General features: G+C 72.2%; 41 protein-coding genes and 1 tRNA gene (1 of these 42 running past the window's edge). 12 read left to right on the plus strand and 30 right to left on the minus strand.

The features are described 5' to 3' along the window. The 9 genes from RT054_RS13425 to dcd all read right to left on the minus strand — a co-directional run. A protein-coding gene (locus tag RT054_RS13425; RefSeq protein ID WP_396837304.1) for an ABC transporter ATP-binding protein crosses the window boundary here: on the minus strand, positions 1 to 505 show its 5' end (the start). The gene continues 1499 nt to the left of window position 1, outside the view; the window shows 505 of its 2004 coding nt (coding positions 1-505); the start codon lies at positions 503 to 505; its stop codon lies off the left edge, out of view. Next, on the minus strand, positions 502 to 2295 hold the full coding sequence (locus tag RT054_RS13430; protein WP_313024443.1) for an ABC transporter ATP-binding protein: 1794 nt from the start codon (positions 2293 to 2295) through the stop codon (positions 502 to 504). The genes RT054_RS13425 and RT054_RS13430 overlap by 4 nt, the downstream gene beginning before the upstream one ends. Positions 2296 to 2345: 50 nt before the next feature. Then, the gene (locus tag RT054_RS13435; protein ID WP_313024446.1) at positions 2346 to 3089 is read right to left on the minus strand and encodes a dienelactone hydrolase family protein; all 744 of its coding nucleotides are present in this window, start codon (positions 3087 to 3089) and stop codon (positions 2346 to 2348) included. A gap of 161 nt (positions 3090 to 3250) precedes the next feature. Continuing rightward, positions 3251 to 4180 carry an ABC transporter substrate-binding protein gene (locus RT054_RS13440; protein ID WP_313024449.1) on the minus strand — a complete coding sequence of 310 codons (930 nt, stop codon included), beginning with the start codon at positions 4178 to 4180 and terminating at the stop codon, positions 3251 to 3253. Next, positions 4177 to 5019, minus strand: coding sequence for an ABC transporter permease (locus RT054_RS13445; protein WP_313024451.1), 843 nt, complete (start codon positions 5017 to 5019; stop codon positions 4177 to 4179). Before RT054_RS13445 ends, RT054_RS13440 begins: the two co-directional genes overlap by 4 nt. Further along, positions 5016 to 5660: an ABC transporter permease subunit gene (locus tag RT054_RS13450; protein ID WP_312717901.1), complete on the minus strand. Its 645-nt coding sequence runs from the start codon at positions 5658 to 5660 to the stop codon at positions 5016 to 5018. The genes RT054_RS13445 and RT054_RS13450 overlap by 4 nt, the downstream gene beginning before the upstream one ends. Further along, positions 5657 to 6946: an ATP-binding cassette domain-containing protein gene (locus RT054_RS13455; protein WP_313024455.1), complete on the minus strand. Its 1290-nt coding sequence runs from the start codon at positions 6944 to 6946 to the stop codon at positions 5657 to 5659. The genes RT054_RS13450 and RT054_RS13455 overlap by 4 nt, the downstream gene beginning before the upstream one ends. A 180-nt stretch (positions 6947 to 7126) precedes the next feature. Continuing rightward, positions 7127 to 7777 carry a dienelactone hydrolase family protein gene (locus tag RT054_RS13460; RefSeq protein ID WP_313024459.1) on the minus strand — a complete coding sequence of 217 codons (651 nt, stop codon included), beginning with the start codon at positions 7775 to 7777 and terminating at the stop codon, positions 7127 to 7129. Between the two features lies 1 nt (position 7778). Next, entirely contained in the window at positions 7779 to 8354 is a 576-nt protein-coding gene (gene dcd, locus RT054_RS13465) for a dCTP deaminase (protein ID WP_312717905.1), read from the minus strand. Between the two features lie 227 nt (positions 8355 to 8581). Between dcd and RT054_RS13470 the strand changes: the two genes are divergently transcribed. Continuing rightward, the gene (locus RT054_RS13470) at positions 8582 to 9931 is read left to right on the plus strand and encodes a D-alanyl-D-alanine carboxypeptidase (protein WP_313024462.1); all 1350 of its coding nucleotides are present in this window, start codon (positions 8582 to 8584) and stop codon (positions 9929 to 9931) included. Positions 9932 to 10167: 236 nt separating this feature from the next. Then, positions 10168 to 10238, plus strand: a tRNA-Gly gene (locus tag RT054_RS13475). Positions 10239 to 10588: 350 nt separating this feature from the next. Here RT054_RS13475 and RT054_RS13480 read toward each other — a convergent pair. Beyond that, on the minus strand, positions 10589 to 12361 hold the full coding sequence (locus RT054_RS13480; RefSeq protein ID WP_313024465.1) for a CYTH and CHAD domain-containing protein: 1773 nt from the start codon (positions 12359 to 12361) through the stop codon (positions 10589 to 10591). A 397-nt stretch (positions 12362 to 12758) separates the two neighbouring features. Here RT054_RS13480 and RT054_RS13485 point away from each other — a divergent pair, with 397 nt between their 5' ends. Further along, a complete protein-coding gene (locus RT054_RS13485; protein WP_312717911.1) occupies positions 12759 to 14636 on the plus strand; it encodes an acyl-CoA dehydrogenase in 1878 nt (625 codons plus the stop codon). Between the two features lie 180 nt (positions 14637 to 14816). Here the strand turns inward: RT054_RS13485 and RT054_RS13490 are convergent, their stop codons facing one another. Next, on the minus strand, positions 14817 to 15038 hold the full coding sequence (locus RT054_RS13490) for a DUF6458 family protein (protein WP_312717912.1): 222 nt from the start codon (positions 15036 to 15038) through the stop codon (positions 14817 to 14819). Between the two features lie 136 nt (positions 15039 to 15174). On the opposite strand from RT054_RS13490, the gene RT054_RS13495 reads away from it, so the two are divergent. Next, positions 15175 to 16218, plus strand: a complete 1044-nt coding sequence (locus RT054_RS13495) for an LLM class flavin-dependent oxidoreductase (RefSeq protein WP_313024470.1) — start codon at positions 15175 to 15177, stop codon at positions 16216 to 16218. 203 nt (positions 16219 to 16421) lie between these two features. Here RT054_RS13495 and RT054_RS13500 read toward each other — a convergent pair whose 3' ends face one another. The 3 genes from RT054_RS13500 to RT054_RS13510 form a co-directional block, all read right to left on the minus strand. Continuing rightward, positions 16422 to 17486 (minus strand): saccharopine dehydrogenase, encoded by a 1065-nt coding sequence (locus RT054_RS13500; protein ID WP_312717915.1) that lies wholly within the window; start codon positions 17484 to 17486, stop codon positions 16422 to 16424. Between the two features lie 66 nt (positions 17487 to 17552). After that, positions 17553 to 18455 carry a nitrilase-related carbon-nitrogen hydrolase gene (locus RT054_RS13505; RefSeq protein WP_313024474.1) on the minus strand — a complete coding sequence of 301 codons (903 nt, stop codon included), beginning with the start codon at positions 18453 to 18455 and terminating at the stop codon, positions 17553 to 17555. After that, entirely contained in the window at positions 18452 to 20587 is a 2136-nt protein-coding gene (locus RT054_RS13510) for a bifunctional copper resistance protein CopD/cytochrome c oxidase assembly protein (RefSeq protein WP_312717919.1), read from the minus strand. Before RT054_RS13510 ends, RT054_RS13505 begins: the two co-directional genes overlap by 4 nt. Before the next feature lie 27 nt (positions 20588 to 20614). On the opposite strand from RT054_RS13510, the gene RT054_RS13515 reads away from it, so the two are divergent. Continuing rightward, entirely contained in the window at positions 20615 to 21493 is an 879-nt protein-coding gene (locus RT054_RS13515) for a maleylpyruvate isomerase family mycothiol-dependent enzyme (RefSeq protein ID WP_313024478.1), read from the plus strand. 188 nt (positions 21494 to 21681) lie between these two features. On the opposite strand, the gene RT054_RS13520 is transcribed toward RT054_RS13515, so the two are convergent. Then, positions 21682 to 23160, minus strand: coding sequence for a hypothetical protein (locus tag RT054_RS13520; RefSeq protein WP_313024480.1), 1479 nt, complete (start codon positions 23158 to 23160; stop codon positions 21682 to 21684). A gap of 111 nt (positions 23161 to 23271) precedes the next feature. Here RT054_RS13520 and RT054_RS13525 point away from each other — a divergent pair, with 111 nt between their 5' ends. Continuing rightward, positions 23272 to 24171 carry a LysR family transcriptional regulator gene (locus tag RT054_RS13525; RefSeq protein ID WP_312717922.1) on the plus strand — a complete coding sequence of 300 codons (900 nt, stop codon included), beginning with the start codon at positions 23272 to 23274 and terminating at the stop codon, positions 24169 to 24171. On the opposite strand, the gene RT054_RS13530 is transcribed toward RT054_RS13525, so the two are convergent. The 6 genes from RT054_RS13530 to RT054_RS13555 all read right to left on the minus strand — a co-directional run bounded on the left by RT054_RS13530 (position 24116) and on the right by RT054_RS13555 (position 31868). After that, positions 24116 to 25117: a LysR family transcriptional regulator gene (locus RT054_RS13530; RefSeq protein ID WP_313024484.1), complete on the minus strand. Its 1002-nt coding sequence runs from the start codon at positions 25115 to 25117 to the stop codon at positions 24116 to 24118. The two genes, RT054_RS13525 and RT054_RS13530, sit on opposite strands and share 56 nt — an antisense overlap. 132 nt (positions 25118 to 25249) lie before the next feature. Beyond that, positions 25250 to 26326, minus strand: a complete 1077-nt coding sequence (locus RT054_RS13535; protein ID WP_313024487.1) for an acyl-CoA dehydrogenase — start codon at positions 26324 to 26326, stop codon at positions 25250 to 25252. A 15-nt stretch (positions 26327 to 26341) separates the two neighbouring features. Beyond that, a complete protein-coding gene (locus RT054_RS13540) occupies positions 26342 to 27517 on the minus strand; it encodes an acyl-CoA dehydrogenase family protein (protein WP_313024489.1) in 1176 nt (391 codons plus the stop codon). A 235-nt stretch (positions 27518 to 27752) separates the two neighbouring features. Continuing rightward, complete coding sequence (locus RT054_RS13545; protein WP_313024493.1) at positions 27753 to 29660, minus strand: 2-oxo acid dehydrogenase subunit E2; 1908 nt, start codon at positions 29658 to 29660, stop codon at positions 27753 to 27755. A 22-nt stretch (positions 29661 to 29682) separates the two neighbouring features. Then, positions 29683 to 30666: an alpha-ketoacid dehydrogenase subunit beta gene (locus RT054_RS13550; protein ID WP_313024495.1), complete on the minus strand. Its 984-nt coding sequence runs from the start codon at positions 30664 to 30666 to the stop codon at positions 29683 to 29685. Beyond that, positions 30666 to 31868 carry a thiamine pyrophosphate-dependent dehydrogenase E1 component subunit alpha gene (locus tag RT054_RS13555; RefSeq protein WP_312717929.1) on the minus strand — a complete coding sequence of 401 codons (1203 nt, stop codon included), beginning with the start codon at positions 31866 to 31868 and terminating at the stop codon, positions 30666 to 30668. The genes RT054_RS13550 and RT054_RS13555 overlap by 1 nt, the downstream gene beginning before the upstream one ends. Before the next feature lie 290 nt (positions 31869 to 32158). Between RT054_RS13555 and RT054_RS13560 the strand changes: the two genes are divergently transcribed. Beyond that, entirely contained in the window at positions 32159 to 32677 is a 519-nt protein-coding gene (locus RT054_RS13560; RefSeq protein WP_313024500.1) for a hypothetical protein, read from the plus strand. A 34-nt stretch (positions 32678 to 32711) separates the two neighbouring features. Here the strand turns inward: RT054_RS13560 and hisC are convergent, their stop codons facing one another. The 7 genes from hisC to RT054_RS13595 all read right to left on the minus strand — a co-directional run bounded on the left by hisC (position 32712) and on the right by RT054_RS13595 (position 41712). Further along, positions 32712 to 33845, minus strand: a complete 1134-nt coding sequence (gene hisC / locus RT054_RS13565; RefSeq protein WP_313024502.1) for a histidinol-phosphate transaminase — start codon at positions 33843 to 33845, stop codon at positions 32712 to 32714. A gap of 336 nt (positions 33846 to 34181) precedes the next feature. Further along, positions 34182 to 35339: a type II CAAX endopeptidase family protein gene (locus tag RT054_RS13570; RefSeq protein WP_313024506.1), complete on the minus strand. Its 1158-nt coding sequence runs from the start codon at positions 35337 to 35339 to the stop codon at positions 34182 to 34184. A 192-nt stretch (positions 35340 to 35531) separates the two neighbouring features. Then, positions 35532 to 36998 carry a hypothetical protein gene (locus RT054_RS13575; protein ID WP_312717933.1) on the minus strand — a complete coding sequence of 489 codons (1467 nt, stop codon included), beginning with the start codon at positions 36996 to 36998 and terminating at the stop codon, positions 35532 to 35534. 280 nt (positions 36999 to 37278) lie between these two features. Next, positions 37279 to 38805: a lytic transglycosylase domain-containing protein gene (locus tag RT054_RS13580; protein WP_313024510.1), complete on the minus strand. Its 1527-nt coding sequence runs from the start codon at positions 38803 to 38805 to the stop codon at positions 37279 to 37281. Between the two features lie 298 nt (positions 38806 to 39103). Next, positions 39104 to 39967 carry a beta-ketoacyl-ACP reductase gene (locus RT054_RS13585; protein WP_312717935.1) on the minus strand — a complete coding sequence of 288 codons (864 nt, stop codon included), beginning with the start codon at positions 39965 to 39967 and terminating at the stop codon, positions 39104 to 39106. A gap of 207 nt (positions 39968 to 40174) precedes the next feature. After that, positions 40175 to 41302, minus strand: a complete 1128-nt coding sequence (locus RT054_RS13590) for an alpha/beta fold hydrolase (RefSeq protein WP_313024514.1) — start codon at positions 41300 to 41302, stop codon at positions 40175 to 40177. Then, positions 41299 to 41712: a hypothetical protein gene (locus tag RT054_RS13595; RefSeq protein WP_313024517.1), complete on the minus strand. Its 414-nt coding sequence runs from the start codon at positions 41710 to 41712 to the stop codon at positions 41299 to 41301. Before RT054_RS13595 ends, RT054_RS13590 begins: the two co-directional genes overlap by 4 nt. Before the next feature lie 402 nt (positions 41713 to 42114). On the opposite strand from RT054_RS13595, the gene RT054_RS13600 reads away from it, so the two are divergent. From RT054_RS13600 to RT054_RS13620, 5 genes are all read left to right on the plus strand, one after another. Next, complete coding sequence (locus tag RT054_RS13600; RefSeq protein ID WP_312717938.1) at positions 42115 to 42513, plus strand: helix-turn-helix transcriptional regulator; 399 nt, start codon at positions 42115 to 42117, stop codon at positions 42511 to 42513. A 292-nt stretch (positions 42514 to 42805) separates the two neighbouring features. Further along, positions 42806 to 43519 carry an SAP domain-containing protein gene (locus tag RT054_RS13605; protein ID WP_313024520.1) on the plus strand — a complete coding sequence of 238 codons (714 nt, stop codon included), beginning with the start codon at positions 42806 to 42808 and terminating at the stop codon, positions 43517 to 43519. 258 nt (positions 43520 to 43777) lie between these two features. Further along, positions 43778 to 44539, plus strand: coding sequence for a 3-hydroxybutyrate dehydrogenase (locus RT054_RS13610; RefSeq protein WP_313024523.1), 762 nt, complete (start codon positions 43778 to 43780; stop codon positions 44537 to 44539). Between the two features lie 56 nt (positions 44540 to 44595). Beyond that, positions 44596 to 45009 (plus strand): SRPBCC family protein, encoded by a 414-nt coding sequence (locus RT054_RS13615; protein WP_312717942.1) that lies wholly within the window; start codon positions 44596 to 44598, stop codon positions 45007 to 45009. Between the two features lie 215 nt (positions 45010 to 45224). Further along, positions 45225 to 46187, plus strand: coding sequence for an alpha/beta hydrolase (locus RT054_RS13620; RefSeq protein WP_313024540.1), 963 nt, complete (start codon positions 45225 to 45227; stop codon positions 46185 to 46187). Positions 46188 to 46309: 122 nt separating this feature from the next. On the opposite strand, the gene RT054_RS13625 is transcribed toward RT054_RS13620, so the two are convergent. Next, positions 46310 to 47131 carry an alpha/beta fold hydrolase gene (locus RT054_RS13625; protein ID WP_313024526.1) on the minus strand — a complete coding sequence of 274 codons (822 nt, stop codon included), beginning with the start codon at positions 47129 to 47131 and terminating at the stop codon, positions 46310 to 46312. A gap of 172 nt (positions 47132 to 47303) precedes the next feature. Beyond that, on the minus strand, positions 47304 to 47533 hold a 230-nt coding region (locus RT054_RS13630), incomplete at its 5' end, for a methyl-accepting chemotaxis protein (RefSeq protein ID WP_313024529.1).

Here is a 47533-nt window from a genome sequence, read left to right on the forward strand (position 1 = left end):
GCCCCGAGCCCCACATGAGCAGCGAGGACACGAGGTACAACGCGAGGACGACGAGCAGCACCCGGCCGATCTCGTCGAACTGCACCCCGCGCCCCGGCACGACGTCCATCGCGGCGAGCATCTGGGCAAGGTTGGTCTCGCCCCTGGCCTGCAGCCCGGCGACGACCTGCTCCTTGGTCGTGCCGGCCGGGAGGTTGGCGCCGATGACCCCGGCGAACAGCAGGTCGGTGGCGCGGCCGAGGACCTTGGGGCCGAGCACGGACAGGGAGACGCTGAGGACCGTGAGGGCCACCGCGGCGATCACCTGCAGGCGCACGGGTGCGAGCCGGCCGAGCAGGCGACGCCCGGAACCGAAGAAGTCCAACGACTTCTCTGCCGGCATCCCCATGCCACCGTGCCCATGACCACCACCACCCCGCCGTCGTGCGGCCTTGGCGACCTCGGCGGTCTCGCGTTGCTCGTCGCGGGGGTCGTCGGCGACGCCCGTCCGTGTGGAGGCGCTCATGCCCCGGCCTCCTCACCGGCGCGGGAGCCGGCCTGCGGCGCGACCGCGCGTGGCAGGTCCTCGAGGTCGGAGGCGCGCAGCTGGGAGGCGACGATCTCCTGATAGGTCTCGCAGGTGTCGAGCAGCTGCTCGTGCGTCCCCCTGCCCACGACGCGACCGGCGTCGAGGACCACGATCTGGTCGGCGTCGACGATGGTGGCGACCCGTTGCGCGACGATGATGACCGTCGCGTCGGCGACGACCGGCTGCAGCGCCGCGCGTAGCCGGGCGTCGGTGGCGACGTCGAGGGCCGAGAAGGAGTCGTCGAAGAGGTACAACTCGGGGCGCGCGACGAGCGCCCGTGCGATGCAGAGCCGCTGCCGCTGACCGCCGGAGACGTTGGCGCCGCCCTGGGTGATCGGGTGGTCGAGGCCGTCGTCGTAGGACCTCACGAACCCCTCGGCCTGCGCGACCCTCAGCGCCTCCCACAGCTCCGCGTCGGTGGCCTCGGGCCGACCGAAACGGAGGTTGCTCGCGACCGTGCCGCTGAACAGGTACGGCTTCTGCGGGACGAGCCCGACCCGCGTCCACAGCTGTTCGGGGTCAATGTCGCGGACGTCGACCCCGTCGAGGCGAACCCGGCCCCCGGTCGCATCGAACAGACGTGGGAGGAGTTTGAGGAGGGTGGTCTTGCCCGAGCCGGTGCTGCCGATGACCGCCGTCGTGGTGCCGGGGTGGGCGACGAACGACACCTCGTCGAGCACCGGAGCCTCGGCACCGGGGTAGGTGAACGAGACCTCCTCGAGCCGGACCTCCCCGTGCAGGTCGGAGAGCGGCACGGGGTTCGCCGGGGTGACGACGCTGGAACGCTCCTCGAGGACCTCACCGATGCGCTCGGCCGAGACCGCCGCCCGCGGGATCATCGTCGCGACCATCGTCGCCATCATCACGCTCATGAGGATCTGGATGAGGTAGGTGAGGTAGGCGAACAGCGACCCGATCTGCATGTCACCCGCGGCGACGCGGTGCCCGCCGAACCAGATGACCGCGACGGTGGAGCAGTTGAGCACGGCCATGACGATCGGGAACATCATGACCATGAGCCGACCGACGGCCAACGTCGTGGCCGTGAGGTCGTCGTTCGCGAGGGCGAAACGGTCGCGCTCGGCGCGCTCGCGAGTGAACGCACGTACCACCCGGAGGCCCGAGATCTGCTCGCGCATCACCCTGTTCACCGTGTCGATGCGGGTCTGCTGCTGACGGAACAGCGGCACCATCTGCCGGATGATGAGCAGGACCGAGACGAGCAGCACCGGCACCGCGACCGCGACGAGCCAGGACAGCCCCACATCCTCCCGCAGGGCCATGAGCACGCCGCCCACCATCATGATGGGCGCGCTGACGAGCATGATGCAGCCCATGACGACGAGCTGCTGGACCTGCTGCACGTCGTTCGTGTTCCGGGTGATGAGCGAGGGCGCGCCGAACCGGGCGACCTCGCGCGCGGAGAAGCTCATGACCCGGTCGAGCAGATCGGCCCGCACGTCGCGCCCGAGGCTCATCGCCGCCTTGGCCCCCGCCCAGACGGCCGCCACCGAGCAGACGATCTGCACCATCGAGGCTCCCAGCATCACCCAGGACACGTCCCAGATGTGCCCGACGTCGCCCTTGGCGACCCCGTTGTCGATGATGTCGGCGTTGAGCGAGGGCAGCCACAGCGCGGCGAACGTCGAGCCGAGCTGCATGATGAGCACGATCGCCAGGAGCCCGACGTACGGACTCAGATAGCGACGGAGAAGTCGGATGAGCACAGGACCATCATGAACCCGGCCACCGACAACCGTTCACCCGAGAATGCGGCTCACCCCTGCAGTGCGCGGGCGAGGAACGGCTCGAGCTCGGCGAACGCGCGCTCGGCGCCCGCCTCCTGATAGGAGGAGGTGTCCGACATCGTGAACCCGTGGGGCGCGTTCGGGTAGATCGCGCTGGTGGCCGACAGGCCGGCGGCCTCCAGGCTCTGCTCCAGCTCCGCGATGGCCTCGGCGTCGTTGAGGGCGTCCTGATCGGCGTGACCGAAGAGGTAGGCCGCCCTCGTCCGCGGGAGGAGCAGGTGCGGGGAGTCCTCCGCCCCCTCCTCGACGAGCTTCGCGCCATGGAACCCGGCGACCGCGGCGACATCCTCGGGTCGCAGGGCGGCGGCGCGGATCGCGAGGCGCGCCCCCATGCAGAAACCCACCGCCCCGACCGGCGTGCTCGCGTGCCGGGCGAGCTCGTCGAGCCACACGGCCGTGTCCGGGTTCGACAGCTCCGGTGTGTAGCGCGCGACCCGCGGCCCGCTGATCTTCCCGAACTCGGCACGCTGGTCGGGATCGGTGAGGTCGAGGCCGGGCGCGAGGTCCTCGACCGTCCCCTCCCGGTAGAAGACGTGGGGCAGGAGCACGACGTACCCCCACGAGGCGATGCGGTCGGCCATCTGCTTCGTGCGATCCCGCACGCCGATCGCGTCCATGAACATGAGGACGCCCGGACGCCGTCGGTCGTCGGGGCGGGTGAGGTAGGCCTGCGCCTGCCCGGCGTCGGTCGTGATCGTCAGCATCTCGTTCATACCCCCTGCCTACGACACCACGGCGGCGCATGCAAGGGGGCCACCCGCCGCCCCCCACGGCGAGCACACGCACGGGTCGCGTGCCTCCGCCGCAGGCACCGGGGCGGTGTCGCGACCTCATCCCTCATGGACGCGGGGGACTCGGTGTGGACGCGGGGGACTCAGTTCCCCTTGTGAGCGGCGAGGTACTCCTGGGCCACCTGGGCGGGGTCGGCGTGCTCGACGTCGACCTTGGTGAGCATGTCCTGGAGGTCCTTGGTGGTGAGGGACTTCGACAGGGCGTCGAGCGCCTCGACGGCCTGCGCGTTGGCCGCGACCTCCTTGGTGACGAGGGGGACGACGTTCTGGCTGCCGAAGAGGCCCTTGTCGTCCTCGAGCGGGACGAGGCCGTGCTGGGTGAACGCGGGGTCCGTGGTGAAGATGTTCGCGGCTTGGACCTGACCGTTGGTGAGGGCCTGCACGAGGGCCTGACCGTTGAGGGAACGGACGTCCTTGAAGGTGATCCCGTACGTGGACTCGAGCCCGGGCACGCCCTGGGGCCGGCTCTTGAACTCCGAGGGCGCACCGAGGGTCATGTCGCCGGAGACCTTGGCGAGGTCGCCGACGGTGCGCAGCGACTTGCTCTGCGCCGTCTCCTTGGTGACCGCGAGGCAGTCCTTGTCCTCCGCCGCGCTCGGCTGGAGCACCTGCAGGTTGGCGGGAAGCGAGGACTCGAGGTGGGAGTAGACCTCGTTGGGGTCGGTTCCGGTGAAATTCTTGTCGTAGAAGAGGGCGAGAGCGCCGGTGTACTCCGGGACGACGGTGATCGACCCGTCGTCGAGGCCCTTGAGGTACACCTCGCGAGCCCCGATGCCGAGCCGCGGCGGGTTGACGGCCACGCCCTTGTCCTTGAGCGCACCGGTGTAGAGGTGGGCGAGGAGCTTGGACTCGGAGAAGTCCGCCGAGCCGACGGTGATGGTGCCGGCGGGTGCCGCGGTGCCCCCGTCTCCGGGGTTCTTGGCGAGCGGGTCGTCGCCGCCTCCGCCGCAGGCGCTGAGGGAGACGGTGGCGGTGAGGGCGAGCGCGAGTGCGCCGATGCGGGTGCGGGTCACGGTGACGGCCTTTCTGGGGTGGACATGGGCGTGGAGGGCGTGGCCGCGGACGAGGAGGCTGCGGCCGCCTCCACGACGGGACCGGCGTGGGGACCTGACGACGGCGATCCCCCGGTGGTGTCGGCTGCGCCCGCCCGGCGGGCCCGGCGAGCGACCCGGCCGCTGTCGAGGCGCAGGCCCGGGGAGACGACGAGCCGCTCCACGAGCGCGAGGACCCCGTCGAGGGCGAGGGCGAGAGCTGCCACGAGGAGCGCACCGCCCGCCATCTGCGCGTAATCGGCCGAGGCCAGGCCGTCGACGAGGAACCGCCCGAGTCCACCCAGGCTGATGAACGAGGCGATGGTGGCGGTGGCGACGACCTGCAGCGTGGCGCTGCGGATGCCGGAGAACACCAGCGGCAACGCGCACGGGAGCTCGACGTCGGTGAGGACCTGGCGGCGGGTCATGCCGATCCCGTACGCCGCGTCGCGCGCCCCGGGATCGACGGCCTCGACCCCCGCGTACGCCCCCGAGAGCAGGGGCGGCATCGCGAGGACGACGAGCACGATGATGCTCGGGAGGACGAACGCGAGATCGGAGCTCAGCCTGGGCCCGAGCCAGAGGGCGACGGCGAAGAGCAGACCGAGGCTCGGGATCGCCCGGGCGGCGTTCGTGGACGTGACGACCCACTTGCCGCGACCGGTGTGCCCGATGAGCAACCCCGCCGGGATGGCGAGGACCGCGGCGATCGCGACGACGATGCCGGAGTAGAGGAGGTGCTCGAGCACCCGGGCCGTGATGCCGTCGGAGCCGGACCACGTGGCGGGGTCGGCGAACCAGGCGAGGAGTCGGGAGATCACCGCGCCACCCCCACCCGTGCCCACGGCGTGAGCACCCGCGCGACCACGAGGATGACGAGGTCGAACGCGAGCGCCAACAACAGGCAGGCGAGGATGCCGACCCACAGCACCTCGGGGAAGTTGCGGGCGTACCCGTCGGTGAGCAGGACCCCGAGCTGCTGGACCCCGATGAGCGAGGCGACGCTGACGATGCTCACGTTGCTCACGGCCGCCACCCGCAGGCCGGCGGCGATGACCGGCACCGCGAGCGGGAGGTCGACGCGCAGCGCCCGGGCGAGGCCCCCGTAGCCCATCGCGGTCGCCGCAGCCGTGACCTCGTCGGGAACCGAATCCAGCCCGTCGGCGACGGTGCGCACGAGCAACGCGACCGTGTACACCGTCATCGCGACGACGACGTTGAACGGGTCGAGGATGCGGGTGCCGAGCAGCAACGGCATGAGCACGAACAGCGCGAGCGAGGGGATCGTGTAGAGCAGCCCCGTGCCGGCGACGAGGAACGGGCGCCACCGTTCGCGAGAGTGCGCCGCCCAGCCCAGCGGCAGGGCGAGGAGGAGACCGACGAGCAACGGCACCCCGGCGAGGACGACGTGCGCGCCCGCGAGGCGCATGACGACGTCCAGGTTGTCGGGGAGCCAGGTCACGTCGGCTCCTGCCGACCCTCGGCGGCGACGGAGGACCCGGAGGCGTTCGTCGTGGCGGAGACGCCTGAGCCGGAGCGATCGGGCGCTCCGACGGACTCGCCACCGCCCTCGCGTGACCCGCGGGCGACGGGCGCCTCGGTGGAGGGGGCGGCGGCGACACCGCGGCTGTCCGCCGCCGTGTCGGCGACCCCCGCCCGACCTGCCGCCTCGATCGCCTCGAGCACCTCACCGGGATGGACGACGCCGACGAGGACGCCGTCGTCGTCGACGACGACCCCACGGCGGCTGGGCGAGGAGAGCGCGGCGTCGAGGTAGGCGCGGAGACTCCCGCCGCGACGGGCGAGCGTGCCACCGAGACGCAGGGACTCCGGGGAGGCGACGACCCGCCCGGCGGCGTCGGCGGAGTCTGCGATCGCCTGACCCCCGGTTCCGACCCACCCCAGGGGCCGACCGGCGTCGTCGAGGACGAGGCTCCACGGCTCCTCGACCTGCTCCCCCATGCGCACGGCGTGCTCGCGGTGGAGGGGAACGTCGACATCCTGGAACGCGAGGGAGCGGTAGCCGCGGTCACGCCCGACGAACGAGGCGACGAAGTCGTCGGCCGGTTCGGCGAGCAGTCGCGCGGGCCCGTCGATCTGGGCGAGGCGTCCGCCGACGCGGAGGACGGCGACCTCGTTGCCGAGTTTGATGGCCTCGTCGATGTCGTGGGTGACGAGCAGGATCGTCTTCTGCAACTGCGCCTGCAGGCTGATGAGCTCGTTCTGCAGCTGTTCGCGCACGACGGGATCGACCGCGCTGAACGGCTCGTCCATGAGGAGCACGGGCGGGTCGGCGGCGAGAGCCCGCGCGACGCCGACACGTTGCTGCTGCCCGCCGGAGAGCTGCGCGGGATAGCGTGACGCGAGCTCCGGGGAGAGGCCGACGACCTCCAGCAGCTCCCGAGCCCGCTCCCGAGCCTTGGCGCGCGACCAGCCGAGCAGCCGAGGCACCGTCATGACGTTCTGCTCGATGGTGCGGTGCGGGAACAACCCGCCGTGCTGGATGACGTACCCGATACCCCGCCGCAGCTCTGCCGTCGACATCGAGGCGACGTCGACTCCGTCGAGCAGGATCGTGCCCGACGTGGGCTCGATCATGCGGTTCACCATGCGCAGCGACGTGGTCTTGCCGCACCCGGAGGGGCCGACGAGCACCGTGATCCGGCCGCGGGGGGCCTCGAGCGTGAGGTCGTCCACGGCGACCGTGCCGCCCGGAAACGTCTTGGTGACGTGCTCGAACCGGATCATGCGCCCCAACGTATAGGCCACCACCGACAACCGCCTGCCCGGAGGTGCCGTGAGACCCGACCCTCCTGGACGCGTGGGCGATCCAGGTCGCCGCCGCGTCGGCCCTGCGGTGGCGGCGCCGGAACGCCCGCCCGTGGTGTCCGCCCCGCGGCATCGGTCGGCAGCGGCATCCCTGCCGTGTCAGCCCCGCGGCAGAAGGGTGCGGACGAGGTGGCTCGCGGCGATGTCGTGCCACTCGCCGGCGCGCCGGTACATGCTGTGGCCGCATCCTTCGAGCACCTCGTACCTCGGGTGCCCGCCGGCCTCCCGCAGGCGCTCGACGAAGGCGTCGGTCTCGGGCTTCGGGCACATGCGGTCGCGATCCCCCTGGACGATGAGCACGTCGCGGTCGATCAGGTGCGCGACGTCGTCGTGAGGCGTCACCCACGGCGCGAGGGCCGCGACCGTGGTGACGTGCGCGTACCCCGCGGCGGCGAGCGCGGTGCGGCCGCCGAGGGAGTGCCCGAGCAGCCCGACGGGCAGGGTGGGCTCCCGGCGGGCGAGCTCGGCGAGCAGCATCCGCGCCTGTCCGACGGTCGTGCGTTCGCCGCCGTTCCACCCGGTCTGGGTGTGGCGCAGGTGGACGATCGCGATGCGCTCGTCCGACAGCTCACGCACGCGGCGGCCGAACGGGATCATCCGCAGGTAGGGGGCGCTCCATGGCGCGGTGCGCCGGAAGCCGCGCTCGGGACCGCCGTGCAGCGTGACGACGATGGCCTCGACCGGCCGCTCCCCGCGCACGAGGGTGTGGATCGCACGCTCGAGCGGCCTCCGCCGCAGGAGCCGTGGCATCTCAGACGTCCACCCGACTGAACCCGGCCCAGGACCGGCTCGCCGTGGGGCCGCGCTGGCCCTGGTAGTGCGACCCGTAGACGTCACTGCCGTAGGGGTGCTCGGCCGAGGAGGACAACTGGAAGAAGCACAGCTGTCCGATTTTCATCCCCGGGTAGAGCTTGATGGGCAGCGTGGCGACGTTGCTGAGCTCGAGGGTGACGTGGCCGCTGAATCCCGGGTCGACGAACCCCGCCGTCGCGTGGGTGAGCAGGCCGAGGCGCCCGAGCGAGGACTTGCCCTCGACGCGCGCCGCGACGTCGTCCGGGAGGGTCACGAGCTCGTACGTCGACCCGAGGACGAACTCTCCGGGGTGCAGCACGAACGCCTCGTCGCGCTCGACCTCGACGAGGCGGGTGAGGTCGGGCTGCTCCTCCGCCGGGTCGATGAGGGGGTGCTTGTGATTGTCGAAGAGCCGGAAGTACCGGTCGAGACGGACGTCGATGCTCGACGGCTGCACCATCCCCGGGTCGTAGGGGTCGAGGCGGACGCGCCCGGCCTCGACCTGGGCCCTGATGTCACGATCTGAGAGCAGCACGGCCTCACGCTACCGCCCCCGGGAGGGTCGGGAGCACGCCCGCGGCGAGCACGGCGGCACGCCTGGTCACCCGATTCCCGCGAAGCCTGGGAACGCGGTTGTCTCAAGGTGTCGAGCGGCCGTGACGAAGAGAGGACCGCGGGTGCGCACGCGTACCGGTCCCGGCGTCGAGACATGCTGGGACGCAGGGCGACTCGCACCATGACCACCGACCACGAGGACCGCCCATGCGTCTGCTCGCCCCCTCCCCCGCCCGTCGTCTCGCCCCCCTCGGCGCCGCGGCGGCGGCGACCCTTCTCACCTCGTCGTTCCTTGCCGGGACCGCCACTGCCGCCCCTTCCCCCGATCCGGTCGCCCCCGGCAACGCGACCGTCGCCCGCCCGTCCGCCACCGCCAGTACGTCGGTGACGACTCTCCAGGCACAGACCTCGACCGCCGCAGCGACGTCCACCTCGATGCGGATCCGCCTCGACGCGGGCGCGCGCAGCCCCTACCTGGGGGCCGCGTTCTCGGGCCTCGTCCTCGACGAGGCGAGCGGTGCGACCCTGTGGTCTCGCAACTCCACGCGCAGCCGTATGCCCGCCTCGACCCAGAAGGTCATGACGGCGTTCACGGTCCTGCGGTCGACCTCACCGGACACCCAGCTCGTCACCCGGACGTTCGCCTCCCGCGCCATTCCCGGCAACGTCTACCTCAAGGGCGCGGGGGACCCCTCCCTGAGTGCGGCGCGTCTGCGCACCCTCGGCGACCGTACGGCCACCCAGCTCCTGGGCAGCGGCCGCAGATCGGTCACCGTGTACGCGGATGCCTCGGTGTTCCCCACCCCCTCCCGCGCGACCGGGTGGAAGAGCAGCTACGTGCCCGGTGAGGTGCAGCTCGTCCGGGGCCTCACGATGACCGGCCACCGGGGCGCGGACGCGTCCCTCGCCGCCGCGAAGGTGTTCGCCGCCTCCCTGACGAAGGCCGGCATCACCGCCCGCGTCGCGGGCGCCGGGGTCACCCCCGCCCAGGCGGAGGAGCTCGGGCAGAGCTGGTCGGCGCCCGTGTCCTCGCTGGTCGCCCACACCCTCTCGGTGAGCGACAACACCTATGCCGAGTACCTGCTGCGCCTCGCCGCCCTCGAGTCGGGGCTTCGCCCGACGTGGACGAACGCCCTCGCCCACCAGCGCACCGTGCTCGCCCGCGCCGACGTCCCGCTCGCGGGCTACGTCAACAAGGACGGCTCGGGCCTCTCGCGCGCGAACCGCATGCCGGTGCGGACCCTCGCGACCACCGTCGACCGTCTCTACGACGACCCGACCACCCGCCGGGTGGCCTTCGCCTGGGGCGCGCTGCCCCGCGCCGGGCAGACCGGCACCCTCCGATCGCGGTTCCGCGCGCCGTCCCAGCGATGCGCGGTCGGCAAGGTCGTCGCCAAGACCGGCACGCTCGGCGACGCCGTGGCCCTCACGGGCATCGCCTACGGCGTCGACGGCCGCCGCCGCGTGTTCGCGTTCATCGAGAACGGGAACACCAGGACGGCCTCCGTGCGCTCCGCCGTCGACACGATGGGCACCGCCGTCGTGGGCTGCCGCTGAGGTCCGGACTGAGGCACGGGCACTGCGACACCTGCCGCCGATGTCCTTCTGCCGAGGTCCTGCCGCGCGGTCCGGCCGGCCCGCGCAGGGCGCGCCCACCGCGGGCCGACGAGGCCCGTGTCACGAGGCGGGCGGAGTGTGTCGTAGACTGCACCCGACGCGGTCACACCCCGTTCGCCCGCCGTTCTCCGAAACGAGTTCGCGGCATTGCGATAAGGCGCCTGACCTGCGAAAACGCGAGTGTAGTTCAATGGTAGAACACAAGCTTCCCAAGCTTGATACGCGGGTTCGATTCCCGTCACTCGCTCTGGTTCGAACGGCCCCGCAGCCCTCCGGTTGCGGGGCCGTTCGCGTGCCCGACGCGCAGGGGTGACGCGGTGGCATGAGGCGCGGCGGGTAAGGGGGTGCGGTGGGCATGGCGGCGCGACGGGGTGCGGTGGGATGGTGGCGCGCACACACGATTCCCCGCCCGTGCTCCCCCAATGAGGGGAGCACGGGCCGGTTTCGGGGAGCCCGGCCGCACCACCGACTTCGGGCATGCCCCGACACGGGATCGCAGCCGAGGATGCGATGAGAGGGCCGTGATGGCGACCCCCTCGCTGCATCCTCGGCTGCGATCTCGGATGCGATCTCGGATGCGACCTCGGCGGGGCGGGGTCAGCGGAGCTTCTTGGCCGCCTTGCGTGCTTGTTGCAGGAGGGGGACGTAGCGGGCCTCGACGCTGCGGGCGAGGGCGTACTCGCGTTCGGCGAGCACTCCGTAGGTGAAGGTGTCGCGGCCGGCCTTGCGAGCCTGGTCGGCGAGCCGCATGACGACGCCCCGGGAGACGACGCTGTCCTGGTGGTCGCCGAGGGCCTCCTGGAGGTCGGTGAACGCGCCGACGACGTCCTTGGCCGACGACCCCGCCGAGCGGCCGGCCGCCTCTGCGGCGTACCGCGCCGCCTTCGCTAGCTTGCGGATGTCGTGGACCGCCTCGTCGCGCTCGGGGCCCTCCGGCATCGCCGCAGCCCGCTTCGCCTGCGTGACCACGGCCCGGGACGCCTTCGTGACGAGCCCCGGAAGCACCTCGGTCGCGGGTCGGGACGCGTCGGGGAGGAACGGCGGGCGCAGCAGGAGGTCCGTGAGGTCCGCCATGAGCCGCTCGTACCGGCTCGAGTCGAGGACCGCGACCATGCGCGCATGGGCCTGCGCGTGCTCGGCCTCGAGCGTCTCGCGGATCGTGACGTCGGCGCCGTCGACGACGAGATCGGGCTCGAGGGAGTCGAGCAGGCCACCGATCCGGGCGAGCTGCACCTCCCCGTCGCGCGGCTCGCCGAGGACGCCCGTGAGCCACTTGATCTCCTCGCGGAGCGGGTCGGTCTCGACGCGGTCGAGCAGCGCTCGGTAGGTCCGCAGCGTGCTGCGCAGGCGCCGGGTGGCGACACGGGCCTTGTGCACCGCGCTCTTCGCGTCCTCGCGCAGTCGGTTCTCGCTGCCCTGCAGGACACCGACCTGCGCCGAGAGGTAGTGCAGCACGACGGCCCCGGCGCTCCGGTCGTCGTCCTTGCCCGGCACCGGGCGCGACAGGGGCTCGTCGAGTGCGCGCCCCAGCTTGCTCGGGTGCGGCGAGGCGACGAGCCCCGACGCGACGAGCGCGGCGGAGACGGTCTCGAGGTCGGCGGGAGTGCCGTCGACGAGCTCGACCTCCACCTCGCGCCACCGATGGACGCGTTCCCCGTCGACGTAGGTCGTGGCTTCGACGGCGTCCTCCTCGACGAGCACGAGCACGGCGCCCGCCTCGTCGGTCACGGCGCGACGGGTGCGGCGCGTGCGCAGCTGCGCGACCGGGACGAGTGCGGAGTCCCCGACGAGGTCGGCCACGAGGTCACGCAGCTCCGACGGGACGATCGACACCCGTCCGAGCGGCAGGCGATGTTCGACCCGTCCCGCGCCGTCCCCGGGAGTCTTGAGGTGCCAACCGGCGTCGGTGCCACCGGTCCGGCGGCGGAGGGTGTGCCTCCCCCGCAGCAGATCCAGATCGAGGGTGTCGAGGTAGGTCGCCGTCTGCGTGAACCGCTGCGGCGCCTCGACGGCGGCGATGCCGGCGACGCGGTCCAACCTCGGCATCGACCAGCGGCGGGGGGCGTCGAACTTCAGCTCGGTCTCGACCTCGACCTCGAGCGCCCCCGCGGAGTACTCGCCGGTCGACTCCCCCGAGGCGTCCGTCTCATCGCGAGCACCCCAGACATCGGCCTCGACCGACGCGTCGCCCAGGTCTTCGGCGTCGTGGGCGTCGTCCAGGTCACCGGCGTCACCGGCGTCGCGGGCAGCGGCGTCCGTGACGGCGACGCCGTCCGTGGCCCCGTCTGCGGCGGCCCCCTCGACCCCCGGCCGGGAGGTCCTCACCTCGTCGATCTCCGCGGAATCGTCGCCGTTCAGGCCACCGGACATCACGTTCACCCCGTCGTCACGTCGTCGACACGTGTGGTCAACCTTACCGGCCGGGCCGTGATGCCGGATCGGCCCCGGGGTGGACTTCTCGCCCCCGGCGCCGTTCACCCCGAGGACGGGTCAGCCCTGCCCCGGCACCGGTCGTCATCGGTGGACACCGTCGACGACCAGCGATGACGCCGGTCGACTACCGTCGCTCATGGGGCCGATCACCGGACGTGGCGTTCATCCCACCGGGGCCACATCGCTTGCCAGGAGGAAGGACGGTCGGTCATCCTGATTACTCATCGGTAATGTGCCCGGAGTCGCGCACTCGAGTCGTGCGTCACCTCGGAGCCCCACGCATACGAACCGGAGTCGGGGTAGTTCCCGACGCACGACGAGGGAAAGGCCGCCCGTGGGCCACTACAAGAGCAATCTCCGCGATCTCGAGTTCAACCTCTTCGAGGTGCTCGGTCGCAACGACGTCCTGGGTTCGGGTCCGTACGAGGACTTCGACGCGGACACCGCCCGCCAGATCCTCCACGCCGTGGGCGAACTGGCGGAGAACGAGCTGGCCGACAGCCTTCTCGACTCCGACCGCAACCCCCCCGTGTTCGACCCCGAGAGCGGCACCGTCACCCTCCCCGAGGCGTTCAAGCGCTCCTACAAGGCGTATGTCGACGCCGACTGGGGTCTACTGAGCGTCCCCGCCGAGCTGGGCGGCATGGTCGTCCCGCCGTCCCTCAACTGGGCTGCGGCCGAGCTCGTCCTCGGCGCCAACCCGGCCATCTACATGTACTCGGCCGGCTTCGGGTTCGCCCGCGTGCTGTACGAACTCGGCACCGAGGACCAGAAGAAGCTCGCCCATCACATGGTCGAGAAGCAGTGGGGCGCCACGATGGTGCTCACCGAGCCCGACGCGGGCTCCGACGTGGGCGCCGGCCGCACCAAGGCCGTGCAGCAGCCCGACGGCACGTGGCATATCGAGGGCGTCAAGCGCTTCATCACCTCCGGTGAGCACGACATGACCGACAACATCATCCACCTCGTACTCGCCCGCCCCGAGGGCGCCGGCCCCGGCACCAAGGGCCTGTCGCTGTTCTCCGTGCCGAAGTACATGGTCGACGTCGAGACCGGTGAGCTCGGCGAGCGCAACGGTGTCTACGTCACCAACGTCGAGCACAAGATGGGCCTCAAGGTCAGCACCACGTGCGAGGTGCGCTTCGGTGAGAAGCACCCCGCCGTGGGCACGCTCGTCGGCGACGTCCACGACGGTATCGCGCAGATGTTCCGCATCATCGAGTACGCCCGCATGATGGTCGGCACGAAGGCCATCGCCACCCTGTCGACGGGGTACCTCAACGCCCTCGAGTACGCCAAGGAGCGCGTGCAGGGCGCCGACCTCACGCAGATGGCCGACAAGTCCGCCCCCCGCGTGACGATCACCCACCACCCGGACGTGCGGCGCTCGCTCATGCTCCAGAAGGCCTATGCCGAGGGCCTCCGTGCGCTCGTGCTCTTCACGGCCATGCAGCAGGACATCGTCGACCAGCACTACCTCGAGACCGGGACGATGGAGGCCGAGAAGGGCTCCGCGGTCGACATGGCGGCCCGGGTCAACGACCTGCTCCTGCCGATCGTCAAGGGCGTCGGCTCCGAGCGCGCCTGGGTGCTGCTCGGCACCGAGTCCCTCCAGACCTTCGGTGGCTCCGGATTCCTCCAGGACTACCCGGTCGAGCAGTACGTCCGCGACGCCAAGATCGACACCCTCTACGAGGGCACCACGGCGATCCAGGGCCAGGACTTCTTCTTCCGCAAGATCGTGCGCGACAAGGGCAGGGCCCTCACGTACATGAGCGAGAAGGTCATGGCCACGGTCAAGGGCGGCGCGGACCTGCAGTCCGACCCGCTCGCCAAGGAGCGCGAGCTGCTCGGCAAGGCCGTCGAGGACATCACCGTCATCGGCGGGTCGATGATCGACCTGCTCATGAAGTCCGACCCCCGCCAGGAGGGTGGCGACCTCAGCAACCTCTACATCGTCGGCCAGAACACCACGCGTCTGCTCATGGCGGCGGGTGACGTCCTCGTCGGGTGGCTGCTCCTGCTGCAGGCCGACGTGGCGCAGAAGGCCCTCGAGAACGGCGCCGACGGCAGCGATGTCGACTTCTACACCGGCAAGATCGCCGCGGCCCGCTTCTTCGCCCGCACGCAGCTCCCGCTGCTCGCCGGGCAGCGTGCGGCGTGCGAACTGTCCGACAACTCCCTCATGGAGGTGCCCGAGGCGGCCTTCTGAGGCTCGCCCCGCGGCATGACGAACGCCGTCCTCACCCGAGCCGGGTGGGGACGGCGTTCGTCGTACGGGCCACGCCATCCCCGCACGACACCCGAGACGGCAGATGGGATGGCAGCGGTGCTATCGCTCAGGCAGTACCTGAGCTTCCATCCCAGGTGCCGTCTCGGGTGTGTGGTGGGCTCAGGCGTAGGGGTCGCGAGGGTCCTCGACCGTGGTCGTGCGACGCGAGACGACCGCGCGGGAGCGGTTCATCATGACGACGGAGACGAGCGAGGTCACCAGACCCGCCGCCATGAGGATGTAGCCGACCATCGTGAGGTCGACGCCCGGAAGCGCGTCCTTGACGGCGAAGGACAGGATCGCGCCGAGGGCGATGAGGAAGATACCGAAACCGATGGACATGGGGCCTCCGCGTGTGTGGGTGTCGACGTGATTATCGACACGAAACCGCCCGGATGCATGGCAATGCCCCCACCGAAGACGACGAATTTGCCGAGTGGAGGCAATAAGACGGGCCCGCGCAGGTGTTGTGACCTGCATGAGTGCCGATCGTCGTGTCCCCCTGTCCGTTCTCGATCTCGCGCCGGTGAGTGCCGGCTCCACGGCCGCCGACGCCCTCCGCGACAGCACGGAGCTGGCCCGCACGGTGGAACGGGCCGGGTACACGCGGTTCTGGATGGCCGAGCACCACGGCAGCGTGACCTTCGCCAGTTCGGCCACCGCCGTGCTCCTCGCACACGTGGCCGCGCACACCGAGTCCATCCGTGTCGGCTCCGGTGGGGTCATGCTGCCCAACCACGCGCCGCTCATGGTCGCGGAGTACTACGGCACGCTGGCCACGCTGTACGGCGACCGAGTCGATCTCGGTCTCGGCCGCGCCCCGGGCACCGACCCGGTCACCGCCGCCGCGCTGCAGCGCACCTCGGCCGAGCTGCGGGACTTCGCGCAGGACGTCGCCGATCTCGCGACGTTGCTCGGCGACCGCGCCGACCCCGGCCGGGACGGCCTGCGGGTCCGCGCCCTGCCCGGCGAGGGCACGAAGGTGCCGTTGTGGATGCTCGGTTCCTCCCTCGGCGGGGCGAGCGTCGCCGCCGCCCTGGGCCTGCCGTTCTCGTTCGCCTCGCACTTCGCGCCCGACGCCGTCGACGCCGCGCTCGAGGTGTACCGCTCCCGGTTCACCACCGAGGCCCACACCGCGCAGATCGACGCACCGTACGCGATGGCCGGGGTCAACGTCGTGTGCGCCCCAACGACGGCGGAGGCCCGCCACCTTGCGACGACCTCGCAGGCCATGCGTACCCGTATCGCGACCGGTCGCCTCGCGCCCCTGGACCCCCCCGGGGAGGACATGCTCGCGACCCTGCGCGGCGCCACCCCGCCCATGCCGATCGCGGAGCGCCGGGGGGACCGCCCCTCGTTCACCGCGGTCGGCACCCCCGAGGAGGTCGTCACCCAGCTCGACGAGATCGTCGAGCGCTACGGCGTCGACGAGCTCATCGTCGCGACGTACACGTGGGACCCTGCGCTGCGCCGCCGCAGCTACGAGCTGCTCGGCGAGGCCTGGGGACTCCCGCGCCCCTGATCGCGTGGCCCCTCCCGTGTCCCGAACCGCCCTCCGGAACGGACGGGCCAGGCTCTCCGCACACGCCCAACGGCCGCCGACCACCCTCCCGGGGCGGGCGACGGCCGTTTCGCGTCGTTCCTCGTCGCGGTGGGGGCCCGCACGTCGCGACGAAGTGGCCCCGCGGATTCGGCACCGCCTGACACGCGGCCGTCACCGACGCCTCAGTGGGCGACCCCCTCGTCGTCGAGGGCTTGCACGAAGCGCGCACGGGCCCGGTCCCACACCGCCCCGTCGGGGAGTTCCAACATCGTCGGCAGGAGGTCCTCGGCGTAGGTGGCCGAGGCCTCGGCGGGCAGGAGCGAGGGGAGGTTGTCGATCGCGACGATGCGCACCTGCGGCCGTGCCCCGTCGGGATCGGCGGGCCTGAGGACGCGCGCAGGTTCCTCCCATGACGTCAGCTCGTCGTAGACCGGCAGGAGGTTGAGGTCGGAGGTGACGTCGCACGTGACGTCGGAGATCACCGACAGGCGCCGCCCCGGGGCGTCGAGGTCCTCACCGGTGACGAACGGCGGCGCGGGGGAACTCACCATCACGCAGTTGACGAGGATGTCGTGGTCGAGCAGCGCCTCCTTGTCGAGGTTCGCCGTCTCGGCGATGTCCCACCGGGTCACCGTGATCCCGGCGACCTCGAGCGCGTCGCACGCGCCACGTCCGCTGCGCCCCAGCGCCCCGACGACCAGGGCTCGCGCTCCGTCGTCCCCCGCGCCGCCCTCGCGCAGCAACGCGTCGAGGTCCTCCTTGCTCCGGCGCTTCATGTCGGGCTCGAGGTGTCCGCGGTGCTCGAGGGCGGCGAGCGCGGCCCCGACGTACCCGGCCCAGTACCCGAAGGCGGCGACGCGGCGACCGTCCTCGTGGACGAGGTACTCGAGGTCGAGCAGCGTCCCGCCGCCCGCGACGAACCGGCCGAGCAGGTGCGCGGCGCCGTGCTGGTGCTTGTACGCGTGGCCGAAGTAGATGTGGTCCCGCAGCGGGCCGTCACCCTCGGGGAGTTCCTTGAGGCCGACGACGATCGCACCCTCGGGCGCATCGGCCCACGTCCCCGTCGCGGCGGTGTCGCAACCGGCGTCGACGTACTCCTGCAGGGAGAAGGCGCGCTGGTCGCTCTCCTCCACGGTGATCGGGAACCCGGCCTCGCGCAGGACGCGTGCCGTGTGCGGCGAGATCGCCGCCCGTCCCTCACCGGGTCGCACCTCGTGTCGGAGCCAGAGCAGGGGACGGTCGGTCATGACGCTCTCCTTCATCGCAGGGATCACCTCTCGTGCCGACCCTAGGGCAGGTGAGCGAGCCCACGTTCAGGAGGGACCCGGCCGCCTCTCGGGCGACGGGGTCGCGACCACCGACATGCGCCGATCGGGCAGGACGGGGAAGGACTCCCGGGCGTCCCGGACGGCGGCGAGGTCGACGTCGACGACGGCGACCTGCGTCGGGGCGGCGGCCCCCTCGCCCTCGTCCTCACCACCGCCCATCGGTGTCGAGACGGACTCTCCCCACGCGTCGATCACGGCGCTGCGTCCGCCCATCGGGGTGCGGCCGTCGACTCCCACGGCGTTGACCCCGACGACGGCGCACTGGTTCTCGACGGCTCGCGCTCGCAGCAGGAGGTCCCACACGCCGATGCGTCGTCGTGGCCAGGACGCGGGGATCACCATGAGCTCGGCGCCGGCCGCGACCTGGGCGCGGTAGAGCTCGGGGAAGCGCATGTCGTAACAGATCGACAGGCCGGCGCGCACGGTGGCGCCGGTGCGCGTGGACAGGTCCGCGACGACGACCTCCTCACCCCCGGTGAGCAGCTCGCCCTCGAGCCCGCCGGCGGCGAAGCGGTGGATCTTGCGGTAGGTCGCGAGGCGCTCCCCGGTCGGGGTGAGGACGATCGACGTGTTGTGCAGGGCGCCGTCCGTGTCGCGTTCGAGGATCGACCCGAGGTGCACGAGGGCGCCGGTGTCGCGGGCGAGGTCGGCCATCGCCGCGGACGTCGGCCCGTCGAGGGACTCGGCGCGTTCGGCCCAGGTGCGTGGGCGGAAGGCGCCGACGGCCCACAGCTCGGGCAGGACGACGAGGTCGACCTCCTCCCCCGCCAACCGTGCGGCGAGATCGGCGGCGACCCCGCGGGCCCTGTCGGCGACCGAGCCCTCCCGTTCCTCGCCGTCATACGTGACCTGGGCGAGGGCGACCCGCAGGTGCTCGGCCGACGTCACGCGAGCCCGCCTCCGGACTCGGGCGAACCGTGACCCCGTCGGCCGTGCGCGTGCTCGTGGCGGGCCCGGTATCGCGCCTCCTCGACCTCCTCGGCCCGTCGGAGGGCCTCGCCGCGCTGCCGCAGGGAGGCGTTGTAGGCCTCGAGCTCCGCGTCGTGGTCGCGCAGGGCCTGTCGGTCGGACCGTTTGGCCTCGTGCTCGTCGGCCTGCATCCACGTCGCGAGGACCAGCAACGCGAGGAACAGCATCGGGAACTCGCCGATGCCCCAGGTGATCAGGCCGCCGGCCTTCTGGTCCGCGAGCAGGTCGCCCACCCACGGCAGGTTGAGCTGGCGGAAGTACTCACCGCCGAGCAACGTGGCGGAGGAGGTGATGACGACACCGAAGAACGCGTGGAACGACATCGTCGCGAACAGGAGCACGAGCCTCAGGGACGGCGGCCAACGGCGGGGGCCGGGATCGACGCCGACGAGCGACCACGCGAACACGTACCCGGCGAGCATGAAGTGGACGACCATGATCATGTGCCCGGCGTGGGTGCGCAGGGCGAGGTCGAACAGCCGTGTGAAGTAGAAGATGTAGAGGCTGCCCGCGAAGTTGAACCCGGCGACGACCGGATTGGCCCAGAAGTTCATCCACCGCGAGTGGGCGGTGGCGAGCATGATCTCGCGCGGGCCCATCGTCTTGTCCTTGCGCGCCGTGAGCGTGCGGGCGGCCAGCGTGAGCGGCGCCCCGAAGGCCATGAGGACCGGGCCGCCCATCGTCAGCATCATGTGCATGATCATGTGGGCCGAGAACGTGAGCCGGCCGTAGACGCCGGGGGCCCCGCAGGTGGTCCACACGAACGCGATCCACCCGATCATCCAGAGCAGCGTGCGGTGGACGGGCCAGGTGTCGCCCCGCCGGTGGAGCTTGACGACGCCCGCGGTGTACAGACCGATCGCGAGGATCGAGGCGAACAGGAAGATCCAGTCGGGGCGGAAGGTCGTGAACCAGTCCCATCCGGTGGGCGGCCCGCCCGGGTCGGGGTAGCCGGTGAGCGAGGTGACGACGTCCGGGGAGACCTGCTGGGACACCGGCGGGGCGGTGCGCGACATCGCGACGGCGACACCCGCGGCGAGGGCCATGAGCGCGATCTCCCCGGCGGCGAGGGTCGCGAACGCCTTGCTGTCGCGGTGGTCGGCCTGCAGCCGACCGATCATCGCCGCCCGCATCCGCCAGCCCGCGAACCCGAGGATGACGAACGCCGTGACCTTGGCGAGCAGGAGCAGGCCGTAGGGCGTGAGCAGATCGGCGGGGGCGGCGATCCGCAGGGAGGCGTTGAGGACGCCGGAGACGACGATGCCGCCGTACGCCCACAGCGCCAGGGTGGAGTACCGCGCGACAACGATCGGGAGATCGACCCCGAGGCTCCGCCGCAGGATGACGATCGCCATGAGTCCACCGAGCCACACGGAGGCCGCGGCCATGTGGACGGCGAGCGAGTTGACCGCGGTGTCGTGGGCGGCGGCGCCTCCGGAGTGGCCGGTGAGCGCGAGGACGAGCACCGCGACGAGACCGAGGACCGAGCCCCACGTCATCCCGGTCGTCGTCCGTGCGGCGAGGGCGCACAACGTCGCGCCGAGCGCGAGCAGCGCAGAGACGAACACGGCACGGAAGTAGTCGAAGTCGAGCGCCGAGGCGAGCTGGCCGCCGTAGGCCGGGTCCGTGATCGCGATGCCCGAGACGTTCGACATCCCGAAGACGATGGCGGCCAGAGAGGCGACGACCCACACCGAACCGGTGACGACCGCGAGTCGGCACGCCGCGCGGCGTCGGTCGGTGGAGACGCGTTCGGGGACGATCGTCCCGGCGAGCAGCAGGAGACCGATCGTCGCCGCCGCGGAGACGTCGAGGATCACCCGGGAGATCGGCACCCCCCAGCGGGCGAGCGCCCCGCCGTCGTCGAACCCGACCAGAGGCTGGAAGATTCCGCCGACGGTCCCGCCGACGGCCATCGCGACGAGGGCGACCACTCCCGCGAGCGCGAGGACCGACGTCCGCAACGCCCCTTCCGCCGCCGCGACCGCGGCCGTCGGTGACGACGCCTGCGCCGAGGCGTGAGAACTGCGGACCCGTTCCGAAGTGGCCATGGCGACCAGCCTAGTTAGGCTGAGGCCATGCCCATGCACCCGGCCGCTCCCGAAGATCTGTCAGGTCTCGTCGATGCCTACACGCAGACTGCCCAGGCCATCGTCGACCTTGCGTTCCCATGCACCGATCGTGACTTCGACAAGCCCACGGAGTGCCCGGGCTGGACGGTCAAGGATCAGCTGTCGCACATCGTCTCGGCCGAGTCCATGCTCATGGGGAGGCCCGATCCGCAGGTCGAGGTCCCCGACCACCCCCACCTGCACAGCGAACTCAACCGCGCGATCGAGGCCGGTGTCGAGCTGCGCCGTCCGCGCCCTGGTTCGGAGGTCGTCGCCGAGCTGCAGACCGTCGTCAACCGCCGACTCGGTCAGCTCCGCGACCTGCGCGACAACGAGCCCGAGGACCTCGACAGCGTGATGATCGAGATGCCGCCCGGCCCGATGCCGCTGCTCAAGGCGCTCCGCGTGCGCGTCAACGACCTGTGGTGCCACGAGCAGGACATCCGCGCCGCCCTCGGTCGACCCGGCAACCTCGACTCCCTCGCCGCGGCGACGTTCTGTCAGACGGTCATGGACGCGCTGCCGATGATCGTGGTCCGCCGGGCCGGTGTGCCCACCGGTCGCGTCGTCATGATCGAGCTCACCGGGCCCGTCGTCGCGCGCACCGGAGTCCGCGTCGAGCAGGGTGAGGACGGGCGCCCGCACGGCTCCCTCATGTTCAGCGGTGGCACCGACGAGACCGGGCCCATCCCCGTCATCGGCAAGACGACGAGCATCCAGATCAGCACCGAGGCGTTCACGCGCCGTGCCGCCGGCCGCCGCGCGACCAGCGAACTGCACTACTCGGTGCACGGTGACGACGAGGTCGCCCGTCGCGTGCTCGACGCGCTCGTCATCACCCCCTGACGCAGGCCCTCGGGCGTCGCTCGTCGCCGGCCCACCCCTCGCGCCCCGTCGTTCCCCCGGACCGACGGGGCGCTCGTATCGGGCGGCCGGTGTCATCGGTGTTCCGGGACCGAGGCCGAGGGGCATCCGTGCCGTGAGCTTCTCTCCCGGGCGCGGTTCGCTCCTGGGCGCGGCCCGGTGGCGACGCGTCAGTGACGTGCGGCGACGCCGGTCGCGGCGGCGATGGCGAGGACGCTGCGCGGGTCGTAGGCCGTGCGCCACAGTCCGCCGTGGGCCGCGTGGGCGGCCTCGTCCTCCCAGGGGTGCGGACGGGCCGGGACGTCGGCGCAGAGGTCGTGGACGAGGAGCGCGGCCATGAGCGTGTTGCTCGTCGCGGGGTCGAACACCTCGACGCCGAACCGGTGGGCGCCGGCGTAGGCCGCGGCCAGGGCACGATTCCTCACGACCGAGCGGGTGCGGGTCGGTGGGGCGACGGCGAACGCGACGGGGATCCCGGCCGCGCGGGCGTCGGTGGCCCGCCAGCGGTGCACCCGCTTGGCGAGCAGGTAGTTCGGGCCCTGCTGGGGGACGATGCAGTCGGTGACGCCCGGGCCGTCGTAGGTCTCGGGGTAGCCGGGGCGGTAGAGCGCGCCACGACTGAGCGTCCGCACGCCGGCCGTGAGGGCCCGCGCCCGGCGGCGCCGGTACCGATCCCGCGAGTGCGCCGCCGCGGGGGGCGGCACGGCGAAGACGTCGGTCGGCGTGGCGAGGTAGGAGAGCGCGACGTCGTCCCGCCGCTGCAGCAGGCGCACGGTGAGGGCGTCGGTGGCAGCGGAGAGGCGCAGGTTGAGGGCCCCGTCGGCGTATACGTAGTTGCCCAGGACGAGCCCCCGGCCGGGCGCGAGGTCGTCCACCCACGCGCCGATGCGGGGGAGGTCGTGGAGGAGATCGGCGCCCGCGCGCCCCTCGACCGGACGCACCTCGGTGTCCTGCATCGGCAGGTGGAGGGTCCCCGCGTACCGGCGCACATCGGGGAGCAGCGCCGTCCACAGCTCCGGGCGCGGGAGGTCGAGGGTGGCGACGTCCGCGCCCCAACGCAGGAGGCTGCGCAGCGGGCCCATCTCCGAGGCGGCGCCGAGGACGAGCACCGTGCGATCCGGCAGTGCGAGCCACTCGGGGTGGTACTGCACGCGACGGACGGCGTCGGCGAGGTCGGGTTCGACGATGCCGCGCACGACCCAGTCGTCGAGCTGACGACGCAGGTCGTCGCCGGTGAGGCGGGTGCCGCGGTAGGGCACGGAGAGGTCGGTCTCGGGGGCGCCGACGCCGACGACGGTCTCGGTGGTGAGTGGGCCCTCGTCCCGAGTGGGCTCGTCGGCGCCCTCGGCGAGACGTTCGGCGAGCGGGATCTCCGGTCGTCCGGGGGTGAACCACCGCATGCGGGAGGCGAACGAGGCGAGCCCGTCGGCCGCGATGCGCCGGGCGATCTCGGGTGAGCCGAGGCCGTCCTCGACGAGGCGCCGGAAGTGCGCGGGATAGCGCTTGCGCCAGTCCTTCTCGCCCCGGGCGGCATCGGCGCCGGCCGGGTCGACACCCCGGAGCGCGTCCGCGACCACCGCCCTCCCCAAGTCCGACGTGCTGCGTCGCCCGTCCGAGAGAGGGATGACCACACCGGTGGAATCGCTCATACCTCTACCTTGGCACGATCCCGGACGGGCGTCTCGGCACGAACGTGCAGGTCGCCGGGCCCCACCTGTTCCCGACCCGCACCCGGCGCGTGCGGTCGCTACGCTCCCGGGGTGGACCTGCGCCGGATCGAGTACTTCGTGGCCGTGGTCGACCACGGCAGTGTGACGAAGGCCGCGGCGGCGCTGTTCATCGCGCAGCCGTCGCTGTCCCAGGCCATCCGCGCCCTGGAACGGGAGGTCGGGGTCGAGCTGTTCGACCGGTCGGGCCGCTCGCTCACGCTCACCCCGGCCGGGCGGACCTTCGAGGCCGGTGCCCGCGCCGCGCTGCGCGAGGCCGACCGCGCCCGAGAGCGCGTCGACGCCGTCCGGGACCTGCGGGCCGGGCGGCTGCGGGTCGCGACCACCCCACTGCTCGCCCTCGACCCGCTGCCCGCCGCCGCGTCCCGGCTGCGGCAGCGGCATCCCGACATCCAGTTCCATGTGAGTCAGCCCGGCTCGGCGGCGGCGGTCGTCGGCGAGATCCGCTCCGGCCGCGCGGAGATCGGCCTCACCCACCTCGAGGTGCCCACGGGATCACTCCTCGTGCACCCCCTGCCCGAACAGGTCTTCGGCCTCGCCGTCTCGGCCGATTCGGCCGCCGGGATGCCCGACCCGTTCCCGCTCACGCGCCTGGCGGAGGTCCCCCTCGTCGCCGAGTGGGGCGACAGCGCCGGTCAGACCCCCGAGAGCGGCGTCGTCGACCGATACGGCGGGCGCGTGGTGATGTGGAGCGCCCACCCGCAGGCGATGTGGGAACTCGTGCGTCTCGGCGTCGGCGCCGCGATCCTGCCCCTGCATCTCGACCTCGGCCGCGCGCGAGGTCGCGGCGTTCGGGTGTTCGAGACCGAGCCGGTCCTCACCCGCCGGGTCGGGGTCGTCCACCGCAACGGGCCGCTGTCACCGGCCGCGCGGGCGTTCACCGAGATCCTCCTCCCGCCCCCGTCGTCGACGTCCCGGCCGCCGGGACCGTGACCCCCTCCCCCGCGATGGTCGTCCCCTCCCCCGGCGCGTCCTCGACCCACGTCGCCGCGAACTCGGTGAAGGCCCGCGCCACGATCGAGAGTTCGTCCCCGGAGTAGACGAGCCCGAACTCCCGCCGGATCGCCGGCACGGTGGGTCGACACTCGAGGCCGAGGTCGCTCGCGGCCTCGAGCATCGAGCGTTCGAGGAACGTCGCACCGATCCCGCGGGCGACGAACGACATCCGTGCCTCCCGGTGTTCGAGCACGGCGGCCGGTGGCGCGACCCGCCCCACCTGGGCGAGTTCGCGTTCGATGACGTCGGCGACCGCCGCGCCGTCGGGCACGATGACGAGCGGGATGTCGGGGAGCGCCCGCAACGGCACCGCCTCGCCGGGCGGCGGCAGGCCCGGCGTCCCCGGTGGCGCCGCGTACCAGTACTCCTGCCGGCCCAGGGGGAGGACGTCGAGCCGCAGGTCCCAAGGGCGCCCGCCCACCGCGGTCTCCAACGGCAGATGGAGGCAGAGCAGCTCGGCGTCGCCCTCGCGCAGCATCTCCAGGCCCTGCGGATCGGTGCGGATGCGGATCAGGCGCACCTGCACCGAGGGGAAACGGTCGTGGAAGGCGGCGAGCATCTCGACGAAGGCCCCGGCGGCCACCGGGGCGACGAGCGCGATGTCGAGGGTGCCGCGGAGGTGCTCCTCCCGGAGGTCCACCGAGGTGGCCGCCGAGGACAGCGCCCGCACGAGCCGTCGGCCCGGACCGACGAGCGCGTGCCCGGCCGACGTGGGCACCACGCCGCGGCCGATGCGGTGGAACAGGTCGACGCCGAGTTCCCGTTCGAGGGAGCGCAGGGCCGCCGAGATCGTCGGCTGCGCGACCCCGAGTTGGTGTGCCGCGGCGTTGATGCTGCCGTGGTCACGGACCGCGAGGAAGTACTCGATCTTCTGCAGGTCCATGCGAGGAACGCTACCCGCGGGGCCGGGCGGGGGCCAGGGCTCGGCTCGGCGACACGAGGACCGGTCGTGGCGGCGCGGGGCCTCCCGTCCACCGTGCCCGAGGCGTCGGCGCCGAATCCTCCGCGAGGCGTCTCAGGCGAGGACGTCCACGCTGCCGTGATCCGCGATCCGGGTGGCGAGGTCGGAGAGGTGGGTCCGGGAGTCGCCCCACGTGCGCGTGATGTCGGCGAGGCGGGCGGCGAGATGTCCGACGGCGTACTCGGCCGTGACGCCGATGCCGCCGTGGAGCTGGATCGCCTCGCGCCCGATGTGCCGGGCGGCGCGGTCGACGACGACCCGGGTGCGCAGGACGGTGTCGACGTCCTCGGGCTCGTCGTCGGCCGTCATCGCCGCGTACAGCGCACTGCTGCGGGCGAGTTCGAGCTCGACGTACATGTCGGCGGCCCGCTGGGTGAGGGTCTGGAAGTGCGCGAGCGGCACCCCGAACTGCTCGCGGGTGTTGAGGTAGTCGCTCGTGAGGCGCAGCGCCTCGTCCATCGCGCCGACGGCCTCGTGGCACAGGAGGACGGCACCGAGCGAGAGGGCCTCGCGCAGGACCCGGTCGGCCTCCGGGCCCTCGCCGAGACGTGTCGCCGGAGTGCCGTCGAGCACGACCTCCTCGGTGGCCACCTCGGGTCGCTCGACGAGGAACAGACCCGACCCGTCCGGTGTCGCCGCGCTGACGACGAGGTGCGTCGCCGCGGGGGCGTACCGGACCGGGGCCTTGGTGCCCGACAGCGTCCAGGAGTCGGGGCCTTCGGTGGCCGTGACGTCCGTCGGTGTCGGGCTCCACCGCCGCAGCGGCTCGTCGAGCGCCGGGAGCGGCAACGCGCTGCCCTCGGAGAGCGCACCGAGGATCTCGCGGCGGGTCTCGTCCGTGGCGAGACGGCCGACGATGGTGCCGGCGACGAGGGTCTCGGCGAGGGGCACCTGGAGACGGGCCCGGCCGAGTTCGGTCGCGACGACGGCGAGGTCGGTGATCCCCGCGCCCACGCCGCCGTCGTCCTCCGCCCACGCCAACGCGGGGACGCCGACCTCGACGAGAGCCTCCCAGAGGGTCGCGTCGTGCGGCGGGGGCGCGGCGGAACGGCCGTCCTCGGCCGCGGGGCTGCCGTGGCGACGCAGGACGCCGCGCACGGCATCGCGAAGGGCCTTCTGCTCATCGGTCATCGTGAAGTCCATGGCTCAGCCCTTCAGCCCGAGGATCGTGGAGGCGACGATCATGCGCTGGACCTCGCTGGATCCGCCGTAGATCGTGGCCTTGCGGTAGTTGAGGTCGAGCGGCACGGTCACGGAGGCCCAGTCGGGCACGGAGTCGAGCTCGTCCCACACGAGCGACATGGGGCCGGCGATGTCGGCGGCGAACTCGAGCACCTCCTGTTGCAGCTCCGAGCCGACGAGCTTGAGGATCGAGGAGGCCGGGTCCGGGCGGCCGTCGTGGGAGGTCGCGCTCGTGCGTAGCGCGGTGAGCTCGAGGGCCATGAGCCGGGACTCGATCTCGGCGAAGCGGGCGGCGACGACGGGCTCCTCGAGCAGGGAGCCCTCGGGGGTGCGCACCTGCGCCGCATGGTCTTTGAGCCCCGTGAGCAGACGTTTGATCATGCCGTTGTTCGCGACGCCGACCCGCTCGTTGCCGAGGAGGAACTTGGCGTAGGTCCACCCGCGGTTCTCCTCACCGACGAGCTGATCGACCGGGACGCGGACGTTCTCGAAGAACACCTCGTTGATCTCGACGCCCCCGTCGAGCATGCGGATCGGACGCACGGTGACGCCCTCGCTTCTCATGTCGATGAGAAGGAACGAGATGCCCTGCTGCTTCTTGGGCGCCGCGGGGTCGGTGCGGACGAGGGCGAAGATCCAGTCGGCGTGCTGGGCGAGGGTGGTCCACGTCTTCTGCCCGTTGACGACGTAGTGGTCCCCGTCGCGCACCGCAGTCGTCCGCAGGGCGGCAAGGTCGGAGCCCGCGCCCGGCTCGGAGAAGCCCTGGCACCACCAGATCTCGGCCGTGAGCGTCTTGGGGAGGAATCGTTCCTGCAGCTCCCGCGAGCCGAAGGTCTGGATGACCGGCCCGACCATCGCCACGTTGAACGGCAGGGGTGGCATGACGGCCGCCGCCTGCATCTCGGTGCTCCAGATGTGCCGTTGCAGCGGGGTCCAGTCCCGGCCACCCCACTCCACCGGCCAGGCGGGCGCGGCGTAGCCGGCCTCGGCGAGGGTGCGTTGGCTGCGGCGGATGTCGTCGGCCTCGAGCCGCCGCCCCGCCGCGACCTTCTCCCGCAGGTCGGCTGGGAACTCCTCGGTGAAGAAATGACGGAGCGTCTGTTGCAGGGCTGAGTCGTCGGCCGAGAGGCGTCGTTGCATGACCCCGAACCTAGAGGCCCAGCCCCGGGCCCTCCACGGCTTCCATGAGACCTGTTGACGATGGCGCCGGGTGGATGCACCTATACGACCTGGTCAGAGAAGGTTCGGAGACGCCTCGAGCGGCACGCACGCACGCCTCCCACCCGCCGAAGCGAGCCGCACCTCTCCGCTGCGCACGATGGGCGGGCCGCCACCTCGCGTCGAGGTGACGGCCCGCCCTCCTCGGCCCCCGGGCTCAGCCCCAGACGAGACCCTTGGCGGGGTCGTGAAGGATCGCGGCGATGTCGGCGAGGAATCTGCTGCCGAGGTCGCCGTCGATGAGGCGGTGGTCGAAGCTCAGCCCGAGCTGGGTGACCCAGCGGGGCTCGACCCGCTCGTCCGCGCCCTCGCCCACGACCCACGGCTGACGACGGACCGCCCCGAAGACGAAGATCGCCGACTCCCCCGGGTTGATGATCGGAGTACCGGTGTCGACGCCGAAGACGCCGACGTTCGTGATCGTGATCGTGCCGCCGGACATGTCCGCAGGCTGCGTGCGGCCCGCACGCGCGGTGTCGACGAGCCCGCCCATCGCCTCGGCGAGCTCGCGCATCGTCATCGCGTCGGCGTCCTTGATGTTCGGGACGATGAGACCCCGCGGTGTCGCTGCGGCGATACCGAGGTTGACGTAGTTCTTCTGCACGATGACGGGGCCGCCGGTCTCGGCGTCGTTCTCCACCCACTGGGCGTTGACGCCCGGGTTGCGCTTGCACGCGAGGAGCAGCGCCTTGGCGACGACGAGCAGCGGCGTGACCTTGACGTCGCGGAACTCCCGATCGGCCTTGAGCCGCTCGACGAGGTCCATCGTCGCGGTGACGTCGACGGTGACGAACTCCGTGACGTGCGGGGCGGTGAACTTGCTCGCGCTCATCGCCTGCGCGGTCACCTTGCGGACGCCCTTGACCGGGGTTCTGCTCTCGCGCTCGCCACTGCGGGCCGGGCTCGCCGCCGCGGTCCCCTGGACACCCGACGCGCCCGAGACACCGCCCGAGGGAGCCTGGCCCTGCCCGTCACCGCCCGCGAGGAACGCTTCGACGTCGGCGCGGGTGATGATGCCGCCCGCTCCCGATCCGGGCACGTCGGCGAGGTCGACGCCGTTGTCCTTGGCGAACTTGCGCACCGGGGGTTTGGCGAGAGGACGGCCCTCACGCATGGTCACGCCGCCCGGCGACGAGGTCGGCGCGGGCGAGGAGGCGGAGGGCGACGTCGAGGCCGGCCTCTCCGAGGGCGTCCTCGGGCCGGCTCCTGCGGGCTGGGCGCCCCCGGCCTCGGCCGCGGTCGGCGCACCACGCCGACGGCGCCGCGTCGTCGAGCCCGCGATCTCCCCGTAGCCGACGAGGTTGGGTTCGCGCTTCTCGGCCTCGGCGGACCCCGCGTCGCCCTGGCCGGGCCCACCGGAGCCCGAGTCGGCCGGGCCGTCGACGGCGATCGTGATGATGGGCTTGCCGACCTCGACCTCGGTGCCCTCGGCCTCGAGGATGTCGACGACCGTACCCGCCCACGGGATCGGCAGCTCGACGAGGGACTTGCTCGTCTCCACCTCGACGACGATCTGGTTGACCTCGACCACGTCGCCGGGCGCCACCCGCCACGACACGATCTCGGCCTCGGTCAGGCCCTCGCCGGGATCCTGGAGGACGAACGTCTTGACCGTGCCGCCACCGGCGGAGCCGCCGGCGGCCGAACCCGCACCCGGTCTCGTGTTCGGCGCGGTGTCGTCGACGTTCGTCGCGGCGGAGCGCCCTGAGGCGCCCGGGGAGGCGGTGCCTCCCCACCCGCCGCCGGCGTCCTCCGGCGGAGGCGCGTCGGCCTCGGCGGTGGCCGCGGGGGCGGGGGAACCGCCCGCGCCCTCGTCGCCCGCCCCGGCGACCTCGATGCGGATGATCGGCGCGCCGACCTCGACCTCGGTCCCCTCCTCGACGAGAAGCTCGGTGACGGTGCCGTCCCACGGGATCGGCAGCTCGACGAGGGACTTGCTCGTCTCCACCTCGACGACGATCTGGTTGACCGTCACCGTGTCGCCGGGCGCGACCCGCCACGACACGATCTCGGCCTCGGTCAGTCCCTCACCCGGGTCGGGGAGGTTGAACGTCTTGATACCCATGTCACCCAATCCTGTCCGGGACTCAGTACGCGAGCGCGCGGTCGACGCCGTCGAGCACGCGGTCGAGGTCGGGCAGATGGAGGTGTTCGAGCTTGCTCGGCGGGTAGGGGATGTCGAACCCGGTGACCCGCTGCACGGGCGCCTCGAGGTGGTAGAAGCAGCGTTGCTGCACCTGCGCGGCGATCTCGGCGCCGAGGCCGAGGAACCTGCTCGCCTCGTGCGAGACGACGAGGCGACCCGTCTTCTCCACCGAGGACGTGATGGCCCCGATGTCGAGCGGGTTGAGCCCGCGCAGCTCGACGACCTCGATCGAGGTGCCCTCGGTCTCCGCCGCGGCGGCGGCCTGGAGTGCGGTCTTCATCGTCGGGCCCCACGCGACGAGCGTGACGTCGGTGCCCTGCCTGGCGACGACCGCCTCCTCCATCGAGCGCGGTGCGGAGGGCGCGTCGAGGTCGACCTCCATCTTCTCGTGGTAGCGGCGCTTGGGCTCGAAGAACATCACCGGGTCGTCGGAGGAGACGGCCTCCTGGATCATCCAGTAGGCGTCCTCGGCGTTGCTGCACGTGACGACCCGCAGGCCGGCGCTGTGGAGGAAGTAGGACTCGTTCGACTCGCTGTGGTGCTCGACCGCGCCGATGCCGCCGCCGTAGGGCACGCGGATGACGATCGGCAGCCGCACCCGCCCGTGCGAACGCGCGGGCATCTTGGCGATCTGGCTCGTGATGTGGTCGAACGCCGGGTAGATGAACCCGTCGAACTGGATCTCGACGACGGGCCGGTAGCCGCGCAGGGCGAGACCGACGGCCGTGCCCGCGATGCCGGACTCCGCGAGCGGGGTGTCGATGACGCGGTCCTCGCCGAAGTCCTTCTGCAGGCCCTCGGTGATCCGGAAGACGCCACCGAGCTTGCCGACGTCCTCGCCCATGACGAGGACCTTGGGGTCCTTCTCCATCGCGCGGCGCAGGCCCGTGTTGATGCCCTTGCCCAGGGTGAGCTTGGTGCCCATCACGCCTCCTGCGTCTCGAAGCCGGCCTGGTACTCCTCGAACTCCGCACGCTGCTCGGCGAGGGGTGCGTGGGGGTCGACGTAGGTGTGCTCCCAGAGCATCGAGCTCGGCGGGTCGGGCATCTGCTGCACGCCGGCCCGGATCCTCGCCGCCAACGCGTCGGCCTCGCGGTCGACCTCCTCGAAGAACGCCTCCTCGGTCTCGTGCAGCGAGAGGAGGAACTTCTTGAGCCGGGTGAGCGGGTCGCGCTCGCGCCACAGCTCGACCTCGGCGGAGTCGCGGTACTTCGTGGGGTCGTCCGAGGTGGTGTGCGCGCCCATGCGGTAGGTGTAGGCCTCGATGAGGAACGGGCCCTGGCCGCTGCGGGCGTGCTCGAGAGCGTGCTGGGAGACGGCGTAGCAGGCGAGGACGTCGTTGCCGTCGACCCGCACGCCCGGGAACCCGAAGCCGCTCGCGCGTTCGTAGAGGGGGTTGCGCGTCTGCCGCACGTTGGGCTCGGAGATCGCCCACTGGTTGTTCTGGCAGTAGAAGACGACCGGCGCCTGGTTGACCGCGGCGAACACGAACGACTCCATGATGTCGCCCTGTGCCGTGGCCCCGTCGCCGAAGAACGTGACGACCGCGGTGTCGCGCTCGGGGTCGCCCGTGCCGTAGTCGCCGTCGCGCTGCACGCCCATCGCGTAGCCGACCGCGTGGAGGGCGTTGTTGCCGATGACGATCGTGTAGAGGTGGAACTTCTTCTCCTCCGGGTCCCACGCCCCGTGGGTGCACCCGCGGTACATCCCCATGATCGCGAGGGGATCGACGTCCTTGCACCACGCGACGCCGTGCTCGCGGTAGGCGGGGAACGCGTGGTCCTGCGGCTTCATCGCCCGGCCGATGCCGATCTGGGCGGCCTCCTGACCCAGGAGCCCCGGCCACAGACCGAGCTCGCCCTGCCGCTGCAGCGCCGTGCCCTCGAGGTCGAGGCGGCGGATGAGCGCCATGTCGCGGTACAACGCCCGGCCGTCCTCCTCGGTGAGGGCGTCGACGTACTCGTCGTAGGGCAGGTTGACCTCGTTGCGGATCCGGTTGCCGTCCTTGTCGATGAACCGGACCGCGACCGGGCCGCCGTCGTAGTAGGGAGACCCGACGGTGGTCTCGTGGTGCTTGACGCCTTCGCCGTCGAAGTCGAAGGCCCTCGCAAGTCCGTTGTCGCTCATACGCACTCCTTCGTGGAGAGTGAGACGGATCCGGCCCGGGCGGCGGGGATGGGGCCGCCCGGCGCACCCGGGGCCGTCCAGGCACGTGTCCGAATGACGGTAACGCACATCACCTCCAGCAGGGATGCGGTCGGCACGACTGCTCAGCGCCGGCGCGCTCGAACCGGAGGGGGGCGTCCAGACCGGAGCCCGTACCGCTCGGTCCGAGCGCTCCCCTCCGGTCCGAGGTGGGGTGGGCGGGGGTGCGGGGGCGGGGTGTAGTCGGCGGCACACCGGTCGATAGGAGGGGCGTGTCCGCTGACGTCACCCCCGCCGCGCGGCGAGTCCTCACGATCCTCGCCCTGGTCGTGACGACCCTGCTCGCCCTCACCCTGTGGTGGCTGGCCGTGGGGGAGCTCGTCACCACCGCGGGCCTGCCGCCGGGGACGACGCGGACGGTGGGAACGGTGATCTCGTGCGCCGACGCACCGATCGGCCCCGGATGCACGGTGCGCTACTCCCTTGATAGCGGCGTCCCGACGACCCGCCCGATCGATCTACCCGGGCTCGTCGGGGTCGTCGAGGGCGACGTCGTCCCCCTCGTCCTCGACACCGAGGGCATGGTGCGCCTCGGCGGGTGGCGCCCCTGGGCGGACGCGGTCGTCCTCGCCGCACTCGCCGTCGCGACGAGCCTGAATGCGACGCGGTGGCTGCGCACCGTCCTCGCGGACTCCGACCGTCGGGCCCTGGTCCACGGCGTCGACCTCACACTCGTCCCCGACGTGCGCGCCCGTCGCCGCGCCGACCGCGATCTGCGCGACGCGGTCTGACGCGCGAGCGCGGTCCACCCTCGTCCGGCGCCGGTCAGGGCATCCGGTCGCGGAACTCGCGGGCGACCTCGAGGAGGCGGTCGGTGGCCTCCGGGGCCTCGACGGACACGCGGACGCCCTCACCGGGGAACGGACGCACCGAGAGCCCCCGGGCGTCGGCGGCCTCGGCGAAGGCCTGGGTGTGTCCGGCGAGCGGCAGCCACACGAAGTTCGCCTGGGTGTCGGGCACGTCGTACCCGAGGTCCCGCAGCCCCGCGAGCAGGCGGCCGCGTTCCTCGACGAGGTCGGCGACCCGCTCGAGCAGGGCGTCCTTGACCGACAGGGACGCGAGCGCGGCCTGGGCGGCGAGCTCGGTGACGGCGAAGGGGATGACGCAGCTGCGCAGTGAGGCGGCGAGCTGCGGGCGGGCGACGGCGTACCCCACGCGCAGCCCCGCGAGACCGTAGGCCTTGCTGAACGTGCGGAGCAGCACGACGTTGGGGTGGGAGCGGTAGACCTCGAGGCCCTCCGCGGCCTCGGGATCGCGGACGAACTCCACGTAGGCCTCGTCGAGGACGACGAGCACGTCGGCGGGCACCTGAGCGAGGAACTCCTCGAGCTCGGCCGCCGTGACGACCGGCCCCGTCGGGTTGTTGGGGCTGCACACGATGACGAGGCGGGTGTCGCGGGTGATGGCCCCCGCCATCGCGGCGAGGTCGTGCCGGCCCTCGGCCGTGACGGGGACCTGCACCGAACGGGCCCCGGAGAGCGCGACCATGATCGGGTAGGCCTCGAAGCTGCGCCAGGCGTAGACGACCTCGTCATCGGCCTCGCAGGCCGCCCCGACGATCGCCGAGAGCACGCCGGAACTTCCGGTGCCGGTGACGATCTCCTCGGGGGTGACGCCGAGGTCGGCGGCGACGGCCTCACGCAGCGCGGTGGCGCCCATGTCGGGGTAGCGGTTCATCTGCGCGGCGGAGGCGGCGACCGCCTCGAGCACCCCGGGCAACGGGGGGTAGGGGTTCTCGTTGCTGCTCATCTTGTACGAGACGACGTCGGGCACGACGGTCGGCGGCCTGCCCGGCTTGTACACCGGCACCCCCTGCAGTGCGTCCCGGAGGCGGACGACCGCCTCGGCGCCCTGGACGTCGAACGCCTCGCGCTCCGTGACGCCGTGGCTGTCGGTCATGCTCGCTCCTGTCGTTCCGGGGAGGCGCGGGGTGAACGCATCCGGCCTGTCCGGGCGCGTCCGCGCAGGGGTCCGGCGAACCGCCGTCGGCCTCCCGCGCCGTCGTCACCACACGATGGCACGGCGCGCCGCGTGGTGGGAACCAACCCGGCAGACCGGCCACCACTCGCGCGTCGTCCCGGGTCGCACGACGGGGGCGGGGCCACAGGAGCCCACCGGCGCAGCGGGCGCACCTCTCGCGGCCCGGCCCGCGTCGACGGTGGTCCTCGTTGGACTCCCGAGGTGCCCGGGGCCCACGAGCACCGCGAGGCACCGGGTGCGTGACACCCGCCCGCGTCAGGGCCGGGCGCCGACCGACTCCGGCACGGTTCGCACGAGGCCGACTCGGCGGGACTGGTGATCGAGGATGGCGACGACGATGACCGTCCACGCCACCGAGGTGACGGCGTCGAGCGGGGTCGAGGTCGTCGACGAATCGACGTACCCCTCGGCGACCGTGCCGCTGAAGATGCCGACCACACCGACGACGATGTTGTTGACGGTGTGAAGCGCGACCGCGGCCTCGAGTCCTCCGGTGCGCCAGACGAGGTAGCAGCACCCGGCGGCCATGGCCGCGAGGTCGATGACGATCCACGGGTCGGTCGAGCCGTGGGCGGCCGCGAACAGCGCGCTCGACACGACACCCGCGACGACGAGCCCGACGACCGGCCGGGTGAACAGGGAGCCGATCGTCGTGACGACGAACCCACGGAAGAGGTACTCCTCACCGGCGGCCTGGAACGGGGTGAGCACGAGGGTGATGAGCAACAACCACAGCCACCCCTCGGGCCGCGGCCGGGTCTCGGCGCCGGCGAGGAACCAGGCCCCGCCCACGTAGAGGGCGTACAGCGGCAACAGCACGAGCATGCACCGCAGCAACCAGCCCAGGCGCAGCCGCCCCTCGACGGAGTGCAGGAATCGCGGCGCCACCCGGGAACCGACCGCGAACGCGATGAGTGACACGACGATGAGGAGCGCGAGCGAGACGTTGAGGACGGTCATCATCACGGGGTCGGTGACGTCCTCCAACCGGCTGAGGGTCCCCGGGTCCCCGGTGGCGAAACCGACGAGGGCGAGGACGAGCATCGGGGCGACGAGCGCGAGCGCGCTGAGGACGAGCGCCACCGGCCAGGCGAGAACCGGCTGCCACCACCGCAGGCGCGGGGTGCGCGTGACCTCCGGGTAGGTGTGCCCGATGAGCGGCAGCCGGAGCGGCGCCGGCCGCGGCACGGGAGCGGACGGTGGCCCGGCCGGCGGCGCCATGCTCGAGACCCCGGGCTGCGGACCCCACACCTCGGTGGCGGAGGCCGGGCCGCCGGGTTCGGGAGCGGCGGTGCCGGGCGCAGGGGGTGGCATCGGGGAATCGGGGTGCATGTCCTCATGGTCCCAGTCGGCGAGCGCGGAGGTCATCGGCCGGGGGTCGACGGGGCGCGAGGCGACGGTCGCGGAGATCACGGCCGGGAGCGACACCCCACCCCTGCGGAAGTCGGACACTCCCTCGGCCCGGAGTCGGATCCTCCGGACCGTCGGGCGGCGCCCCGACCGACGCCGCGCCCACGGCCTCGGGGTGGCCCGCGCAGGTCGCCGACGCCTCGACCCCGACCGCGACGAGGTCTGCCGACCCCGCGACGGTCGGGGTACCGACGATCAGGCGGCGGGAGCGGAGCCGGTGCTGTCCCCGGCCGGCGTGGAGGTGCCGCGACCGTTGCCGTTTCCGTTGCCCCGGGCGGTGCGCTCCCCGGTGGGGGTGGAGACCGACTCGCCCGTCGAGCCGCCACCGTTCGATGAGGCAGGCGGCTCCGCAGGCGTCGGATCCTGCGGCTTCGCGGGCGGAGGGTCGGCGGGCGGTGGCGGCGGCTTCGGAGCGGGCGGGGGAGGGTTGTCCGCCGGGGGCGGAGGTGCCGGGGCCGGTTTCGGAGGCGTCGGGTCGGCCGGGGAGGGCTTGACCGGCGTCGGACGGGCCGGGGTGGGCTTGACCGGGCTCGGCTTCGCGGGTGCCGGCTTGACGGGGGCGGGGTTCGCGGGCTTGGCCGGAGCCGGCTTCGGCGCGGGCGTTCCCGGCCGGGGCGTGGTCGTGGGCCTGGGCGTGATGGGTCGGGGCGTCACCTGCGGCGGTGTCGTCGACGGCGGCGCGGTCGTGGGCTGAGTCGTGAAGCCGGGCCCGTCCGTGGGCGTGTCGGGCGCCTCCGGCAGGCGGCGGCCCGGCTCGGGGGCGGGACCTCCGGCGGGCGCCGAGGCAGAGGGCGTGCCGGGCGCGGAGGTCGCCGTCCGACCGGCCGCGGTCGCCCCCGTGCTCCGATAGTGCGCGACCCAGGGGAGGACGCTGCCGGGGAACCCCTCGCTGTCGTCCATGCGCACGAGACCCTGGGCGAGACCCTCGGGCGTCGTGAGGTCGCCGCCCGCCGAGCACAGGAGCGTGCCCACCGAGAGCGCGGCGTCGTCGGCGTCGGCGACGTCGGTGTGCCCGTCCCCGTCGCCGTCGCGGCCGATGGCGGCCCACGTCTGGGGAACGAGGAGCATGGGCCCCACCCCGCGGTCGAAGGTGAGATCGCCGTCGAGGGTGCCCTTGTCGGTGTCCCGGACCGTGACCGTGCCGACGGCCGTGCCGTCCAGGCGTGGCCCGACGATGCGGACCGTCGCCGTGCCGTTCTCGTCGACCTGGCCCTCGGCGGCGTGATCGGACTGCACCTTGCCGATGCCGGCGAGCACCCACCAGGGCAGCTTGCATCCGGGCGAGTCGGTCGCGAGACGAGTCTCGGCGGAGCGGTAGGCCTGCAGGACCCGAGGGGGAACGACATCCCGGCCGCCGGCGGCGAGCCCGCGAGGCGCTCCGATGGTGCCGTCGAGCGCGGCGGTGGCCGTGGGCAGTGCCCGCGACACGGCGGCGTCACCGCCGCTCACCGTGTGCCCGAGCGACGTGACGACCTCGGCCCGCGCGGCGCGAGCCACGGCCTCGGAGTCGACCGGCCGGGAGAGGGTGTAGGCCACCATGCTCGCGGCGACCGTGACGACGACCGCCGACCCCACACCCACGAGCACCGCCGGGCGGTGCCGACCGCGCTGTCCCTCGTCGTCGTCGAAGTCGAGGAGGTCGTACCCCTGCTGCGCATCCACGCGTCGTCTCATCATCGCCCCCACCACGAACCCCGTCGGACGGTCGTCCGATATGGATACCGTATCCGGCGTGTGGTGCGCGGATCCAGCCGTGGGAGTGACGATTTCGCGTCGGTGGGGTCGGCGGGGACACGCGACCGCAGGTCAGGGGTCTCCTTCCCCCGCACTCGGGCGTGCCGCACGGTCGCGACGACCGATCATGACACGGCGCTCCGAGCAGCGCCACGACGCGTCCCGCACGCACCCGGGCCGGACCATGGGCCACGTCGCGAGGAGCGCCTCAGTGATCGTGTCGGTGGCGCCGGTGGGTGTCGGTCGAGGCGGGCGAGGGCACGACACCCGAGAGGTCGGGGTCGGACGTCTCGGCGGACCCGTCGGTCTCGGAGTCGGTGTCGGGGACACAGGTCGGGCTCGGCGACGGGTCGACGTCCTGCTCCTCCTCCGACTGTGCGGGGAACGGATCCTCGCCGTCGGCACACGGGCGCAGCGTCTCCGGGGACTCGCTCGGCGGCACGGTAGGCGGCTGCGGCGCGGGGTGCGTGTCCGTCGGGTCGGAGGGTGTCGTCGTCGAGGCCGGGGTCGGCTCCGGCGTCGGGGAGGGCGTTCCCGTCGGCGGCGTCGTCCCCGTCGGCCCCGTCGTCCGCGTGGGCCCCGGCGTCGCCGTCGTCGGGCGCGGCGCGGGGGTGCGGGGTGGCGTGGACGTCGGGGAGGTCGCACCCGGCGCGGGGCTCGCGTGCCGAGGCGCCGGCGTGCCGGCCGACGGCGAGGTCGTGGCCCGAGGCGGGTCGGCGACGATCACCGGTGGCGTCTCGCGCGAGGTGTCCCGGGGCATCGTCCCCCGCGTGACCGTCGACGGGAGCGGTTGCGGCACGGGCAGCGTCGGGGTCGGGGTCGGGGTGTAGATCGGTGGGGGGGTGAGGCCGTCGCGGTAGGCCTGACCGGCGGCCAGCACGTTGGTCACGTACGTCTCCGACGGGTTGTACCGCAGCACGGCCGCCCGCAGCGCGGTCGCGTCGGTGAGATCTCCCCCGTCCGCGCACAGGTAGCGCCCGGCGCTGAGCGCGGCGTCGTAGACGTTCTGCGGGTCGGCGACGCCGTCACCGTTGCCGTCCACGCCGTAGCCACGCCACGTCGCGGGCAGGAACTGCATGGGTCCGACGGCGCGGTCGTGGACGCTGTTGCCGTCGTACACGCCGCGGTCGGTGTCGAGGACGACGGCCGTCTGCGGTGTCGAGCCGTCGAGGACGGGCCCGAGGATGGGGGTGAGCGCGCGACCGTTCGCATCGACCTGGCCGCCGTTGGCGTGTCCCGACTCGACGTAGCCGATGCCGGCGAGCATCCACCAGGAGAGGTGGCAGTTCGGATGGGTGGCGGCAAGGCCGGTCTCGGCCCGGCGGTACGCGTCCTGAACCGTTGCGGGAACCCCGGCGGTGGCGCCCGGGGCGCCCGAGTGCATGGCCGCGGGCACGATCTGATCCATGCGGCCGAGAGCCGTCCACGGCAGTGAGGCCGGCCCCTCGATGCCACCCAGGAGACCGGTGCCTCCCGCCGGGGCCGGGGCGGCGACCCCCGCGGGGCGGGGAGAGGGCGGCAGATGCAGGGAGCCCGGCGCACCGACGGCGAGCGGCGCGAGCGCGATGAGGGAGGCGGTGCCGACGACGGCGGCCTGACGCGCGCGGGTCGTCGGCGTCACCTCCGACCGTCCGCGGTCACCCCTCGGCGTCCCCCCGGTGAGTCCTTCGCGGACGGAACGGAAGGGGCGGGCCAGACGGGCACCGGCACGCGACAGCGCGTCGCGACGACTCATGGAAATCCACTCCTGGGGCACGCGTGATGATCAGGCGGTCACCGCCTCCCATACCCACGGGCCGCCATCCACCGCGGCCCGGCGTAGGACGACGATGTCGGTCTCCATTGTCCCCCTCGCGACGACGGCGCACCAACCGGGTTGTCGCTGAGGCTCCTCGACCGGCGGAGCGGTGACCCGACGCACGCCCCGCGGAACGCCTTGCGCCCCAGAGTCCGTCACCCGGCCCACACGCCGGAGGGCGGACAGCCGCGCTGCCCGCCCTCCGACATGCGGCGCTCGAGGCCGCGTCGCGAGGTCACATGTCCTGGCCGCCGTTGACACCCCAGACCTGGCCGGTGATGAACCCGGACTCGTCGGCGCACAGGAAGTGCACGACGCGGGCGATCTCGGACGGACGGGCGAGACGGTGGACGGGAATGTTGCCCTTGATCTTGTCGAGCACCTTGTCCGGCACGCCCTGGACCATCTCGGTGAGGACGTAGCCCGGGGTGACGGCGTTGACCGTGACACCGATGGTGTCGTCGTCGAGCTTGCCGTCGCGGGCGAGCTGGAACGCCGCCTCACGGGCGAGGGTCTTCGTGAGACCGAACAGGCCGGCCTTGGAGGCGGCGTAGTTGGCCTGTCCGATGTTGCCCATCTCGCCGATGACGGAGCTGACGTTGACGATGCGTCCCGTCCCACGTTCGAGCATGTGCTTGAGCGCGGCCTGGCTGAGGTAGAACGCGCCGGAGAGGTTGACGTCGATGACCTGCTGCCAGTCGTCGTCGCTCATCTTGGAGACGACGCGGTCACGGGTGATGCCGGCGTTGTTGACGAGGATGTCGAGGCGACCGTGCTTCTCGATGACCTCGGCGATGGTGCGGCGGCAGTCCTCGGGGTTGCCGATGTTGCCCTGGTGGATCGAGAACTCCGTCTCGTGACCGGCCCAGGCGCTCTGCAGGTCGTGGAGGAAGTCCTGGGCGCGTTCGGTCTTGCCCGCGTACCCGGAGGCCACGGTGGCACCCTGGCGGGCGAGGGCCTGGCTGATCGCGGCCCCGATCCCACGGGTTCCGCCCGTGACGAAGGCCACGCGTCCGGCGAGCTTGCCGCCCCGCGGCGGGGCCTCGTGCGCGGCGGGGACGGTCGGGGTCTGCGTTTCCTGGGTGATGGTCTGCGACATCGGACTCTCCTTGGGTGTCGCGGCCACCCGTAGGCGGGGGCCTGTGCGTCTGTGCAGTGAGGTCGAACCGGGCAACTGTCGTTCCGGGAGGTGGCGGGCCCGCCGGCGCAGGAGGCGGGCCGCGGGAGTGCCCCGAGGGGCTGACGCGGGTACGGCTGTGGGTGGCCGCGGGGGTGGAACCCCCGGGGTCACGAGGTGGTCGGTCGGTCAGGCTCCTCGACGGTCGCCGAGGTCGTGGGTGTCGGAGTCGTGGCCGGGGGCGTCATCGTCGTCGCGGCGCCGGGCGGGCTCGGCCTGGGACCGCACGGCGAGCCAGTCGGCGATGTCGGGCCAGATCTCCTTGCGGGCCTTGGATCCGGCCATGAGGCCGATGTGGCCGCCCTTGCGGTCCATGTGCTCCAGGTCGTCGCTGTTGACGAGCTGGAGGAACGGCAGCGTGGACTCGCGGGGGGCGATGTGGTCGGCGTCGGCGGTGACGACGAGGATGCTCTGGTCGAGGCGTCCGAGGTCGACGCGGCGCCCACGCAGTTCCATGCGGCCGCGCACGAGGCGGTTCTCCTTGTACATCCACCGGATCCACTGGGAGAACGCCCGACCCGCGAACGGTGGGTTGTCCTCGACCCACTTCGACATGGCCTGATAACCCACCCGGTTGACCGTGCCGTCGTGCACCTGCTCCAGCAGGCGGCGTTTGGTGGTGACGTGGTTCTGCACGGGCTTCATGAGCTTGTTCGCGAAGTCGACGATGCGACCCGGGATGTTGCCGAGCTCGGCCACCTCCTCGACGTCGAAGGTGTCGCGTCCGGTCCAGTTGCGGTAGAGCGACCCCTCGGTGTCGACGGGCATCGTGAGCAGGACGAGGTTGCGGGCCTGCCCGTGGGGATGGAGCGCGGCGTACATCGCCGTGAGGGCGGCCCCGATGCACCACCCGACCATCGAGATCTCGCTGCTGCCGGACGCGCGGCGCGTCTCACGGACGGCCCACGCGAGTTCGTCGCAGACGTAGTCGTCGATGCCCATGTCCTCGTCCCCGGGGCCGGGAACACCCCAGTCGAGGAGGAACACGTCGAAGCCACGGCCGAGGAGGTACTCGACGAAGGAGTTGCCGGGACGCAGGTCGAAGATCATCGGCCGGTTGATGAGGGCGAACACGAGGAGCACGGGCACGGGATGCCGACGCTCGGTGCTGCGATACCGGTAGAGGGTCGCGTTGCGGTGGGTCCACACGACCTCCTTGGGGGTGGCCCCGATGACCGCATCGTCGGTCGTGAGCAGGATGTTCGTCGTCTCGATGAGCGTGCGCGGCACCCGCAACACCGAGGACACGAGCGTCACTGCTCGCCTCCCTCGGACTCATGGGGCAGGCGACCGCGCCCCTTCGCACCACGGGAGCGCAGCGGCTCGGCCGCGGCCAGGGCCTCGTCGCGCTCCTGACGCGTCCGGGCCAGTTCGTCCTCGAGCTGCTCGACGGCCTGCAGGACGCGCTCGAGCTTGTCCTCGGTGCGATTGAGCTGGGAACCGAGCCGGGCGAGGTCGCGCTGTCCGGCGAACCTGGTGGCGCGGACCACCTGGTCCATACCGATGGAGGCGATGCGGCTCATCGCCACGACGTTGCTGGTCACCATGGCCAGAGCCTCGGCGAAGCCCTGACTCGTGACGAGCTGGTCGGCGGCGCGCGACATCTGCTTCTCGGACTTGTCGTACGCCTCGCGCAGCTTCTGCTCGGCCGAATCCTGCTGGGCCATCACGGTCCTCGCTTGTCATTGGTCGACGGTGCCTGGCGTGCCGGGCCTGCATGGATGTGATCCCCGACACTTCCCACGACAGTAGCGCAGGTCGACCGGCCGTGAGCCCGATCACGTCGCCGGATTCATGAACGGCGCAGTTCATCGGCGAACGGTCGCCCCGGCCGCCCCTCGCCGCCGGCCCGTCCACACACCCGCGCCATGCCGCGCCCGCCACGGGGTCGGCGCGCCCCGCGACCCGTCCCGCGGCCCGGCCCGGCCCCGGCGTGGGCCACGCACCGGACGCCGGGCCGCGACCGTGCTCCGCGCGACATCGACCGACCCCTGCAGGGGCTGTCGCGCCGCCTACCCTGGGAGCAGGGGTCACCAGCGCCCGAGCCACCACCGCACGAGGAGCACGAGATGTCCGAGCAGAAGCCGCCGTCGGTCCTGGGGTCCTACATCCGGGCCCAGCGGCAGCTCGCCGACCTCTCCCTGCGCCAGCTCGCGGGACTCTCGAACGTGTCCAACGCCTACCTGAGCCAGGTGGAACGGGGGCTGCACCAGCCCTCCCTCAAGGTGCTCGGCTCCATCGCCGACGCCCTCGACATCTCCACCGAACACCTCCTCGCCCAGGCGGGGGTGATGTCGACCGGGGCGAGCAACCTCCGCCGCGCCGGCGGCCAGAACGGCACCGAGGAGACCCGGCCCTCCCCCGCGGTCGTCGAGGCCGTCGAGGCCGACGAGGCGCTCACCGACGACGAGAAGCAGGCACTCCTCGCCCTCTATCGCACGTTCGTCGAGCGCCACCAGTCCGCGTGAGGGTCCGCCCGCCTCGTTCCATCCCACCTCGAACCGCAGGAGAGCGCTGACACCGGACGGCACGCCCTCCGGTCTCGCACCGCCCCTCCGGTTCGAGCGAGAGGGGTGCGTGGCCTCGCGGGGACATGGGGGTCGTCTCGTTCCCGCATTCCGCATGGACGTCGCGTCGGCGACATGGACGTCGCGTCGGCGACCTCGAGGTGATTGACATCCCAATCGGGCGGTGCGTACTATTTCAAGCAGAGCGCCGGTTCTCGGCGTTGTCCGATCCCTCCGCCCGAAAGGTTCAGCCATGTCGATCACCGAGCAGTACCTCGAGGCCACCCGCAAGATGCAGGAGAACTGGTTCTCCGCCGTGGACGCCATGACCTCGCAGTTCTCCAAGCAGTTCGACCGCCCCTCCACCGCGCAGTTCGGCGCCGTCGACCCCCGCAAGGCCGTCGACGAGATGTTCGACTTCTACGGCCGCGCCCTCGCCGTCCAGCGCGAGACCGCACACAAGCTCCTCGACGCCAACCAGCAGCTCACCGAGCAGTGGAACTCCCAGGCCGAGCAGTTCTACACGGCGTGGCGTGACCAGGCCAAGACGATGACCGAGACCGCCCGTCACCAGATGGAGACGTTCGCCGAGTCGGCCCGCGAGCAGGCCGCCCAGTTCGGTCAGGTCGTCGAGGCCAAGGTCGCCGAGGCCCAGGCCGCGACCCGCGAGCAGGCCGAGCGCATCACCACGGCCACCGCCGAGCAGACCCAGCGCCTCGCCTCGGCCGCCGCCGAGCAGACCGCTCGCATGACGGGCGCCGCCGCGGAGAACACCGCCGCGATGACGAACGCCGCCGCGGAGAACACCGAGCGCGCCACCGAGGCCGCCAGCGCGCAGGTCAAGCGCAACTTCAACCTCATGAACACCGCGCAGCTCAAGTCCGAGCTCTCCTCCCGCGGGCTCGACACGACCGGTTCGCTCGACGAGCTCCGTGCGCGTCTCCGCGAGGCCGACGCCAAGGCCTGAGCAGCATCGTCCGCCTGAGCACCACGTCGACAGCTCGAGCCGCTCACGCGACGTCCTGAGACACCGGCTCGAGGGTGAACGGCACGCCGGCCGTCACCGCACGACGCACACGACCCGGGGGTCCACCAGCACGGTGGGCCCCCGGTCGTCGTCGCCGCCGATCCCCCCACCGCACCGGCCTGCCCGTGCGCCCCGCAACGGAGGCGGAAACGCCTAGCATCGGCCGCGGGTAGACCCCTCTCCAGAACGGACTTCGACATGAGCGCCCTCATCAACCTCGACCTCTCCGGCCGCACCGCGATCGTCACGGGGGGTGTGAGCGGCATCGGCCTCGCCTGCGCCCAGGCACTCGGCGCCGCCGGAGCGGAGGTCACGGTCATCGACCTCGACGGCGACGCGGCGGCGGCGGTCGCCGAGCCCCTCGGCGGTCACGGCCTCGGCGCCGACCTCTCCGACTCCGCGGTGCTCGACTCCCTCGACATCACCGCGGACATCATCGTCAACAACGCCGGGTTCCAGCGGGTCGCCCCGGTCCAGGAGTTCGAGCCCGAGACCTTCCGCGCGATCCAGCGCGTGATGCTCGAGGCGCCGTTCATGCTCATCCGCGCCTCCCTCCCCCGCATGTACGAACAGAAGTGGGGACGCGTCGTCAACATCAGCTCCGCCCACGGCCTGCGCGCCTCGGCGTTCAAGTCGGCGTACGTCTCGGCCAAGCACGGCCTCGAGGGCCTCTCCAAGGTCGTCGCGCTGGAGGGCGCCGAGCACGGGGTGACGTCGAACTGCATCAACCCCGGCTACGTGCGGACTCCTCTCGTCGTCAAGCAGATCGCCGATCAGGCCAAGGCGCACAGCATGTCCGAGGAGGAGGTCGTCCCCAAGGTGATGCTGCACCGGATGGCCCGCAAGGTCATGCTGGAACCCGAGGAGGTCGCCGACCTCATGCTGTTCCTGTGCTCCGACTCCGCCGTGAGCATCACCGGCACGTCCTACGCGATGGACGGCGGCTGGACGGCGAGCTGACGGGCGGTGACGGAAGTCCCTGGACCCGACGCCCGCCCCGAGCGTAAACACCGACCATGACCGAGTACGTGGAGTCCGTGGCCGTCGCCGTCGATCCCCAGAAGCTGTTCGACTACCTCGCCGACGTCGCCAATCTGCCGAGCTACATGCCGCGCCTGTCCAGCGCCGAGGAGGTCGGCGACGGCGCGGTGTCGGTCACGGCCACGCCGCGACTGGCCGACGGCACGACGGTGGAGGTCAAGGGCACCGCGTGGACACGGGTCGACACGCCCGGGCGCACGTTCAGCTGGGGCTCGGTCGGAGGCCGGCACGGTTACCGGGGCAGCTTCGACATCGACGCGATCGACGACGGCGCCGAGCTCACCGTCCGCATCACGAGCGAGCGGGCCGACGCCGAGTCCGTGCGCGCCGGACTGCGCGACGTCCTCGCCTCGATCAAGCGCATCGCCGAGGACGCCCCCGCGTCCTGACCTCGACCGCCGCGACCACGCCCCGGCCCATGCCGGGGCGTGGTCGTCCTCCGTTCCCGCCACGTCCTCACCCCGCCCCGAGGGCTGTCGACAACCGTCCGTGCGTGGGCGCCCGGGATCTCCTACCGTGGAGGAGTCCGGGGGACGGACGTTCGACTCAGGGGGGAATCCGCATGAGATGGCGCGCAGTGCTCGCAGGTGTCGGGGTGGCCGGAATGCTGGCCGCGTGTGGGGGAGGTGGACCCACCGAGACGCCGACGGCGACACCGACACCGGCCCAGACCTCGGGGTCCGAGACGTCGGCCGCGCGCTCCGGGACGGCGACGCCGGTCACCGAGCGCGTCGACATCGATGTCGTCGGCGACGGGATTCCCGAGCACAAGCTCGACCTCTTCCTCCCCAAGGACCAGGGCCCCGGCCCGTTCCCGCTGGTCATCTGGGTGCACGGCGGCGGCTGGCAAGGGGGCGACAAGAGCGACATCGGCCGCGGTGAGGACATCCAGATGGTGCAGACCAAGGAACTCCTCCTCGACCACGGCTACGCGGTCGCCGCACCCAACTACCACGTCCTGCCGAACACGAAGTTCCCGCAGCCGATGCAGGACGTCTCCGCCGCCGTGCGCCACCTGCGTGCCCACGCCGCCGAGTACGGGCTCGACTCCCAGCGGTTCGCGCTCATGGGCGACTCCGCCGGCGGGCACCTCGCGTCGATGACCGCGATGACGCCCGACAAGCCCGACCTGCAGGGCACTCTCGGAGACACCTCGGTGGACGCGCGGGTCAAGGCGTTCGTCGGCGTCTACGGCATCTACGACCTCACGATGCGCACCGAGGACCAGAAGAACGTCTGCGGTGGCGGCAAACCGGGCGCGGAGTCCTCGCACGGACGCCTCGTCGGCGCCGACCCCGACTCTCCCGAGGGCGAACCCGCCGCCCGGGCCGCGAGCCCGGTCACCTACGTCGGGCCGCAGTCACCGCCGGCCCTGTTGCTCGCCGGCCGCCAGGACTGCACCGCGCCCTACCCGCAGGCACAGCGCTTCCACGACGCACTCAAGGCCGCCGGGGTCCCCACCGAGCTGACGATCATCGACAAGTCCCACGGGGACCCGCAGTTCTTCACCGACCCGGCCATCCACGACCAGCTCCTGCGATTCCTCGACAGCCACGTCAAGAACTGAGGCGACGCCCTCGAGATCCGCGGCGACGACGGCAGGGGCGACACCCCACCGACGACGACCCCGACGCGACGGTCCGTGGACCGCCGGTCGGGGTCGTCCGGTGTGAGTCGAGCGCTCGGGGGTCAGCGCGGCAGGTCGCGCAGGAGCGGACCGAACTCGCGGGCGAGGGTGCCGTCGTAGAACACGTCGGTGCCGCCCGGGATCTCGCGCACCGTCCAGCGGTCGCGGCCGCGGGCGAACTCGAAGAACTCGTCGAAGCCGTGCACGTAGGATCCGGACGCCGGCTGCACGACCCACACCGGAACCTCGAGCTCGGCGAGCAGCTCCCGACCCGGCACGGCGAACTGCTTCGTGGCGAGGGAGGCGTACGCGGCGCAGGTGTCGATCGTGGGGCGGCGCATCCACGCCCCGGAGGGCTCGACGAGGGTGTCGTGGGCGAGCGAGACCCGGGCGCCGGCCTCATCGGGCTGACGGGTGTTCCAGTCCGAGGCCATCGCCGCAGCGCCCTCGTCGAGGAACGCCTCCAGCGACGCCGGGTCGGGGCCGCTGACCCCCAGCCGGAACCGCTTCGCCAGCTTTGCCTGCAGGTCGGCACTGTCGAAGATGGACAGCACCTCCAGGTAGTCCACGGCCGGAAGGAACACGGGGCTGTCGACGAGGCCGATCGCCGAGAAGCGGTCCGGGAACCGCGCGACGGACAGTTCCGCGATGGCGCCTCCGAACTCGTAACCGACGACCGCCGGGCGGGCCATGCCGACGTGGTCGGCGAGAGCAGACATGTCGTGGAGGGTGTGCTCGTGGCTGTGGCCGATGACCTCCGCCGTGCTGCGGCCGTGACCTCGCATCGCGAACGTCACGACTCGCGCCTCGGTCGCGAGCTCGGTCGCCGTCGTCCACCAGATGCGCTCCCCGAGGCCCACGCTCGTCGGTACGACTTTCGGCACCCCGGTTCGATGCGGCACGCCCCGCCGGGACGTCGCTCCACGGTGTCGGCCCGGGCCCGGACCGTGAGGTCGGGGCCCGGGCCGTTGCCGGGTGCGGGAGCCGGGAATCCCGCGGGAGCCGCGCACGCCTGTGGCCTCCCGGAGGCGTCGCGGTTGCCGGAAGGCCGGCGGCTCAGACGGTGAACGCCGACACTCGCTGCCGGAGTTCGTCGCTCACGTCGACCAGCTCGCCGAACGAGGCCGTCATCTCGTCGACCCCGCGGCTGGACTCACGGGTGAGGTTGGCGATCTGGTCGACCGAACGGGCGATCTCACTACTGCCGCTCGCGGCCTCGGTGACGTTGCGTCCCATCTCGTTGGTCGTCGCGGTCTGCTCCTCGACGGCCGAGGCGATCGTGGCCT

It is taken from the genome of Mobilicoccus sp. (assembly GCF_032060985.1).
In the GTDB taxonomy this organism is placed as follows: Bacteria; Actinomycetota; Actinomycetes; order Actinomycetales; family Dermatophilaceae; genus Mobilicoccus.

Bases quoted from the DNA above. Each gene is read 5' to 3' on its own strand.
- hisC (WP_313024502.1), bottom strand. From the start codon at position 33,845: ATGACCGACAGCCACGGCGTCACGGAGCGCGAGGCGTTCGACGTCCAG.
- RT054_RS13480 (WP_313024465.1), bottom strand. From the start codon at position 12,361: ATGTCCGGTGGCCTGAACGGCGACGATTCCGCGGAGATCGACGAGGTG.
- RT054_RS13545 (WP_313024493.1), bottom strand. From the start codon at position 29,660: ATGGGTATCAAGACGTTCAACCTCCCCGACCCGGGTGAGGGACTGACC.
- RT054_RS13470 (WP_313024462.1), top strand. From the start codon at position 8,582: ATGCGTCTGCTCGCCCCCTCCCCCGCCCGTCGTCTCGCCCCCCTCGGC.
- RT054_RS13610 (WP_313024523.1), top strand. From the start codon at position 43,778: ATGAGCGCCCTCATCAACCTCGACCTCTCCGGCCGCACCGCGATCGTC.
- RT054_RS13585 (WP_312717935.1), bottom strand. From the start codon at position 39,967: ATGTCGCAGACCATCACCCAGGAAACGCAGACCCCGACCGTCCCCGCC.
- RT054_RS13600 (WP_312717938.1), top strand. From the start codon at position 42,115: ATGTCCGAGCAGAAGCCGCCGTCGGTCCTGGGGTCCTACATCCGGGCC.
- RT054_RS13515 (WP_313024478.1), top strand. From the start codon at position 20,615: ATGCCCATGCACCCGGCCGCTCCCGAAGATCTGTCAGGTCTCGTCGAT.
- RT054_RS13615 (WP_312717942.1), top strand. From the start codon at position 44,596: ATGACCGAGTACGTGGAGTCCGTGGCCGTCGCCGTCGATCCCCAGAAG.
- RT054_RS13540 (WP_313024489.1), bottom strand. From the start codon at position 27,517: ATGCAACGACGCCTCTCGGCCGACGACTCAGCCCTGCAACAGACGCTC.
- RT054_RS13495 (WP_313024470.1), top strand. From the start codon at position 15,175: ATGAGTGCCGATCGTCGTGTCCCCCTGTCCGTTCTCGATCTCGCGCCG.
- RT054_RS13595 (WP_313024517.1), bottom strand. From the start codon at position 41,712: ATGGCCCAGCAGGATTCGGCCGAGCAGAAGCTGCGCGAGGCGTACGAC.
- RT054_RS13620 (WP_313024540.1), top strand. From the start codon at position 45,225: ATGCTGGCCGCGTGTGGGGGAGGTGGACCCACCGAGACGCCGACGGCG.
- RT054_RS13530 (WP_313024484.1), bottom strand. From the start codon at position 25,117: ATGGACCTGCAGAAGATCGAGTACTTCCTCGCGGTCCGTGACCACGGC.
- RT054_RS13510 (WP_312717919.1), bottom strand. From the start codon at position 20,587: ATGGCCACTTCGGAACGGGTCCGCAGTTCTCACGCCTCGGCGCAGGCG.
- RT054_RS13605 (WP_313024520.1), top strand. From the start codon at position 42,806: ATGTCGATCACCGAGCAGTACCTCGAGGCCACCCGCAAGATGCAGGAG.
- RT054_RS13460 (WP_313024459.1), bottom strand. From the start codon at position 7,777: ATGCCACGGCTCCTGCGGCGGAGGCCGCTCGAGCGTGCGATCCACACC.
- RT054_RS13490 (WP_312717912.1), bottom strand. From the start codon at position 15,038: ATGTCCATCGGTTTCGGTATCTTCCTCATCGCCCTCGGCGCGATCCTG.
- RT054_RS13520 (WP_313024480.1), bottom strand. From the start codon at position 23,160: ATGAGCGATTCCACCGGTGTGGTCATCCCTCTCTCGGACGGGCGACGC.
- RT054_RS13580 (WP_313024510.1), bottom strand. From the start codon at position 38,805: ATGAGTCGTCGCGACGCGCTGTCGCGTGCCGGTGCCCGTCTGGCCCGC.
- RT054_RS13535 (WP_313024487.1), bottom strand. From the start codon at position 26,326: ATGACCGATGAGCAGAAGGCCCTTCGCGATGCCGTGCGCGGCGTCCTG.
- RT054_RS13500 (WP_312717915.1), bottom strand. From the start codon at position 17,486: ATGACCGACCGTCCCCTGCTCTGGCTCCGACACGAGGTGCGACCCGGT.
- RT054_RS13435 (WP_313024446.1), bottom strand. From the start codon at position 3,089: ATGAACGAGATGCTGACGATCACGACCGACGCCGGGCAGGCGCAGGCC.
- RT054_RS13555 (WP_312717929.1), bottom strand. From the start codon at position 31,868: ATGAGCGACAACGGACTTGCGAGGGCCTTCGACTTCGACGGCGAAGGC.
- RT054_RS13550 (WP_313024495.1), bottom strand. From the start codon at position 30,666: ATGGGCACCAAGCTCACCCTGGGCAAGGGCATCAACACGGGCCTGCGC.
- RT054_RS13455 (WP_313024455.1), bottom strand. From the start codon at position 6,946: ATGATCCGGTTCGAGCACGTCACCAAGACGTTTCCGGGCGGCACGGTC.